This is a genomic window from Streptomyces sp. NBC_00414 (genome assembly GCF_036038375.1).
GTDB lineage: Bacteria > Actinomycetota > Actinomycetes > Streptomycetales > Streptomycetaceae > Streptomyces.
In genome coordinates, this window is sequence record NZ_CP107935.1 from 9,058,146 (window position 1) to 9,114,253 (window position 56,108).

The window sequence follows — 56,108 nt, forward strand, 5'->3', positions numbered from 1 at the left end:
CTCGTACATGAAGTTCCTCTACAAGTACCCGCAGGGCGAGTTCCCCTACGGTGACCTCGTCGCCACCAACCGGGCCCGGGGCCGCAAGGACTTCGAGTACGAGCTGCTGGACACCGGGGTCTTCGACGAGGACCGCTACTTCGACGTGTTCGTCGAGTACGCGAAGGCGGGACCGGAGGACCTGCTGGTCGAGATCACCGCGCACAACCGGGGTCCGGACGAGGCCACGCTCCATCTGCTGCCGACCCTCTGGTTCCGCCACACCTGGTCCTGGGCCGGCGGCACCGCCGTGCCGGACCTGCGGCGGATGCCCGGCGGAATCCTGGCCGAGCACGAGGAGTTGGGCACGCGCCGCCTGTACTGCGACACGGACGCCCCGGCGCTGTTCACGGGGAACGAGACCAACGACGAGCGCGTCTTCGGCAGTCCGAACCTCACCCCGTACGTCAAGGACGGCATCGGCAGGCACGTCGTCCACGGCGACACGGCGGCCGTCGACCCCGCCGGGACCGGCACCAAGGCGGCCCTGCACAGCGTGCTCACCGTGCCCGGCGGCGGGAGCGCCCGCATCCGCCTGCGTCTGACCGACGCCGAACTCGGGGACCCCTGGGCGCAGTTCGCCGAGGTGCTGGACACCCGCAGGGCCGAGGCCGACACCTTCTACGAAGGAGTCACCCCGGACGGGACGAGCGAGGACGAGCGGCGGCTGGTCCGGCAGGCACTGGCCGGGATGCTGTGGAGCAAGCAGTACTACCACCTCGACGTCGAGCGCTGGCTGGCCGAGCACGGCGTCGACCCGCTCGCCGCCGACCCCCGCCTGCGCAACAGCACCTGGTACCACATGGTCAACGACGACATCATGTCGATGCCGGACACCTGGGAGTACCCGTGGTTCGCGGCCTGGGACCTCGCCTTCCACACCCTCGCCCTGGCCATGGTCGACATCGGGTTCGCCAAGGGCCAGCTGGACCTGCTCCTGCGCCGCCTCTACCTCCACCCCAACGGCCAGATCCCCGCGTACGAATGGAACTTCGGCGACGTCAACCCGCCGGTGCACGCCTGGGCCACCCTCTTCGTCCACGAACTGGAGAAGCAGCGCACCGGCCATGGTGACCGCGCCTTCCTGGAGAACTCGTTCCACAAGCTGATGAAGAATTTCACCTGGTGGCTCAACCGCAAGGACGTCGACGGCAACAACGTCTTCCAGGGCGGCTTCCTCGGCCTCGACAACATCGGTGTCTTCGACCGCAGCGCACCCCTGCCGACCGGCGGCCAGATCGACCAGGCCGACGGGACGGCCTGGATGGCGCTGTACTGCCAGAACCTCCTGGAGATCGCCATCGAACTGGCCGTCGACAACCAGGTGTACGTCGAGCAGGCGCAGACACTGTTCGAGCACTTCGCGTGGATCGCGGTCGCCACGAACCGCATCGGCAAGGACAACGAGAGCCTGTGGGACGAGGAGGACGGCTTCTTCTACGACGTCCTGCGGCTGCCCGACGGCGAGGCCGTCCGGCTCAGGGTCCGCTCCATGGTCGGCCTGATCCCGCTCGCCGCCACCAGTGTGGTCGGCGGCTGGGCCGACCAGCGGTTCCCCGAACTGGTCACCGGAGCGAAGGCGTTCATCGATCGCCACCCGTCCGTGCAGGCCGTCATCTCCTCCCAGCGCACAGTGGGACCCGGCGTGCGCGGACGGCATCTGTTCGCCCTGTTCGGCGAGGACCGGCTCCGGCGCGTCCTGGCCCGCATGCTCGACGAGGAGGAGTTCCTCGGCCCGTACGGCATCCGCTCGCTCTCCCGCCACCACGCCGCCCACCCGTACAGCTTCCGGGTGAAGGACCGGACGTACGGTGTCGGCTATCTGCCCGCCGAGTCGGACTCGGGCATGTTCGGCGGCAACTCCAACTGGCGCGGCCCGGTGTGGTTCCCGGTCAACATCCTGCTGATCCGCGCCCTGCTGAACCTGCACGCCTACCACGGTGAGGACTTCACCGTGGAGTGCCCGACCGGCTCGGGACACCGGATGACCCTCTACGAGGTCGCCCGTGAGATCTCCGGCCGACTCACCGCGACGTTCCTGCGCGGCCCCGACGGCCACCGCCCGGTGCACGGTGCCCAGGCGAAGTTCGCCAAGGACCCGCACTGGCAGGACCTGCTGCTCTTCTACGAGTACTTCCACGGCGACAACGGCGCCGGCCTCGGCGCCTCCCACCAGACCGGCTGGACCGGCCTGGCCGCGGTCACCGCGACCCTGTTCCACCAGGTCGGCTCCGGGGACTGGGGCGCCCTGCGGGAGGAACCCCTGTCCTGAGACCACCGGGAACCGGCGCTCACCGGCCCGGGGCCCCCGCGCGCAGTCCGTCCATGACGAAGTCGAGGAGGCGGGCCGCGCGCGGCTGCCAGTCCCCGTGGGGGTCGATCTGCCAGAGACCGGCGATGGCGAGGAAGAAGTCGTCCGAGGTCACCCCCGGGCGGATGGTGCCGGCCTCCTCGTTGGCGTGGAGCAGGAGGTCCGCCGCGGACGCCACCGGAGTGGGTTCCGGTTTCGCCGGGCTGCCCGGCGCGCTGGTGGCCTGCCGGATCGCGTCCGCCAGACCCGCCTTGGTCATGGCGAACCGGGCGAGATGGTCCATCCACTCGCGCAGCGCCCGCTCGGGCTCGTGGGCCCCGAGCAGCTCGCACGCGGCGGCGGCGACCTGCTGCATCTCGTGGCGGTAGATCTCCAGGACTAGCGCCTCGCGGTTGGGGAAGTTGCGGTAGAACGTGCCCTGCCCGACGCCCGCCTTCTTGGCGATGACGCTGAGCGGGGCGTCCGCGCAGTGGGTCAGCTCGGCCAGGGCCACTTCCAGGATGCGCTCGCGATTCCGCTGCGCGTCCGAGCGCAGAGGTGCGTCCTTCTTGTGCTGCACGCGTCCTCCTCGCGGGTTCGTGGCCGAATCCCGTCCTTGCTAAGCGGACAAGTGTCCGTTACGTTTTTCCGGTGAGCGGACAACTGTCCGGTTAGGTACACCTTACCGGCGAGTCGTCCGGCCTGGACAGGTGGTGGTCGGCCGCGGCCCTCCCTCCTTGCATCCTGCACGCTTCTGGCCCGTCACCGCTACACGCGGTGGCATCCCCCCACCCGACACGTCTTAGCGTTTTCCGTTCTCTCTGCCTGCCGGACCGTCCTCGTGGGGTGGTCCGGGAATGCGAAAGAAGGCTGATCATGGCCACAGCGCCCTCGTCGACGTACAGCGCCGTCACTTTGAACATCAATGGCGAGAAGCACACGCTGACCGTCGACCACCGCACCACCCTGCTCGACGCACTGCGCGAGCGCCTCGATATGACCGGCACCAAAAAAGGCTGTGACCAGGGGCAATGCGGGGCATGTACCGTCCTGCTCGACAAACGCCGGACCGTGTCCTGTCTGCAACTGGCGGTGGCGGCCGAAGGCCGCGAGATCACCACCATCGAAGGCGTCGCCGAGGGCGATCAGCTGCACGCCGTGCAGCAGGCGTTCCTCGACCTCGACGGCTACCAGTGCGGCTACTGCACACCTGGCCAGATCTGTTCGGCCGTCGCGGTGATCGAGGAGCACGCCGCCGGATGGCCGAGCGCCGTCACCGACGACGTACGCCCCGAAGCCGGGCCACCGCCGCTGACAGCCGAGGAGATCCGCGAGCGCATGAGCGGCAACCTCTGCCGCTGCGGCGCGTACGTCTCGATCGTGCAGGCGGTCGCCCGCGCGGCCGAGGCCGACGCCCACGCGCGAGCCGCCCAGGACGCGCAGGGCACCGAGCACGAAGGGGCAGCGGCATGAAGGAGTTCGGATATCAGCGCGCGGTCGACGTCTCAGGAGCCCTCGCGCTCCTCGACGCCGACCCGGACGCCCGCTTCCTCGGCGGCGGCACCAACCTCGTCGACCTGATGAAGACCGGCGTCGAGCGGCCCGGCCGGCTCGTCGACGTACGTGAACTCCCGCTGGACCGCATCGAGTCGACCGAGGACGGCGGACTGCGCATCGGCGCGACCGTCACCAACAGCGACCTCGCCGCGCACCCCGACGTGCGCCGTCGCTACCCGGCCCTGACCCAGGCGGTACTGGCAGGCGCCTCCGGGCAGCTGCGCAACATGGCGACCGTCGGCGGGAACCTGCTGCAGCGCACCCGCTGCGGCTACTTCGCCGACGTGTCCAAGCCGTGCAACAAGCGGGACCCCGGCAGCGGCTGCCCCGCGATCGAGGGCGAGCACCACAACCACGCGATCCTGGGCGCCTCCGACCACTGCGTGGCCACCCACCCCTCCGACCTGGGCGTGGCACTGACGGCCTTCGACGCCGTCGTCACCTACGAGACGGCCGACGGACCGGGCGAGCTGCCCCTCACCGAGTTCTACCTCCCGGTGGGCGACACCCCGCACCTGGAGACCGCCCTGCCGCCGGGCGCCCTGATCACCGGCGTCGTCCTGCCACCCGCCCCGGTGGCCGCCAACTCCCGCTACCGCAAGGTGCGCGAGCGGGCCTCGTACGCCTTCGCGATCGGCTCGATCGCCGCCGCGCTCGACGTCCGGGACGGCGTCGTGCACGAGGTGCGCCTGGCCTTCGGGGCCGTCGCGTCCCGGCCGTGGCGGGCCCACGCGGCCGAACGGGCCCTCACCGGCGGACCGGTCGACGCCGAGGCGTTCGCCGCTGCCGCCGACGCCGAACTGGCGGCCGCCCGGCCGCTGCCGCACAACGGATACAAGGTGACACTCATGCGCAACCTCGTCGTCGCCGTGCTGAGCGAGCTCGCCGAGGAGGCCGCCCGATGACCACCACCACGACCGGGATCAGGGCGGTACAGGCCGTCGGCACCGCGCACACCCGTGTGGAGGGCCGGGACAAGGTCACCGGAGCGGCCCGCTACGCGGCCGAGATCCCCTTCACCGACCTGGCCCACGGCTGGCTCGTGCTGTCGACGGTCACCCGTGGCCGTGTCAGCTCGGTCGAGGACGGTCCGGTCCTGGAGATGCCGGGCGTGCTGGCAGTCCTGCACCACGGGAACGCCCCGCGGGTCGAGACCGACTACGTCGGCATGCTCGGTATGCCGCCGGACCCGACCATCGCCGTCTTCCAGCACGACCGGGTGCCGCACGCGGGATGGCCGGTGGCGCTGGTCGTCGCCGAGACCTCCGAGCAGGCCAGGGAGGCCGCCGAGGCGCTGGTCGTGCACTACGAGGAGGAGGCGCACGACGTCACCTTCGCCAAAGAGCACCCGGACGCGTACTCGATCCCCGGCCCCGGCGGACCGGGGGTGACGGAGAAGGGCGACCTCGACGCCGAACTGGCCGCGTCCGCCGTCGTCCTGGACGCCGAGTACTCCACGCCGGAGGAGCACCACAACTCGATGGAGCCCCACGCGGCGACCGCCCTGTGGGACGGAGGCCGGCTGGAGGTCGTGGACTCCAACCAGGGCACGATCTGGGTCGCGGCCGAACTCGCGAGTCTCTTCTCCCTCGACCCGGCCTCGGTGCACGTGCGCTCCGAGCACGTCGGCGGCGGCTTCGGCAGCAAGGGCGTCCGCGCCCACCAGGTGGCCGCGGTGATGGCCGCGACCGTCCTGTCGCGCCCCGTCCGGGTCGTCATGACCCGCCGTCAGATGTTCTCGCTCGCCGGCTACCGCAGCCCCACGACCCAGCGGGTCCGGCTCGGCGCCGACGCCGACGGACGGCTGCGCGCGCTGGAGCACAGCTGCCTGAGCCTCACCTCGACCGTGTACGAGTTCATCGAGTCGGGCGCGGGCCCCGCGCGGGTCATGTACGACGCCCCCGCCCACCACACCGCCAACCGGGTCGTACGGCTCGATGTGCCGAGTCCGACGTTCATGCGCGCTCCCGGCGAGGCGCCCGGATCGTTCGCGCTGGAGTCGGCGCTCGACGAGCTCGCCGAGAAGACCGGCATCGACCCGATCGAGCTGCGCGTGCGCAACGAGCCCGCGGCGGGTCCGGTCTCCGGACTGCCGTTCAGCAGCCGCAACCTGCCCGCCTGCTTCCAGGAGGGTGCCCGCAGGTTCGGCTGGGCCGACCGGGACCCCCGTCCGGGCCTGCGCAGGGACGGACGCTGGCTGCTGGGCACCGGCACGGCGGCGGCCTCCTTCTTCGCGGGAGCGATGCCGTCCACCGCCGCCGCGACCGCCGAGGCCGACGGCACCTTCACCGTGCGGATCAACGCCGCGGACATCGGCACCGGGGCACGCACGGCGCTCACCCTGGTCGCCGCCGACGCGCTCCAGGTACCGACCGACCGCGTGCGGGTGCACATCGGGGACAGCGACTTCGGCCCGGCGATGATCGCGGGTGGCTCGATGGGCACCCGGTCGTGGGCCTGGGCGGTCACGGCCGCGGCCGACGAACTGCGGGAGCGGGTCGCCCTGAGCGACGGCATCCCGCCGGAGGGCATCACCGTACGGTCGGACACCACCGCCGCCATCGGAGCCCTTTCCCAGAAGGAACGGCACTCCTTCGGAGCACAGTTCGCCGAGGTCGCCGTCGACGTGACCACCGGAGAGGTGCGCGTACGCCGCATGCTCGGCATCTTCGCCGCCGGGCGCATCGTCAACCCGCTCACGGCCCGTGGCCAGTTCATCGGCGGAATGATCTGGGGCATCTCCATGGCCCTGCACGAGGAGGCGGTGCGGGACCAGAACACCGGCGCCCTCTACGGCGGCGACCTCGCGGGCTATCACGTGGCCAGCAACGCCGACGTACCGCTCATCGAGGCGGACTGGGTGGACGACCCGGACCCGGACGACCCGGTCGGGATCAAGGGCATCGGCGAGATCGGCATCGTCGGGGCCGCGGCGGCGATCGCCAACGCCGTCTGGCACGCGACCGGCGTACGTCACCGCACCCTGCCGATCAGGCCGGACCGCGTGCTCACGGCAGGCCCGGATGCTTGACATCGCCGACGAGCTGTCCCGCTGGGTCGAGGAGGGCCGCGAGTTCGCGGTGGCCACCGTGGTGGCCGTCGGCGGCAGCGCGCCGCGCGGTCCGGGCGCGGCCCTCGCGGTCGACAGCGAGGGCACGGTCATCGGCTCGGTCTCCGGCGGCTGCGTGGAAGGCGCGGTCTACGACCTGTGCGTGCAGGCGCTGCAGGACGGGGAGAGCGTCGTCGAGCGGTTCGGCTACAGCGACGAGGACGCCTTCGCGGTCGGCCTGACCTGCGGCGGGGTGCTCGACATCATGATCACCCCGGTCGGCGCGGAAGCACCTGCCCGTGAGGTGTTCCGTTCGGCCCTGTCGGCTGCCGCCTCGGGCGAACCCAGGGCCCTCGCCCGGGTCGTCCGGGGCCCGGCCGAACTCCTGGGCAAGGCCCTGCTGGTGCATCCCGACGGCTCGTACGAGGGGTCGTTCGACAGTGGTGCCACGGAGCTGGACCGGACGGCGGCGGCCGAGGCGCGGGCGATGCTGGACGGCGGACGCACCGGCACCCTCGACCTCTCGGAGGACGGCACGAACTGTCCCGGCGGGCTCACCCTGCTCGTCGAGTCGAACGTGCCGCCGCCGCGGATGATCGTGTTCGGAGCGATCGACTTCGCGGCGGCGCTCGTCCGGGCCGGCAAGTTCCTCGGCTACCACGTGACGGTGTGCGACGCCCGTCCCGTGTTCGCCACCCGGGCCCGCTTCCCCGAGGCCGACGACCTGGTCGTCGACTGGCCGCACCGCTATCTGCGGGGCACCGCCACCGACGGGCGCACGGTGCTGTGCGTGCTCACCCACGACGCCAAGTTCGACATCCCGCTGCTGGAGCAGGCCCTGCGGTTGCCGGTCGCGTTCGTCGGAGCGATGGGCTCGCGCCGCACCCACGCGGACCGTGACCGGCGACTGCGTGAAGTCGGTCTGACGGAGGCGGAGTTGGCGCGGCTGCGGTCGCCGATCGGCCTCGACCTCGGGGCCCGTACGCCCGAGGAGACGGCCCTGTCCATCGCCGCGGAGATCGTCGCGGCCCGGCGCGGCGGAACGGGGGCTCCCCTCACGGGCTCAGGAACCCCAATCCACCGCGACGGGGTGCAACGGGACGCGACGAAGGCAGCGGAGGCCGCCTGACGTTCCGAACGGCCCTGGCCGCCCCGCCCGCCGATCACGGCGGGCGGGGCGGCCGGCGTCAGCCCACCGGCCGTCCGTCAGACGCGGTCGGCCACGATGAGCAGGTACTGGAAACTGCCGTTCCGGTAGGCGTTCAGGAACGTTTCCTCGATGCCGGTGACCAGATGGCGGGCCTGCCGGCGCAGCTCCCAGTAGGGGATCGTGTCGGCGGTGAGATCCTGCACATGGACGGGTACGAGGCGATTGCGGGCCATCGCGCGGAAGTACTCCGAGCGCGGATGGATGTCGCAGATGTAGTGCGCGTTGATGAGCGACACCTCACGGGAGGCCCGCCCGTAGGTGTCGTTGTAGCAGCCGGTGATCGTCACATAGCGGCCCCCGCGGCGCAGCAGACGGGCGTGCTCGGCGAAGAGCAGGTCCAACTCCACGTACATGGTGGACTCGTTGTTCCAGGAAGCCGCGTACGCGCCGGTGTCCAGCCCGGTGTCGAGCATGTTCCGGTGGTGGTAGCGCACCTGTTGGTCGATGCTCCGCTTGCGGGCCTGTTCGTTGGCGAAGTCGGCCTGTTTCCTGGAGAGCGTCACACCGTCGGCGTGGCAGCCGTATCGCAGATGGGCCACCACGCTGCCGCCGCCGCGCCCGCAGCCGGCGTCGAAGACACGGTCGGCGGGGGAGAGGTCGCCCAGCTGGGAGGCGAGCAGATCGGCCTGGGCCTGTTCCAGCCGGTGCAGTTCGGCGGTGACCCTGTCAGGGTCCGAGCCGGAGCCCTGGTCGAGCACGGACCGGTCGACGGCTCCGATGCCGTAGTGATGGTGATAGAGGTCGTCGAGCTTCCCCAGTTCGAGGTTGACCGGGTTCTCCTCGGCGTTCCAGTAGTCCGCGACGCGGCTCTGGTACGTGGACTGACTCGGCACCGGTGCTGTCGTGGTCTCGGCGTCGGCGATGGTCAAGTGTGCACTCCTCGTGGCGCGATGGTGGTGGGCCGGGACAGCCGTCGTCACCAGTAGTTGGGCAGGTGGTAGCGGTGGGAGTTGGTCGAGTGCCATTCGTGGTTTCCGGACACCCACGAGGCCAGGCCCTCGGCGTAGCGCGCGACAAGGGGTGAGGTGGCGGACAGGGCCGCCGATTCCTCCTCGAACGCTTCCATGATTCTGTTGTGGATCTCGACGGCCTCCAGATAGGCGGCCTTCAGCCCGCACCGCTCGTTGGCGGCGATGACCTGGGGCAGGTTCAGATGGGTGGGGTCGGAGGCCAGTTCCTTGGTGAAGGAGTACAGGTCGTTGACGATCGTGGTGGCGTTGCACGCGAGCGCCGTGATCCGCTGGATCTCGGGCCGGGCGTACAGGGCTTCGGGCAGTTCGTAGCCGTCCACCGCGTCCACGATCGACAGACAGGGCCGGAAGTTGTTGAACTGCCGCATCACCAGGTACTCCCAGACCCGCGGCACGTACCGGATCTCGGACCAGGCGGCCTCCGCGAGATAGCCCATGTGCAGCCGGGCCAGGTCGTGCACGATCCGGTCGGTCTGGCTGGGCGTGGCGAGCTCGCCGTAGTCCCGCAAGGCGTGGTGGTACGAGCGCAGCGGGCCGTCGGCGTCCATGCCGCGGCGCCACTCCTCCTCCAGCTCGGGAGTGCCGTGGTACGGATCGAGGGCGGACTGGGCCATGATCAGCCGCCCGCCCAGCCCGCGTGAGGCGCCGCCCCTGCCCTCGACCTCCTCGCAGTAGCAGTCGTCGACGACGTTCTCGGCGAGCAGCAGTTTCCCGGCCGCCGTGAGGTGGTCGAGGCTGATCGCGCCGGGGTGCTGGAGCACGACCGCCCGGCCGCACTGGAACCCCGCGAAGTCCCCCGTCCAGCTCTGCGGGAACAGGTCCAGCGAACGGGCCCAGGCCTCCAGCCTGCCGTCGATCTCCGCGGCCTTCTCCGGGTCCGCCGGCACGGCGGGCCGGTACCGCAGCCCGGGCACCGCGCCGCCCCGGCGGCTCGTGGTGGCGCGGGCGAGATTCGGCGGCCCGGGCAGCCGCGGCGCCGGACCGGACACGGGCGGGGCGCTCACTCCGCGGTCCGCCCGACCTGGACGTTCTCCAGGATTCCCGCCGCGTCGGGAACGAGGATCGCCATCGAGTAGTAGGCGGTGACCAGGTAGTTCATGATCGCGGTGGTGTCGATGTTCATGAACCGCACGTTGAGCCCCGGCTGGTACTCCTCGGGAATGCCGGTCTGGTACAGGCCCACGACGCCCTGGTCGGCCTCGCCGGTGCGCAGCGCGATGACGCTGCTGGTGTGCTGCGGGCTGATCGGGATCTTGCCGCAGGGCAGGAACGGCACCCCGCGCCACGCGGGCACCTCGTGGCCTTCGACGGTGGTCGTGCCGGGGACGAGACCACGTCGGTTGCACTGCCTGAAGAAGGCGGCGATCGTCTTCGGGTGGGCCAGGAACACGCGGGTCTTGCGGCGCATCGACAGCAGTTCGTCGAGGTCGTCGGGTGTCGGCGGGCCGGAGAACGTGCTGACGCGCTGGGCGTTGTCGATGTTGTGCAGCAGTCCGAACTCGCGGTTGTTGACCAGCTCCCACTCCTGGCGTTCGCGGATCTCCTCGATGGCCAGGCGCAGTTGCTGCTCGGTCTGGTTCATCGGGCTGTTGTAGAGGTCCGCGACCCGGGTGTGGACGCGCAGGACCGTCTGGGTGAGCGACAGCTCGTACTCGCGCGGGGCGAGGTCGTAGTCGACGAAGCCGCCGGAGAGGGTCGGTTCGCCCACGTGCCCCGCCTGCATGGGGACGTCGGCCTCGCCCTTGCGGTTCATGGGCTTGCTCTGTCGCTCCGCGAACGCGGCCAGCTGCGCGGCGAGGGACGGCGTGCGTTCCACGAACTGTTCGAGGCTGTCCCAGTTGAGGGTCAGCACCACGCCCGCGGTGTCGGCCCGTACCGAGTTGTGCCAGCGCGGATCCTCCTGGCCGATGGCCTCGTCACCCAGCTGGTCGCCGTCCGTGACGACCCCGGTGACCTCCTCCTCGCCGTACTTTCCGGGGGTGTAGCGGGTGAACCTGCCGTGGACGACGAGATAGGCCTCCGTCACGGGCTGTCCGGCGTCGAAGAGGACCTGGCCGGCGCGCACCTCCCGCACCCGGAAGCGTGCGGCGATCTCCCGCAGGGCCGCCGTGTCGGAGTAGCCGCGCAGGGCGGGCAGCTCGGTGAGGGTCTCGGGGATGACCTTGATGTCGTCCGCGCCGTTCTGGTCGAACTGCACCCGGCCCCGGCCCACGCGGAGCTGCAGTCGCCGGTTGACCCGGTAGGTGCCGCCCTTGACGTCCACCCACGGCAGCATCTTGAGCAGCCAGCGCGAGGTGATGGCCTGCATCTGCGGTTCGGACTTGGTGGTCGTCGCGAGCTGACGCGCGGCCCGGGTGCCGAGGCTGGTGAACCGCGGCTCGTCGCCGGGAGGGCCGGCGGCGCTGTCGGGGGGACTTTCCGGGGCAGTCACATGTCCTCCGAATACGTCATGCGAGTACGTGATCCCAATGCGTGAGCGGTCGTAGAGGTGATGCGCGGGAGCGTGAACGGGCGGGGCGGCGGCCGAGTGGTGAGGCCGGCTGGACACTGCGTGCCGCCTGTAAAGCCAAACAGCCACGGGTGGCGGCCGGGAACAGCGTGAAAGGGGCGTGTTCGCGCCTCGGAAGGTGCGGATCAGCCGCACGGGGCGGCGCGAAGGCGACCCTGTGCTCCCACGCCGGTCGAAAGCCTCGCGCGACCGGCGCGGAAGGCGCGCGAGCGGCTCGGTCGCGGAATCCGTATGACCCTGTTTCACCCTTGAGGGCCGTTTCGGGACGGACGGGGCGCCCCACCCGCCGGGCGCGCCGTTGATCGGGCCCGGGTCTTGCCCGGTCGGCAGAAAGGCGTCACACTGATACCGAACGAATGGTCGGTAGGGAAGCTGGTATCGATGACCACGACACACTCCGCCGAGACGGCCCTCCCGGAGCAGTTGTTGCAGGAGCACTTCGACGCGACGATCGCGCGGGACCAGCGGATCGAGCCCCGCGACTGGATGCCCGACGGCTATCGCAGGACACTCGTCCGGCAGATCGCGCAGCACGCGCACTCGGAGATCATCGGAATGCAGCCCGAGGGCGAGTGGATCACCCGCGCCCCGTCGCTGCGCCGCAAGGCCATCCTGTTCGCCAAGGTCCAGGACGAGGCCGGGCACGGCCTGTATCTGTACTCGGCCGCCGAGACGCTGGGCGCCGACCGCGCGGACCTGACCGAGCGGCTGATCGAGGGGCGCCAGAAGTACTCGTCGATCTTCAACTACCCGACTCCGACGTTCGCCGACGTCGGCGTGATCGGCTGGTTCGTGGACGGCGCGGCGATCTGCAACCAGGTCCCGCTGTGCAGGAGTTCGTACGGGCCCTACGCGCGGGCGATGGTGCGGATCTGCAAGGAGGAATCGTTCCACCAGCGGCAGGGCTACGAACTGCTGCTGACGATGATGCGCGGCACCGAGGCGCAGCGTGCCATGGTCCAGGAGTCGGTGGACCGCTGGTGGTGGCCCTCGCTCATGATGTTCGGCCCGCCCGACGGCGACTCGCCCAACTCGGCGGCCTCGATGGCCTGGAAGATCAAGCGGCACACCAACGACGAACTGCGTCAGCGGTTCGTCGACATGACCGTCCCGCAGGCCGAGAAGCTGGGTGTGACCCTCCCGGACCCGGAGCTGCGCTGGAACGCGGAGCGCGGCCGCAACGACTTCGGCACCCCCGACTGGTCCGAGCTCAAGCGGGTCATCGGCGGCGACGGACCGTGCAACGCGGAGCGGGTGGAGCGGCGCAGGTCCGCCCACGAGGACGGCGCCTGGGTGCGGGAGGCGGCCACCGCCCACGCGGCCAAGCAGGCGCGGCGCGCGCGTGAACGTGATCGTGATGATGAACGTGAAGGAGCGGTGGCATGAGCGACACCACCCCGGGCCCCGCATCGGGCGCCACCCCGGACACCGCTTCGGCCGCAGGCAGGGGCGACTGGCCGCTGTACGAGGTCTTCGTGCGCGGCAAGCGCGGGCTGAACCACGTCCATGTGGGCTCCCTGCACGCCGCCGACGACACGATGGCCCTCACCCACGCGCGCGACCTCTACACCCGCCGCAACGAGGGCGTCTCGATCTGGGTGGTGCGCTCCGAGCACATCGCCGCGTCCACCCGCGACGAGAAGGACCCGTTCTTCGCGCCGAGCGCCGACAAGGTCTACCGCCACCCGACCTTCTACGACATCCCCGACGACGTCCCGCACATCTGAGGAGCAGGGCATGAGCGACGACCATGTCTACCTGTCCCTCGCCGAGGGACACGAGGACGACACCCGCTGGGCGTACGGCACCGGCTTCGAGGACCCGCTGCACGGGGTGGACACCACCGTGCCCGAGGGCGTCGACGCCGCGTCGCTGGCCGCGGACTGCGTGGCCCTCGCCGACGACGCCCTGGTGAGCGCCCAGCGGCTGGCCGAGTGGACCACCCGCGCCCCCGAGCTGGAGGAGGAGGTCGCACTCGCCAACATCGGCCTCGACCTCCTCGGCCAGGCCCGCCTGCTCTACGCACGCGCGGGCCAGGCCGACGGCACCGGGCGCGGCGAGGACGCGTACGCCTACTTCCGGGACGCGGACGACTTCAGGAACGTCCGGCTGGCCGAACTGCCGGGCGGGGACTTCGCGTTCTCGATCGTCCGGCTGCTGGTGCTGTCCAGCTGGCGGCTCGCCCACTTCGAGGGGCTGTCGTCGCATCCCGACCCGGTCCTGGCGGCCGTCGCGGCGAAGGGCGTCAAGGAGCTGACCTACCACCGGCAGTACGCGGCCGAGTGGGTCGTGCGCCTGGGCGACGGCACGGACGAGTCGCACCGCCGCGCGCGGAAGGCGATGGAGCAGGTCGCCCCTTACTTCGGTGAGCTGTTCACGGCGTACGACGTACGGGACGAGGTCGTCGCCGTCCTGCGGCAGGTCACCGACGCGGCCGGGCTGCCCATGCCGGTGTACCGGCCGCTGCCCGGGGCCGGCCGTACCGGGGAGCACACCGAGCATCTGGCGCCCCTGCTGGCCGAGTTGCAGAGCGTGGCCCGTGCGCACCCGGAGGCGACATGGTGACCGGCGCGACCGTCGAGACGGACCTCCGACGCGCCAGGCGCATCGCCGAGCAGGTGCCGGACCCCGAACTGCCCATGCTCACGCTGGCCGACCTCGGCGTGCTGCGCGGGGTCGAGACGACCGGGGACGGCACCGTGGTCGCGAGCCTGACACCGACCTACTCGGGTTGTCCCGCGATGGCCGAGATGCGCGCGGACGTGGCGGCCAGGCTGCGCGGCGCGGGGTACGCGCGCGTGGAGATCCGTACGGTCCTGGACCCGCCGTGGACCAGCGACTGGATCACTGCGGAGGGCCGGCGCAAGCTCACCGAGCACGGGATCGCGCCGCCGGGAGCGGCACCCCGGTACGCCACCGGTCCGGTGCCTCTCGTGCTGACTCCCACCCGCCGCACGGTGGCATGTCCGCTCTGCGGTTCGGCGGACACCGAGGAGACCTCCCGTTTCGCCGCCACGTCCTGCAAGGCCCTGTGGCGCTGCCGCGCCTGCCGCGAGCCGTTCGAGTACGTCAAGGAGATCTGATGGAAGGCCTGAGGGAAGAGCCGGCGCGAGGCCTGACGGACGCCCCGTCCGCCACGGCGGCGGCCCCCGCCCCAGCCGTGGCCCCGGCGCCCGCCGCCTCCGCCGCCGCGCCGGCGGTGCGTCCGCGTGTCCGCCGCCGCCCGGCCTTCCACTCCCTGCGCGTGGCCGCCGTGCAGCCGCTGTGCGAGGACGCGGCCGCCGTGAGCTTCGAGATCCCGGCGGAGCTGGCGGCGGAGTTCGCCTTCGCGCCCGGTCAGTCGCTGACGCTGCGGCGCGAGGTCGAGGGACGGGACGAGCGGCGCTCGTACTCGATCTGCTCACCGGCCGGTTCGGCGCCGCGCATCGGTGTGCGGGTGGTTCCGGGCGGTCTGTTCTCGGCCTGGCTCGTGCGGGAGGTGCGTCCCGGCGACACGGTCGAGGTGATGGCCCCCACCGGCACGTTCACGCCCGACCTCACCGCGCCCGGCCACCACGTGCTGGTGGCGGCCGGTTCCGGTGTCACGCCGATGCTCTCCATCGCCGAGTCCGCCCTGGCCGCGGACCCGCGCTCCACGGTCACCCTCTTCTACGGCAACCGGCGCACGGACACGGTGATGTTCGCCGACGAGCTGGCGGATCTGAAGGACCTGTATCCCTCCCGCTTCCAGCTCGCCCATGTGCTGTCCCGTGAGCCCCGCGAGGCCGAGGCGCTGTCCGGGCGCCTCGACGCGGAGCGGCTCTCGGCGCTGGTCGGCTCGCTGGTCGACGTGAAGTCGGCGGACCACTGGTGGCTGTGCGGACCGCACGGCATGGTCGTCGACGCCCAGCGGGTCCTGACCGGCCTCGGCGTGCCCGGCGACCGCGTCCACCGGGAGCTGTTCTACGCGGACGACGAGCCCGTACGAGAGGTACGTCACGAGGAGGCGGCCGTACAGGGGCCCGTCAGCCAGGTCACCGTCACGCTCGACGGCCGCTCCACCACCTCCGCCCTGGTCAGGGACCGGAGTCTGCTCGAAGGCGCCCAGCGGACCCGTCCCGATCTGCCCTTCGCCTGCAAGGGTGGCGTCTGCGGCACCTGCCGTGCTCTGATCACCGACGGCAAGGCCGACATGCGCCGCAACTTCGCCCTGGAGGACGCCGAGGTCGACGCGGGCTACGTCCTGACCTGCCAGTCGTACCCGGTCTCCGAGACGCTGACCGTGGACTACGACAGCTGAGGCGACGGTCGGCCGGCGGGAGACCGGCCGGCCGACCGGCACGGGCACGGATATCACTCATAAGTCGGCCTTATGGGGTCATAGATCCAGCCCGACTACTGACTTAGGATTACCTTAGTTTAGGCTCCCGGTGAGTACTTCTGATCACCGCTCGAAGGGAACCTGATCATGCCTCGCCCCCTGCGGGTAGCCATAGTCGGAGCCGGCCCCGCCGGGATCTACGCCGCCGACGCGCTGTTGAAGTCCGCAGTGGCCGTCGAGCCCGGTGTCTCCATCGACCTCTTCGAGCGGATGCCGGCCCCCTTCGGCCTGATCCGCTACGGCGTCGCCCCCGACCATCCGCGCATCAAGGGCATCATCACCGCCCTGCACCAGGTGCTCGACAAGCCGCAGGTCCGCCTCTTCGGCAACGTCGACTACCCGGGCGACGTCAACCTCGACGACCTGCGCGCCTTCTACGACGCGGTGATCTTCTCCACCGGGGCGACGGCCGACCGGCACCTCGACATACCCGGCATCGGGCTCGAAGGCTCGTACGGCGCGGCGGACTTCGTGTCCTGGTACGACGGGCACCCGGACGTGCCGCGGACCTGGCCGCTGGAGGCCGAGAAGGTCGCCGTCCTCGGCGTCGGCAACGTGGCGCTCGACGTGGCCCGCATCCTCGCCAAGACCGCGGAGGAACTGCTGCCGACCGAGATCCCGCCGAACGTCCACGAAGGGCTCAAGGCCAACAAGGCCCTGGAGGTCCACGTCTTCGGCCGCCGCGGCCCGGCGCAGGCGAAGTTCAGCCCGCTGGAGCTGCGGGAGCTGGACCACTCGCCGAACATCGAGGTCATCGTCGACCCCGAGGACATCGACTACGACGACGGCTCGATCGCGACCCGGCGTGGCAACAAGCAGGCCGACATGGTCGCGAAGACCCTGGAGAACTGGGCGATCCGCGACGTCGGCGAGCGGCGGCACAAGCTGTTCCTGCACTTCTTCGAGTCGCCGACCGAGATCCTCGGCGAGGACGGCAAGGTCGTCGGCCTGCGCACCGAGCGCACCGCCCTCGACGGCACCGGCAACGTCAAGGGCACCGGCGAGTTCAAGGACTGGGACCTCGGCGCGGTCTACCGCGCGGTGGGCTACCTTTCCGACAAGCTCCCCAAGCTGCCCTGGGACGTCGACTCCGGCACGGTCCCGGACAAGGCCGGCCGGGTGATCCAGGAGACCGGCGAGCACCTGACGTCGACGTACGTCACCGGCTGGATCCGGCGCGGTCCGGTGGGCCTCATCGGTCACACCAAGGGCGACGCCAACGAGACGGTCGCCAGCCTGCTCGCCGACCACGAGGGCGGCCGTCTGCAGACGCCCGCCTCACCGGACCCCGAGTCGGTGGACGCGTTCCTCACCGACCGGAACGTCCGCTTCACCACGTGGGAGGGCTGGTACCGCCTTGACGCCGCCGAGAAGGCGCTAGGGGAGCCCCAGGGGCGCGAGCGGGTGAAGCTCGTGGAGCGCGAGGACATGCTCGACGCCAGCGGAGCGTAGGCGCGGACCTGGGCGTAGAACTTACGCGTCAACGGGAGTGGCCCCAGCTGTGACAGCTGGGGCCACTCCCGTTTTCCGTCCACTCCTCCGTTCGTCCGGCTTGCATTGTGAAACCGATCGGTTTACCTTTTCAGGGAAGGGAAACCGATCGGTTTCCACATCGTGTGTGCTGAGGTTCGGAGAGAGTCATGACCGCAATCGAGGGTTCCGTCGTCCTGGTCACCGGTGGCGGCAGGGGAATCGGCAAGGCGTTGGTGGACGGGCTCTTCGAGCGGGGAGCGAAGAAGGTGTACGCCACCGCCCGCGACCCGCGGACCGTCAAGGACACCCGGGCCGTGCCGCTGGCCCTGGAGGTCACCGACCCCGCGTCCGTCGCGGCCGCCGCCGAGCAGGCCGGCGACATCACCGTCCTGATCAACAACGCGGGTGTCTCCATGCACACCTCGTTCCTGGACTCGCCGGTCGAGGACGTGCGCAAGGACTTCGAGACGAACTTCTACGGGCCGCTGCTCACCGCCCGGGCGTTCGTTCCCGTGATCGAGCGCAACGGCGGCGGGCACATCCTGAACGTCCACTCCGTGCTGTCGTGGATCGGCCTGGCCGGCTCGTACAGCGCGTCCAAGGCGGCGCTCTGGTCCCAGACCAACTCCCTGCGGCTCGACCTCGCCCCGCGCGGGATCAGCGTCACCGGGCTGCACGTCGGGTACGTCGACACCGACATGACCGCGGCGATCGACGCACCCAAGTCGTCGCCCGTGGACGTGGCGTCCCAGGCACTCGACGGTATCGAGAGCGGAGCCTTCGAAGTCCTCGCCGACGACCTGACCCGCCAGGTCAAGTCCGGACTCTCGGCGGACCTTTCGGTCCTGTACCCGCAGCTGGTCGCCTGACCGGCGTGCTGACCGGCACCCGGTAGACCGATCGGTTTCAACGGATCGCGCGACGGAGGTAGCCTCGGGCCATGGCGACCACCACGGACAAGGCATCCACGAGGGACCGGCTGCTGGACGCGGCCACGGAGCTCTTCTACCGCGACGGCGTCTCCCTCGGCGTCGAGGCGCTGTGCCGGGCCGCCGGGGTGTCCAAGCGCTCCATGTACCAGCTCTTCGCGAGCAAGGACGAGGTGCTTGCGGCGAGCCTGGAGCGGCGGGCGCCGGAGTACGGGCGAAGGCTCCACCTCGGCCCCGAGGACCCCCGGTCGCCCCGGGAGAAGATCCTGTACGTCTTCGAGCAGTTGGAACAGGCGTCGACGGAGGACGGCTACCGGGGATGCCCCTACCTGTCGGCCCTGGTGGAACTCAAGGATCCCGAGCACCCGGCGAGCGTCGTCGCCCTGCGCGTCAAGGGCACGCTGATCGAGGCCTTCCGCGTGGAGGCCGAGCGCGGCGGCGCCCGCGACCCGCTGCTCCTGGCCCGCCAGCTCACCCTGGTCTTCGACGGAGCGAGCGCCCGAGCCGGCGCGAAGGCGGAAACCCTGGCAGGCCTGACCACGACAACAGCCACAGCGCTACTGGACGCATCGGGCATGAAGTAGCGCCCCCGAAGGGGCGCGGAGAACGGCACGCCCACCCCTTGCTCTTAGGGGTGCGGGGAACTGCGCACCCCGCACCCACCACCCAAGCCAATACCCCACCTCAGACCGGCGGAGCCACCCGCTCGGACGCCCGAAGCCATTCATAGGCCGCCTCGGCCGTGAACTCCCCCTGTCCGCCCCGCAGCAGCAACCCCGCCGCGGCGAACGCGGGATCATCGGCCTGCGCCAAGACATAGGGCACGGCGATGCACCGCATACCCGCCGCCCGCGCCGCAACCACACCAGGCACGGCATCCTCAAGCACCACACAACGCCCCGGCGCAGCCCCCAGCCGCCGAGCAGCCTCCAGGAAGACGTCGGGCGCGGGCTTGCCGCGGGCGACCTCCTCCGCGGACACGACGACCCGCAGACGCTCACCCAGCCCCGTACCCGCCAGAATCGCCTCGATGGCCGACCGTGACGACCCCGAGGCCACCGCCATCGGAACCCCGGCACCGGCCAACAGCTCCACGAACCTGCGCATCTGCGGGTAGACCCGCGTCGACGCACGGGCCAGCTCCAGGTACCGCCGGTTCTTGTCGGCGAGAAGCTCGTCGGCCGAGGCGTCGAGACCGTACCGCTCCTTCCAGAGCGCGATCGTCTCCTGCGTGCTGATGCCGACGTACCGCTCGTGGTCGGCCCAGGTGAAGTCCGTGATGCCCTGCCCGGCGAGCGTCTGGCGTCCCGCCTCGAAGTAGTTGGGCTCGCTGTCCACGAGCGTCCCGTCGAGATCGAAGATGACCGAGGCCGAGATGCCGCCGAGATTGCTCATGGGGTCCAGGATGCCAATGATCAGCCCCGGGCGGCACGGCCGATCGACTCCACCAGCGGCAGCACCCGCTGCGGCACCCGCTCGCGCAGCGCCACCTCCGTCCGCGTACGAACGACCCCCGGCAGACTGATCAGCGCCTGGATCACATCCTCAAGGTGCCCGTTGTCGCGCGCCACGACCCGCGTCAGCAGATCCCCGCCACCGGTGATTGAGAACGCCTCGATGATCTCCGGCACGGCGGCCAGCGCGTCCCCCACGTCGTCGAGGTGCCCTTGGGTGACCTCGATGTGCACGAACGCGAGCACCGGGTGGCCCAGGGCGGCGGGGGACAGGGAGGGGGCCGCCCCGGTGATCACCCCGTCCCGTTCCAGCCGGTCGAGCCTCGCCTGCAGCGTGCCGCGGGCGACACCGAGGACGCGCGCGTACTCCCGCACGCTGGTGCGCGGCTGTTCCAGCAGCAGCCGGAGGATACGGGTGTCGAGTTCGTCCACGGCCATGGTCCGTTGGTCTCCCTGCTGTCTGGGCTGATCGTTCTCGACTGTACCAATGGCCCAGTGGATCGGACGCCTGTTGAGCCATTGCCCGTCTCCTGCATAACGTGGGGCCATTGATGGCGTCGTGAAGCGCCGGACGGCAAGGAAGCCGCACCGGACCGCGGCGCCTTTCCCATGCCTGCGAGCCCTGCCCACGAGGTCAAGCGCTCAGGGCGGGGCGACGCGAAGTGGGGGCGGGCTGCCGACGGTGAAGAAGATGTTCATGGCTCCGGATCCGGGGCTGCTACGGCTGCGGGTCTCGCTGCGGGCGGTGCTCGGCATCGGTCTCGCGGTGGCCCTGTCGGAGCTGGCCGGGCTCTCGCTGCCCGCCTCGATCACCGGGGGTCTCACCGCGCTCCTCGCGCTGTTCACGGTCGGCGACGCGACGGTGCGCGGCCAGGCGGTCACCACGGCCCTGCTGCCCGCCGTCGGCTTCCCCGTCCTGGCCCTCGCGGCCGTGCTGCACGCGGTGCCGACGCTGCGCGACGCGATGTGGCTCGTGGTGATCTTCTGCGGGGTGTACGCCCGCCGGTGGGGACCCCGCGGCCACGCGCTCGGCATCTTCGCGTTCATGACCTTCTTCATCACCCAGTTCCTGCACGCCGTCCCGGCCCAGCTTCCGCAGCTGTACGCCGCGATGGCCCTGTCGCTGGCAGCGGCCTCGGCGGTGCGGTTCGGCGCGTGGTGCATCGAACGGCGTACTCCGTCACCGGTCGCGCCCGCTGCGGCGGTCGGCCGCGGCCTTTCCCGGCCGACCACCCGCCAGGCCTTCCAGGCGACGGCGGCCTGCGCGTTCGCCGTCGCCGCGGGCCAGGTGCTCTCCCACGAGCGCTGGTACTGGGCCGTCGGCACCGCATGGTGGATCTTCGTCAACACGTCCTCGCGCGGCGAGACCCTCGTGCGCGGTTTCCGAAGGGTCCTGGGGACCGTCATCGGTATCGCGGTCGGTCTGGTGATCGCGGTTCCGCTGGACGGAGCCGCCGCTCCGACCGTGGGACTCGTCGCGGTCTGTGTGTTCGGCATCTTCTACGCGGCCGCGGTGTCGTACACGTGGATGATGCTGGCGGTGACGGTGATGGCGGGCCTGCTGTACGGGCTGCTGGGGGTGCTCGATCCGGCTCTGCTCGCTCTGCGGGTGATGGAGACGGGGGCGGGGGCGCTCGGCGCCGCGCTCGCCGTGCTGGCGGTGCTGCCCGTGACCACGCACGCCACCACCGACGCGTGGGTCCAGCGGGCCCTGCACTGCGTCCACGCCTGCACGTCGGAGGCCGCCGCCCGGCTGGCCGGCTCCGTGACCGCGGACCCGGCCAGGTATGTCGCCGAACTGGAACTGCTGCTGGGCCGGGTACGGCTCTCGCTGGCCCCGCTGGTGCACCCGCTCAGCCCGCTGCGGGCCCGCAGGGCGCGGGCCCGTCAGGTGATCGAGCTGCTGGACCAGTGCGCCCGGGAGGTGCGCGGCCTGGCATCGGTCGCCGCGGATCCCGACGCCTCCCACGACGCGAGGCTCGCTGCCGCCTGCTGGCGGGTCGAGGCAGCGGTGGAGTCACTGACCGCACGCGACGCGACGCGCGGCGAGATCGACGAACACCTCGCGGTGCCGCATCCTTCCGGCGGTGAACCGGCCCTGACCCATCTGCACGGCCTCGAAAGGGCGCTGCAAGCACTGGCCGTACCGTTGCGCGGCCCCGTCGCCCTCGCCTGACGGCATGCGACGCTCACGAGGGGCGCCGGCATGTGTTCCATGCCGGCCCCCGTCGTCGGTCAGCGGGCCGGGTCGATACGGGAGACGCGGCCACCGATGGCCAGCACGTACAGCTCGCCGTTGCCGCCCTGGACGAACGAGACGACCTCGCCGCCGTTGACCCCGAGGTCGCTCACCTCGGTCACCTCGCCGTTCTTCGTGCGCAGGGCGCGGATGGTTCCGTCGCAGTAGTCACTGAAGAGGTACTGGCCCCTCAGGCCCGGGATCGCGTTCCCCCGGTACACGTATCCGCCGGTCACCGAGCAGCCCAGGCCGGTGCGGTCGTACTCGTGGATCGGCGGGACATGGTTCGCCGGCTCCGTGCCGCCGCGGAAGGGATGGGTGCCCTCCATCTGCGACCAGCCGTAGTTCTCGCCGCCCTTGCTGCTCGCGGAGGCCCGGTCGATCTCCTCCCAGTCGCTCTGGCCGACGTCTCCGATCAGCAGATCGCCCGTGCCCTTGTCGAAGGAGAACCGCCACGGGTTGCGCAGCCCGTACGCCCAGATCTCGCCCTTCGCGTTCGGGTCGCCCACGAACGGGTTGTCGCGGGGGATCGCGTACGGCACCGCGCCCCTCGGGTCGATCCGCACGATCTTGCCCAGCAGCGTGTCGAGCTTCTGGCCGTTGCCGTGCGGGTCGCCGCCCGCGCCGCCGTCACCGAACGCGATGTAGAGGTATCCGTCGGGGCCGAACTTGATGTCACCGCCGTTGTGGTTCGAGTAGGGCTGCGTCTGGGTGAGTACGGTGCGCCGGGTGCTCGGCTGGATTCTGCCGTTCCGGACGGCGAACTCGTCCACGGTGCTGGTGCCTTCGAGGTTCGTGAACGAGATGTAGAAGTGCGCGAACTTCTTGTCGAAGGCGATGCCCAGCAGGCCGCGTTCGCCGTCGGTCGTGGTCTCCGCGGATATGTCGAGCACGGGCTCGCCGAGCCCGTGGCGGCCCAGGACCCTTACGGTTCCCGCGCGTTCGGCTATCCAGACCGTGCCCTTGGGCCCGGCGGTGCCGGCGATCGGATTCTGGGCCGTGGCCAGTGTCGTGAGCGCGATCTTCGCCGCCTGACGCGGCGCCGCGGGCTCATCGGCGGACGCCGTGGTCAGAGCGAGGGAAGCGACGAGACAGAAGGTGCTGATGATCGCTGAACTCCGGGCGCGAACTTTCACCGTGGTCCTCCTGGAAGCGGCGAACGGAGAGCACCCGGCTCCTTCGGACACGGTGAGGCGGGTGTCGCCCGCGTCCGCACGCAACGTGGGTGGGGGGATGGGTTGCTGCCGACGGCACATGAGAATACTGAGACGGGAGTGGTTGGTATAGACCATGTTCCGGCCCATCTTGTCCCGCCGTGGAATCCTCGGGCCGTCGTCCTCGGCGCGGCGCAGGCGCGCCTTCGCCGCCTGGGGTCGACGGTCCACGGGCTCCCCCCCCCGGTTTCCGCTCAGGTCTGCGGGCAGGTCACGGGCTCGGGGGTCTGGCGGGAGCGGAGCCACTGGGCGAGCAGTGCGAGGGCGGCGAGGAAGGCGACCGTGGCGGCATAGGCGACGGACGTCTCGTGGAGCCCCGTGTGGGTGGCGGCGATCCCGGCGGCGACGGCCGGCACGCTGAAGGACAGGTAGGAGATCACGAAGGCCACGGAGAACAGTTCGCCACGTTCGGCGGGCGCGGCTATGCGGGCCAGCGTGCCGAAACTGGCGAGGGAGGAGGCGCCGAATCCGACCCCGGCGACCAGGGTGCCGAGTGCCGCGGTGAGCAGCGAGTCCTCCTCGACCCCGGTCAGGGCGACGACCGTGCCGGTGAGCAGCAGGCCGGCACCGAGTGCGAGGGTGCGGGAGACGGGCCAGCCGCGCAGCGCGATCGCGGTCAGGCAGGCGGGCACGGTCAGCAGGGTGACCACCAGGCCGCCGACGACATGGCTGGAGAGGCCGAACAGGCCCGCGGCGACCGACGGTCCGAGTGAGAGGTAGAGGCCGCCCAGCGCCCAGCTCGCGACGAGGATCGGCACCAGACGCAGCAGGTCCGCCCTCAGATGGGACGCCACCTTGAGGCGGGGCTGGAGCGAGCGGACCGCCCCGGGCCGCCGCAGCGACGTCTCGGGCAGTGCGGCGACCACGGCCGCGGCCAGGACGAGGCCCGCCAGCAGCAGCACGTACACGAGGCGGGTGGGGTTCGGCCCGTACTCGACGAGGACGCCGCACCCCAGGGCGCCGAGTCCCAGTCCGAAGGTGGGTGCCGCGCCGGTGACGACGCCGGCGCGGTGCGGTGCGTGGGAGGGGTTCAGGTCGGCCAGGGCCGCGCCGAGGGCCGTCATGGCGGCCCCGGTGGCGATGCCCTGGACCACGCGTGCGGTGAGCAGCAGGGGCACGCTGTCCGCGACGAGGAAGAGTGCCATCGACGCGGCTTCCAGGGTGATCGCGGACAGGAGCACCGGTCGGCGGCCGAGGTGGTCGGAGAGGGAGCCGAGGGTCAGGAGCGCCGCGATCATTCCGAGTACGTAGACGGCGAACACGGTGGTCAGGGTGGTCGCGGAGAAGTCCCACCGCTGCTGGTAGACGACGTAGAGGGGGGACGGCGCGCTGGACGCGGCCATGAAGAGGACGAAGACGACCGCGATGGCGGCGAAAGCGGTCGGACGGTTCAACTCGCGGCGCTTTCGACGGGGCGGGGCTGGTGCGGGCGCCGGGGGTGTCTGGTTGTCGGGCAGGGCGGAGACGGACACGACTCTCTCCAAACGCAGTGATCGATGCGTTAAGGACGCTACCACTAACGCAACGATCAGTGCGATAATTTCCCCATGGTTGACGCTCCAGCACAGGCACGCCCCGGTGGCCGCTCCGCGAAGGTCCGGGCGGCCGTACATCACGCTGTCGAACAGCACCTCGCGGAGGACTCCGCGGAAGCCCTGACGATTCCCGCCGTCGCGGCCCGCGCGGGCGTGCACCCGACCACGGTGTACCGGCGCTGGGGCTCCGCCGCCCAGCTGCTGAACGACGTGGCCACCAGCCGGTTCAGCGGCGATGTCGTCGTGCCCGACACCGGGACCCTCACCGGTGACCTCGAACGCTGGCTGGGTGACGTGGCCACCGACCTCGCCGACCCCGACACCCTCGCCCTCATGCGCGCCACCATCGGCTCCGGACCGGACGGCGGCTGCGCCTGCATCGGGGACCGCCACGAGCAGCTCAGCGCCATCATCGAGCGCGAACGCTCCCGCGGCGGGCGCGCCCCCGAGGTGGAGAACGCCGTGGACTTCCTGCTGGGGCCGCTGTACTACCGCGCCATCTTCAGCGCCCAGCCGGCCTCCAGCGACTGGGCGCGTGAGCTGGTGGCCACGTTCCTCGCGGCGTCCAGGGCCCTGGCCTGAATCAGCGGACCCGGATGAAGACCACGTCGTAACCGCTGTTCGTGGCACGGGACTTGACGTAGACGCCGTCGTTGCTGCCGTTGGGGTTGCCCGTGTTGCCCTCGACGGTGGTGAAGGACGACCCGGACACCGTCCGCACGATGCCTATGTGCTCGTTGCCGCCGGTGAAGTCGCTGCCGCCGTCCCAGTCGAAGGCCACGATGTCACCGGGCTGCGGGCTGGTGGTCACCGACAGGTGGTAGTTGCCGGCCCGCGCCTGCTTGACCCAGCCCGAGACATACGAGTTGCGGTAGGAACTGGCTCCGGTCTGCTTGGCCACCCAGCTCACGAAGGTCGCGCACCAGGCGTAGTTGCTGGTGGAGAGCGAAAGGCCCACGGCCGAGCCGTAGCTGTTCGCGCGGGCGCTGCCCTCGACCGTGCCCGCTTCGGCCTCGGCCACGTCGAGGATCTTGCCGTAGCCGCCGCCGGGCGGGGGCGACGACGGCGGGGTGACCGCGCCGTACAGTGCGCTCTTGGTGTTCGGGCCCACATGGCCGTCGACCGAGAGGCCCTTCTCCGCCTGGAAGTCCCTGACGGCGCTGTCGGTCAGCGCACCGAAGTCGCCGTCGACGGCGAGATCGGCACCGTGGTGGTTGAGCAGGCTCTGCAACTCGGTGACGCAGCCGCTGCGTTGGCCCTGCACGATCTCGTTCGGGCAGGAGGCCGAGTTCAGGTTGACCGGAGCGGGCGCGCCGTTGCCGCCGCCACCGCCGATGTTCGAGTACAGGGCGGCCTTGGTGTTCGGACCGACCGCGCCGTCGGCGGTGAGGCCGCTCGCGGACTGGAACGCCTTCACCGCGGCCAGGGTCTGAGGGCCGAAACTGGCGTCGACGTCGAGGCTCTGCCCCTTGCCGTTCAGCAGGGCCTGCAGTGTGGCGACGCAACCGCCGCTCTGCCCCTCCACGATGTTCTCCGGGCAGGACGCCGACCTCAGGTCCACGCCCGCCGACGGTGACTCGTCGGTGTCGTACAGCGCCCGCTTGGTGTCCGCGCCGACCTGGCCGTCCGCAGTCAGGCCGCGTGAGGACTGGAAGGCGCGGACGGCAGTCGCCGTTCCGGCGCCGAAGTCGCCGTCCACGTCGACGGCGTAACCGTGGTGGCGCAGCAGCCGCTGGAGTTCGGTGACGCATCCGCCCTTGGCGCCCTGGACGATGTTCGCGGGGCACGAGGAGGACTGCAGGTTGACGGGCGCGGGCGCGGAACCTCCGGTCGCGTACAGCTTGCTCTTGGTCGCGGGGCCCACTCGCCCGTCCACGGCGATGGCGGTGGCGGCCTGGTACTCACGGACCGCGTAGAGCGTGCTCGCACCGAACTGGCCGTCCACCACCAGGCCGGCGCCGTGCGCGTTGAGCAGGTTCTGCAACTCCGTGACGCAGCCGCTCGTCTGACCCTGCGCGATCTCGGCGGGGCAGGACGTGGAGGTCAGCTTGATCGGGGCCGGTGCCGCGGCGGCCGGCTGGGCACCGAGCACGATGCCGGCCGAGACCATCGCGGCGGTGACGGCGAAGGTCCCGACGCGCGTCCGCCACTCCGTCCCGGTGCGGTGCGTGTCCCGATGCCGTGAGCTCTCGGCTCCGGCGCGTACGAGGAATGCGGGTCTGCCCATGGCGGTGAGGTTCTCCTTCGGTTGCCTGAACGGCAGTTGCTTGCACTGCGATTGCCTGTACGTGCGGTGAGAACGCGCGACCCCGGCCCTCTTCACGCGAGAACGCGCGACCCCGGCCCGTCCTCACTCCGCGAGGACGGGCCGGGGTCGGTCACTCGACGGTCAGGCGGCGAAACGCTTGAACGCCGCCCGGGTGCCCGAACCGGCGATGCCGTCGATGTCACCCGTGTAGCCGTAGTCGGCCTTCAGCAGACGCTGCAGCGCCTTGATGGTGTTGGGGCCGGGGTCCCCGTCGATCTCGCCCGTGTAGCCCCAGTACCTCGCGAGGCAGCGCTGGAAGGCCTTCCAGCTGTTGGTGCCCAGCTGACCGTCGATGGAGTCCGTGTAGCCCCAGTAGTCCGCGAGGAACTCCTGGACGTTCTTGGCCTCGGCCGTGGTCAGACCGAAGTTCTGCGTGGCGGCCACGGCGGAGGGCGCGGTGACGGCCGCCGTGTGCGCGGTGGTCGCGGTCGCCGCGAAACTGGTGCCGGCTGTCGCCACACTGCCGGCGGCGATGCCGGCGACGGCGACGAGGCCGACGAGGGTCCTGCCCAGAGCGTTCGGTCGCATGCTGTCCTCTTTCGGTCGTGGAATCCGCACCTGCTCCCGGCCGGCGGGGCAGGTGGCGAGAACAAAGGTGCAGGGCGATCGGGCACTGCGGCCACGGCTGTGGCCCAGGTGGCGACTGCACGGGACGACCACCCTGCTGACCTGCGACGACAGGGTCCGCCGGGACGGTTGTGTGGGACACCTGTGACAGATGTGACGGGCTCATGCAGAATGCGTAGCAGCGGAGGGGGGCCGCCGTTCACGATCATGACCGCAATGGGGGAAACATGCCGCGCTACAAAGCGCTGCCCGCTGAACTCGATCCATGCGCACGGCAGTTGGTGGCACGGTTACGTCAGTTGAAGGACCACGGTGAACTGACGATGCGACACCTCGCGGCCAAGACCGGCTACAGCGCCAAGTCGTGGGAGCGGTACCTGGCAGGAACGTCGCTGCCTCCCGGGGAGGCGGTGGAGGCACTGGCCCGGATCACCGGTGCCGACCCCGTTGCCCTCCTCGCACTGCACGAGATCGCCGCCGACACCTGGGACAGCCGCCGCACCGGGCCCATCGCACAGCCGCAGCCGCAGCCGCAGCCCACGGCGCCGTCGGCCGCACCGGCCGCGCTCACGCCGCCACCATCACCCACCACCCCCACCACCGGACCGGCCCCCGGCCGGCTACCGCACATCGCCCTCACGACAGGTGTCGTCGCCCTGACCGTGGCCCTCTCGGCGACCGTGCTGCTCATGCTGCGCCTCGACGAGGACATCGCCCCGGCGGCCGTCGCCGCCGCGCCCACCACCGCCGAGGCCTCGCCGCGGCCCTCCTACACGTGCCGCATCGCCCGCCTCGACGGCCACTGGTCCGCAGGCGTCAACGACGGCCGGAACACCGAGATCTATTACGGCGACACGGGCGCCGACGTCGCCGAGGCGCAGTGTCTGCTGCGCCGGGCAGGCATCTCACCCGGTGGCATCGACGGCATGTTCGGCCCGCTCACCCTGCGAGCCGTGAAGACGTTCCAGCAGCGCGAGGGACTGGTCGCCGACGGCATGCTGGGCCCGCGCTCCTGGAAGGCGTTGCGCGGATGACACAGGGCGGCGCACCCTCGCCGCCGGGCGCCCGACTGGCCTTCGTACTCCAGGAGTTGAAGCAGCGCACCGGCCTGAGCCTGGCGCAGCTCGCGAACGCGACCACCTTCAGCAAGTCGTCCTGGGACCGCTACCTCAACGGCAAGAGCCTGCCGCCCCGTAGCGCGGTCGAGGAACTGTGCCGCCTCGCCGGCGAACCCGCCGACCGCCCCTTGGCGCTCCTGGACATCGCCCGGACACTGCGGACGCACGGGACGCACCGGCCGGAAGGCGGCGGGCCGACGCGGGGGACACCGGACCGGCAGCACACCGCTGCCCGGACGGACGGGCCGACACCGGCTCCCACCTCCGTTCCGCCCGAGGCCCGGCCGACCGCGAGTGTCTCCGACGGCACCGAGCACACCCGTGCCCACCCGGCCGGGCACCGGCGTGCGACCGTCCTCACCGCCCTCGCGTCGGTGTGCGCCGTGGCCCTGGGCACGCTCGTGCTCATTCACCTTCCCCCCGCGCACCGCAAAGAGGCGTCGCTCTCTCCCACGCCCACTCCCGCCACCCGGGCGCTCTGCCGGTACACCGCCTGTCAGAACAAGGACCCCGTCGCGATGAAGTGCGGCGCCGAGCCCCTGACGCTGGCCGAGCACGAGACCACCACGGGTGCCTGGATCCAGATCCGCTACAGCCAGGAATGCGGGACGAGTTGGGCCCGGATGTGGGGCGCGGTCCTGGACGACCGCGTGGAGATCAGGGCGGTCGCCCGGGACGGCTTCCTCCATGGAGCGCGGGTCACCAGCCGTCATGAGGCGGACACCTACGTCCACACCCTCATGAGTGTGGTGAGCCCCGGGACGTCGGTGCAGGCCTGCTTCAGCCCCGCGTCGGGCGGCGCGAAAGAATGCTTCAGGACCCGCACGAACCAGACCATCGGTGCGTCGTGACTGCCTCATACATAGGCGAGTTGGACATCCCGCCCCCGAATGAGGCAGTTTTACCGGCCACGTAGAGGGTGGATCAGGCCACGGGACGGGTAACTCCGCGGCTATCAGACGCACGGAACCCGCGGACCGTGCGGGAGCGATCCGTGGGCGGAGCCCCCTGGGGGTGCACCATGCGGCAGGTCCCACGCAGAACCGGCCAACGCCCGAACGGCGACGGGAGCGCACGATCTTCGGTGCCGGTGCCGGTGCCGGTGCCGGTGCCGGTGCCGGTGCCGGTGCCGACGGCGGACGGGCCGGGCGGGTGGCTGGACCGCCTCCCTCCCGACCGGTGCCCCGGGGGCGCCGCCGACGGCGTACGGGAGGGCCGTCGGGGAGCGGCCGAGCGGCACGATCGCGGCCCGGCACCGGAAACGGCCACCGGACGCCTCGTCGAACACCCGCCTGCCGAGGACCCGCACGCGCAAGGCCCGCATCCGCAAGACCCGCAGGCTCAGGGCTCGCGTCCGCAGGGTCCGCGTCCTCCGGGAGTGGCCGACGCGGCGTCCCCGGCCGTCACCCGGCGTCTCTTCCTCGCGGCTGCGGAGTTCATCACCCTGCGGCACACCGAGGAACGGCTCGGGGCCCCGGACCGCCGGATCGCCGCCGTGCACAAGGAGATCGCGGACTCGGGCACGTACCGGCAGACGACGCGGGAACTCGTCTTCGGTGCCCGTGTCGCCTGGCGCAACGCCAACCGGTGCATCGGGCGGCTCTACTGGCACTCCCTGCACGTGAGCGACCGAAGGGACGTGACGGAAGCCGAGGACGTCGCCGACGCCTGCGCCGACCACCTGCGCGAGGCCACCCGCGACGGCCGTATCCGCGCGCTCATCACCGTCCTCGCCCCGGACGCGCCGGGCCGGCCGGGCCCGCGCATCTGGAACGAACAGCTCATCCGGTACGCCGGCTACCGGCACCCGGACGGCGGTGTCACCGGCGATCCGCGCAACACGGGCATCACCGCCCTCCTGGGACGCCTCGGCTGGCCCGGCGGCCCCGGCACCCCCTTCGACGTCCTGCCCCTGCTCGTCCAGGGCGGCACGGTCCAGGGTGGTGCAGTCCGAGGCCATGCCGTCCGGGGTGGTGCAGTCCAGGGTGGTGCGGTCCGTGGCGGCGACGACGGACCCCGCTGGTTCGCGCTGCCGGACGACGCGGTGCTCGAAGTGCCCCTCGACCACCCCGAGCACTCCTGGTGGCGCGGGCTCGGCCTGCGCTGGCACGCCGTACCGGCCCTCGCCAACATGTGCCTGGAGATCGGCGGGATCTGCTACCCGGCCGCGCCCTTCAACGGCTGGTACATGGGTACGGAGATCGGCGCGCGCAACCTCGCCGACACCGACCGCTACGACCTGCTGCCCCGCATAGCCGAGCGGCTGGGGCTCGACACGCGCAGCGACCGCTCCCTGTGGAGGGACCGCGCGCTGGTCGAACTCAACCGGTCCGTGCTGCACTCCTTCGACCGGGCCGGTGTCACGGTCACCGACCACCACACCGAGTCGCGCCGCTTCCTCACCCATCTCGGCCGCGAGGAGAGCAGGGGCCGCACGGTCGGCGCCGACTGGTCCTGGATCGTGCCGCCCATCTCGGGCAGCGCCACGCCGGTGTTCCACCGCACGTACGAGGCGCTGGAACAGCACCCCGCGTACGTGCACCATCCGGAGGCACATGCCAGGGCGCGCGGTGAGACGCACCGGGGTTCCGATTTGGTCTAGGCCATTCGCTGCTACCGTCGCCCTCAGGAACGTGGCACCGAGGGTATGGCACCACGGACGTGGCACCGAGAGGGGACGCAGTGACGGACGGCGGCGGCGGACGGCAGCGACGGGCGTACATCGGCTCCTTCACGGCGGCGGGAGGCCTGGGCGTGCTCACCGCCGACGTGGACGGGGACACCGGCGCGCTGACGCTGCTGAGCGCCGTCGACAGCGTCCCGGACCCCTCGTACCTGGCCCTGTCGCCCGGCGGGGACATGCTCTACGCGGTGAGCGAGACGACGCAGGGCGCGGTCGCCGCCTATCGCGTGAAGGGCGACGAGCCGTCCCTGGCCGGCCCGTTGGTGCCGGTCGGTGGCAGCGGGCCCACGCATCTGAGCCTCTTCGACGGGCATGTCCTGACCGCCAACTACGGCTCCGGCAGCGTCAGCGCCCTGCCCGTGCGCCACGACGGAAGCCTCGCCGCCGTCTCCGGTGTGCTGCGGCACGAGGGTGCGGGGCCGCACACCCAGCGCCAGCAGGGCCCGCACGCCCACCACGTCCAGCCCGATCCGAGCCGCCGGTGGGCGGTGAGCGTCGACCTCGGTACCGACTCGGTCCGGGTGTGCGCGCTGCGCGACGGCGCGCTCGCGCTGCACCGGGAGATCGCGCTGCGGCCCGGCTCGGGGCCGCGCCACCTGGCGTTCCACCCGGACGGCGGACGCGCCTACGTCCTCAACGAGCTCTCGCCGACCGTCACCGCCTGCCGCTGGGACGCCGTCAAGGGCGCGCTCAAGCCGGTGGGGGAGACGTCCGTGCTGCCCGACCTCCCGGACAGCGTCGCCTACCCGTCCGGCATCGTCGTGTCGCCCGACGGCCGCTTCGTGTGGACCGCCACGCGCGGCCAGGACGTCGTCTCCGTGCTCGTGCCCGGCACCGCCGACGAGGGGCTGAAGCTGGTCGCCACGGTGCCCTGCGGCGGCACCTGGCCGCGAGCGCTGGCCCTGGACCCGACGGGCCGCTTCCTGTACGTGGCCAACGAGCGGTCGGGACACGTCGCGTGGTTCGTGATCGACCCGGACACGGGCGTGCCGCAGCGCGGCGGATCGGTCAAGGCCCCCGCGGCATCCTGCGTGGTGCTCGACTGAGACGATCCCCGAGGTTCACCGAGTTCCCTGTGGGGCCCGTGGGGCCCGTGGGGCCCGTGGGGCCTGAGGTTCCCTGAGGTCACCAACCCCGAAGGGCCCGGCTCCGGAGACGGAGCGGGCCCTTCGGGGTTGGTGCCTGTGCGGGACCGCCTCGTCAGCGGACCGGCGCGCCCTGCGGCTGCGGCGGCGCGATGCCGAGCGCCGACGTGTACTTGGCGAGTGCCAGCTTGCCGATCGCCGGGTACGGGCCCAGCGCCTCGGCGGCGGAACAGCCCGCCTCCTTCGCGGCCTCGTCGAGCAGACCGGGGTCGAGCTCGGGGCCGATCAGGTACGGGGCGAGCGCCAGCTGCTGGGAACCCGAGGAACGCAGCTGCTCGGCGGTGGCCGCGATCGCGCCCTCCTCGTCGAGCGCCGCCGCCATCACGGGCACGGCGAGTCTCGCGGCGAGCAGCATGCCGGTGATCCCGGCCGCCTGTACGGCCTCGTCGCCGCCCACGGACGCCAGGATGATGCCGTCGGCGGCCGTCGCCACGGTGAACAGCCTGGCCCGGTCGGCGCGCGCCAGACCGGCCTCGGAGAGGCGCACGTGCAGCGCCTCGGCGAGCAGCGGGTGCGGGCCGAGCACATCGGTCAGGTCGGCCGCGACGCGGCTGTCCATGACGGCCTGACGGACGCGGCGCAGCAGCGCTCCGTCCGGACCGGCGAGCAGCGGCACGACCACGGCCACGGGCCCGTCGGGCTCCACCACGTCCACACCGGCCGCGCGGGCCTGCTCGAAGCGCTGGGCGCGCTCCTCGGAGGCGTGCGCGAGCACCGTCTGGAGGGTGGGGAACTCGGAGTCGTCCCCGTCCAGGTACCCGATCCGGGCGTCGAGACCGGGCAGCTCGGAGCGCGCGATGCTCACGACCTCCTCGGCGAGGCTGCGGGTGGCGGCGCTGGGCGTGCCCGGCACCGCGAGGACGAGCGCGGGCGCGCCCTCGGGAGCCGCCAGCGGTTCCGGCCGGCGGTGCCGACCGGGCTGGCGGGGTCGCGGCATTCGTACTGGCAGGCCGGACGCGGGCCCAGTGGGGGAGCTCATGGCGCCGAATGTTACTGGTTTCCTGGGCTCCCCTGTTCGGGGAGGGTGCAGGTGAGCGGTATCCGTCCGGTTTTGTCTGATGAGTTACGGGCGGATCGATCTCCCTGGTTATCTGTGGATCACGCTGAGCGATCCTGCGAACGGCTGTCCGAGGCATCAGGGGAGCCCGCGGAGTCCCGTACGACGTAGAGCATGCTGTCGTCGCGCGGCAGCGTCAGACGGTCGTCGGCCAGCTCGACGGCGATGCCGACGGCCCCGTCCAGCGGGTCACCCGCGGCCGGAACCTCCCGCGCGTACGGCAGCCGCTCCGCCAGCGCGGCCCGCAGCGGTACGAGGAGGGGGTCGCCCATCTTGAACAGTCCGCCCGTGAGCGCGAGGCGTACCTCTCCCGAGAGCCTTTCAGGGGCCAGATTCGGGAGGCTTTCCGAAATCGCACCGGTCCCACCTGCGCCTTCGGCCCTCTCTGCCCCCTCGGCGCCCTCCGCCCCTCCGGACGCGACGTCCGCCTGCGTGGGGCACACCGCGGCGGCCGAGTCGGCGATGTGCCGGGCGGCGGCGGCCAGGATGCCGACCGCCGCGGGGTCGCCGCCGTCGGCGCAGGCGGCCACCTCGGGTGCGAAGGACGCCAGCACGGCAGGCCGGTCCGGACGCGGATAGAGCCGCCCCGGCACCGCCGGTGCGGAGCCGAACACCGCCTCGACGCGCGCCAGGAGCGGTACCGAACCCCCGGGCCGCCCGTCGTAGGCGCGCAACGCCGCGTCGAGGCCCGCCTGGCCGATCCACGCCCCGCTCCCGCTGTCGCCGAGCAGATGGCCCCAGCCGTCCGCCCTGCGCCACTCGCGCAGGTCCGTGCCGATCGCGATCATCCCGGTGCCGGCCGCCACGACCGCGCCCGCCCGCTGCCCCAGCGCGCCCGTGTACGCCGCGACGGCGTCGGCGACCAGCGCCAGCCGTCGTACGCCGAGTTCGCGGGCCAGCGCCGTAGGCAGATCGGCGCGCAGCGAGTCACCCAAAGTGGTGAGGCCGGCGGCGCCGACGGTGACGGCCCGGAGCGTGCCGACCCCGGCACCGGCCATCAGCCGCCGGGCCATCGGGACCAGTTGCTCCATCAGATGCCCGGCGTCGATGCCGCGCGGTCCGGTGCGCACCGGCTCCCTGGACGTCAGGGGCGCCGTCGCCGGGCCCCCGTCGACAGCCAGGACGACCCGCAGGCCCGATCCGCCGGAGTCCACCCCGAGGACACCCGACCCGCCGCCGGAACCGGTCACGGCAGCCGCCAGTCCACTGGACGCGACAAGCTCCACCCCTTCCCTCGGTGAGGAGGATCTCGGTGAGGAGGAAGGGTAGCGCTTGGGGGGCGATTCCCGCGGGCGGCTTCCTCGCCTGTGCCGGGTATGCGCGGGGCGTATGCGAGGCACTGGTGTGAGCCAGTAGAGTGACGCGCCGTGGCTCCACGACCTTTACACGAACTTGTCGAAGCAGGCTGGGCCAAGGCCCTTGAACCTGTGGCCGAACGCATCGCCGCGATGGGCGACTTCCTGCGGTCCGAGATAGCGGCCGGCCGGACGTATCTGCCGTCCGGAGCGAATGTGCTGCGGGCCTTCCAGCAGCCTTTCGACGACGTCCGCGTCCTGATCGTCGGTCAGGACCCCTACCCCACACCGGGGATGGCCATCGGACTGAGTTTCGCGGTGGCGCCCGAGGTGCGGTCCCTGCCGGGTAGCCTGGAGAACATCTACCGGGAACTGCACACGGACCTGGGGCTGCCCAGGCCGTCCAACGGGGACCTCACGCCGTGGACGCAACAGGGCGTGCTGCTGCTCAACAGGGCGCTCACCACGGCCCCGCGCAAGCCGGCCGCGCACCGGGGCAAGGGGTGGGAGGAGGTCACCGAGCAGGCCATCCGGGCGCTGGCGGCGCGCGACAAGCCGCTGGTGTCGATCCTGTGGGGACGCGACGCCCGCAACGCCCGGCCGCTGCTGGGCGACCTGCCCTCCGTGGAGTCGGCGCACCCGTCACCGATGTCGGCGGACCGCGGCTTCTTCGGCTCACGGCCGTTCAGCCGGGCCAACGACCTGCTGGTCCGGCAGGGCGCCGAGCCGGTGAACTGGCAACTGCCGTAAGGCACCTCCGTGTTGACGCTGATCCAACCGCACGGGCCGCGAGCGGGCGGGCAGACGGGCAGGCGGGCGGATCAGCGTTCATCGGCCCGGCCCCTGCGGCAGGGCGGTGTCCGGCCGGACCGGCAGGTCGTCGGCCCGGCTCGGGCGCGGTCCTGTTCCCGCGCGGGGACTCAGTCGATCACCGCGGCCCGTACGCAGAGCACGTCCGGCAGATGGGACGCCAGCTGCTGCCAGCTGTCGCCGTCGTCGGCCGACGCGAACACCTCGCCGTTGCGATTGCCGAAGTACACGCCCGCCGGGTCCGCGCCGTCCGTGCACAGGGCGTCGCGCAGCACCGTGCCGTAGTGGTCCTCCTGCGGCAGCCCCGCGGAGAGCGGCTCCCAGCTCTTGCCCGCGTCCGCCGTACGGAAGACACGACATCGGCGGTCCGCGGGGATCCGGTCGGAGTCGGCGTTGATGGGGAACACGTACGCGGTGTCGCCGCGGTGGGGATGGGCCGCCGCGGCGAAGCCGAACGTGGACGGCAGGCCCTCACCGATGTCCGTCCAGTGCGCCCCCGCGTCGTCGCTGCGGTACACACCCCAGTGGTTCTGCAGGTAGAGGCGGTCCGGTGTGGCCGCGTCCTGCGCGACCTTGTGGACGCACTGGCCGAACTCCGGATCCGGGTCGGGCAGGAACACCGCCGAGACCCCGGAGTTGGACGGCTTCCAGCTCTCCCCGCCGTCCTGCGTACGGAAGACCCCGGCCGTGGAGACGGCGACCGTCACCGCCCGCGGATCTCGGGCGTCGGTCAGGATCGTGTGCAGGCCCTCACCGCCGCCGCCCGGCACCCACCGCGAACGGGTGGGGTGCTCCCAGAGCGGACGGACGAGCTCGAAGGACTCACCGCGGTCCGTCGAGCGGTACAGCGCGGCGGGCTCCGTGCCCGCGTACACCACGTCCGGCTCGGCCGCAGCCGGGTGCAGCTGCCAGACCCGCTCCAGCGAAGCCCCCGTGTCCTGCGGGAACTTGACGGCGGCCTTGGCCGGCTCGGTCCAGGTGCGCCCCAGGTCGTCGGAGTGGAACACCGACGGGCCCCAGTGCGCGCTGTCGCCTCCGACGAGCAGTCTCGGCACGTCACGACGGGTGTCGATGGCGACCGAGTAGACCGCCTGGGCATTGAAGTACGGACTGTCGTCGAACTCCCACGTGCCGCCTCGCCGCCGTCCGACGAACAGTCCTTTGCGCGTGCCAACCGTGAGCAGTACCTCGGTCATGCCGACCACCTCCGGACGTCGTTGTCTCAGATATCGGCCAGTCTGCACCCCGGCACTGACAGTCACCCCTGGACGTCATATCGGTGCAGGTCAGGGCGATCCTCAAGGCGTGTCGGCGATGTGGGGCAGGTCTCGTGAGCAACCTGGCGGCCACTCCCGTATGGGAGGGCGTCCGGTGTGCGCGTGAGGAGAGGGGCCCCGATGGCGGCTTTGCGTGGTCCGAGGGCGTTGCTGTGGCGTTGGTGGCCCAATCCGCTACGGCGGCGCAGTGACAGGATCGAGGCCTGGACCATGCTCGCCGTCGGGCTCCTCGCCCTGCTCGCGGGGACGATCGCGGGTCTGGGGGCGACGAGGTCGGTCGAACAGAACCTCGCCCGGGAGCGCGTCGAGTGGCGCCCCGTGACCGCGCTGCTCACCGAGCGGGCGCCCGGCACGGCCTCCGGTTCCGAGCAGGTGTGGGCCGAGGTCCGCTGGTCCACACCGGACGGCTCCGCGCACAAGGGGCAGACCCGGGTCGAGCCGGGCACCGCGGCGGGGGACCCGGTCACCGTGTGGACCGATCTCCAGGGGCGTCTCGTCACCAGGCCCACCACGGCCGCCCAGGCGAGCCTGCGGGCGGGGCTGATCGGAATCCTGGTGGGCTCGACGGCGGCGCTCGTGCCCCTCGCGGGCGGGCGGCTGGTCTCGGGCCGCCTGGAGCGGCGGAGGCTGGACCAGTGGGACACCGAGTGGGAGCGGGTCGGCCCGCAGTGGAGGTGGAAAACCGGCTGAGGGGGAAATCCCCCTGAGGGGGAAGTCCGGCTGAGGCGTCCGGCGGGGCGGAAATCCCCGACGGGGTGGAAATCCGGCCGAGGTGGCGCCGGCTGTCACGGATCCCGGCCCTGCCCGGTCAGCATGGTGAACACGTCCGATTCCGACGGACGAAACCGGAAAGGTCGCACCATGAAGATCGTAGTGATCGGCGGTACCGGGCTCATCGGGTCGAAGCTGGTGGACCGGCTCGGGGCGGACGGCCACGACGTCCTCCCGGCCTCCCCGAACACCGGCGTCGACAGCATCACCGGAGAGGGCCTCGACCAGGCTCTGAAGGGCGCCGAGGTCGTCATCGACGTATCCAACTCGCCCTCCTTCGAGGACAGCGCGGTGCTGGAGTTCTTCCGCACGTCCACGGGCAACCTCGTCGCGGCCGAGGCCGCGGCGGGCGTCGGACACCATGTCGCCCTGTCGGTCGTGGGCAGTGACCGGCTGCCGGCCTCGGGCTACCTGCGCGCCAAGGTCGCCCAGGAGGAGCTGATCAAGGAGTCCGGGATCGCGTACTCCATCGTCCGTGCCACGCAGTTCTTCGAGTTCGTGAAGGGCATCGCGGCCGGATCCACCGTGGGCGACACGGTCCGGCTGCCCTCCTCGCTGCTCCAGCCCCTCGCGTCCGACGACGTGGTCGCGGCGGTCGCCCGGGTCGCCGTGGCGGCTCCGTTGAACGGCACCACCGAGGTGGCGGGCCCCGAGGAACTCCACCTCGACGAGTTCGTCCGCACGGGCCTGGCTGCCGAGAAGGACCCGCGCGAGGTCGTCACCGACGAGTCCGTCGGCTACTTCGGCGCGAACCCCCAGGGGCGCGAGCTGCTGCCCGGCCCCGGGGCCCGCCTCGCCGAGACCCGCTTCGCGGACTGGCTCGACAGCCGCCGCTAGCCACTGGGCCACCCGTCACCGCCAACCGGTATCCGGTAACGGGCAACCGGTATCCGGTATCCGGTGACGGGCAACCGGCCTCGTCAGACCGAACGGTGGTACTGGTCCGGCACGTGCACGGAGTCCCCGAGTTCGCGGGCCGCGTGCCGGGCCCACGAGGGGTTGCGCAGCAGTTCCCGGCCGAGCAGTACGGCGTCCGCCTCGCCGTTGGCGAGGATCTTCTCGGCCTGCTCGACATCGGTGATGAGACCGACGGCGGCGACGGCCATGGAGGTCTCGCCCTTGACGCGCGCGGCGAAGGGGACCTGGTAGCCGGGCCCGACCGGGATGCGCACACCGGACGCGTTGCCGCCCGAGGACACGTCGACCAGGTCGACGCCGTGGGCGGTCAGCTCGGCGGCGAGGCGGACCGTGTCGTCGGCGGTCCAGCCGTTCTCCTCCAGCCAGTCGGTGGCCGAGACGCGGAAGAACAGCGGCTTGTCGTCGGGCCATACCTCGCGCACGGCGTCGACGACCTCCAGGGCGAAGCGCACCCGGTTCTCGTACGAGCCGCCGTACGTGTCCGTGCGCCGGTTGGAGTGCGGGGAGAGGAACTCGCCGATCAGATAGCCGTGCGCGCCGTGGATCTCGGCGATCTCGAAGCCGGCGTCCAGCGCCCGCCGGGCGGCATCGGCGAACTGGCCGACGACCTCGCGGATCCCGTCCACCGTCAGCTCGGTCGGCACGGGGTGCTTCTCGTCGAAGGCGAGCGGGCTCGGCGCGAGCGCCCGCCAGCCGTGCGCCTCGGGTCCGACCGGCGCGCCGCCCGTCCAGGGGCGGTCCGTCGAGGCCTTGCGGCCGGCGTGCGCGAGCTGGATCGCGGGGACCGTGCCCTGCGACACCAGGAAGCGCGTGATCCGCCGGAACGCCTCGACCTGTGTGTCGTTCCAGATGCCCAGGTCGTACGGCGAGATCCGGCCCTCGGGGCTGACCGCGGTGGCCTCGACGATGATCAGGCCCGCTCCGCCGGCGGCACGCGCCCCGTAGTGCTGGAGGTGCCAGTCGTTCGGCGCGCCCGCCTCGGGGCCCTCCGGCGCGGCCGAGTACTGGCACATCGGCGGCATCCAGACCCGGTTCGGGACGGTCAGCTCGCGCAGGGTGTAGGGCTCGAAGAGCGCGCTCACGGCGGACTCCAATCATGGTGGGGCCGGGTTGTCGACTCGTACGATAGGCATCGTAGTACGGTGGATGTCAAACTACGAGAGTTCTCGTACAATGGGGAACTCCGGGGAGACCTCCGGACCCGACGCACTGGAGCCGCCGTGACGATCGCCGCCCCGACCGGCAGCAGCCGTGATCTGCCGCACCCGCAGCGCGCGGACATCCGGCTGGAAGCCGTGCTGCACGCGCTCTCCGACCCGCTGCGGCTCCAGGTCGTGCGAGAGCTCGCCGCCGACGGCGGCGAGCTCTCCTGTTCGCACTTCGACCTGCCCGTCACCAAGTCCACGACCACGCACCACTTCCGGGTGCTGCGCGAGGCCGGGGTGATCCGGCAGATCTACCGGGGCACCGCCAAGATGAACGGGCTGCGCCGGGACGACCTAGACGGACTCTTCCCGGGACTTCTCGACAGCGTTCTCGCCGCCGCCGCGCGCCAGGCCGTCCGGCTCGGGGGCCGCTGAACCACCCTGCGCGGGAATTCCGGGGGCCTCTGAACCGTCCACCTTCGAGCCGCCCGCCGCTGTACCGTCCGCCTCTGAACCCCCCTTCGAGGCAAGGTGGTTGAAGAGCAGGTTCAGCACGATCGCCGTGAGGCAGCCCGCGCTGATACCGCTGTTCATCACCGTCTGGAACCAGTCGGGGAACTTCTCGTACACCGTCGGCACGCCGACCGGCAGCATGCCCACGGCCACCGAGACGGCCACGACCGTCAGGTTGTCGTTGCCCTTGAAGTCCACCTGGGCCAGGGTCCGCAGGCCGCTCGCGGCGACCGTGCCGAACATGACCAGGCCCGCGCCGCCGAGCACCGGAGCCGGTATGGCGGCGACCACCGCGCCCAGCTTGGGCAGCAGGCCGAGCAGGACGAGGATGCCGCCCGCGACGGCGACGACCCACCGGCTGCGGACCCGCGTCATGCCGACCAGGCCGACGTTCTGCGCGTACGCCGTGTACGGGAACGTGTTGAACACGCCGCCCAGGACGGTGGACAGGCCGTCGGCGCGCAGCCCGTCGGCGAGCGTGCGCGGCTCGATCCGACGGTCGGTCATCTCGCCCACCGCGATGAAGTCACCGGTGGTCTCCGTCATCGTCACCAGGGCCACTACCAGCATCGACGCGATCGCCGACGCCTCGAAGGTGGGGGCGCCGAAGTGGAACGGCGTGCTGATGCCGAGCCAGTGCGCGTCCCCGACCCCGCCGAAGTCGGTGAAGCCGAACGGGACCGCGACCGCGAGACCCACGGCGATGCCGATCAGTACCGCGATCCGGCTCAGGAACGCCGGCGCGAACCGCTGTACGCCGAGCACCACCGCGAGTACGAAGGCCGCGAGCGCCAGGTTCTTCGGCTCGCCGAAGTCCGGCGAACCCGCCCCGCCCGCGGCCCAGTTGCCGGCCACCGGAAGCAGCGAGAGCCCGATGATCAGGATCACCGTGCCCGTGACGAGCGGCGGGAAGAACCGCAGCAGCTTCCCGAAGACCGGGGCCAGCAGCATGATCGCGAGACCGGCGACGATCACCGAACCGTAGATCGCGGGCAGTCCGCCGCCGCCCGTCCCGATCAGCACCATCGGCGACACGGCCGCGAAGGTGCACCCCTGCATGATCGGCAGGCGTACCCCGAACCGCCAGAAGCCGACGCACTGGATGAGCGTCGCGATGCCGCACACCAGCAGGTCCGCCGTGATCAGGTAAGCCATGTCCGCGGGCGAGAGCTTCATCGCGCTGCCGACGATCAGGGGGACGGCGACGGCGCCCGCGTACATGGCGAGGACGTGCTGGAGGCCGAACGCGGCGAGTTTGTGGACGGGTGGGACCTCGTCCACGGGGTGCACTCGCCGTGCGGGCTCGGGGGTGGGGGCGGGTACGGGGGCAGGGGTTGCCATGGGCACTCCTGGAGCGGCGGGGGAGCGGGGACTGCACGTGACCGTACGGGGGTTAAACAGTTTGTTGATTGCAGAGGTGTTGCCGCCGGATGTCCTGCCCCGGGAGGTGCGTGCTCATCCGCGGGCCGTACGTGGCTGGTCGCGCAGTTCCCGTGCCCCTACTGGGGCTGCTGGGCCGCCTCCATCAGGGACCGCCAGTTGGGGAGCTTGACCACGCCCCTGCCCAGGGAGGCGCCCAGGGCCGCTTCCGCCCGTTCGATCGCCTGCCAGCCCGCCCACTCGACCGGGCGCAGGCCCGCCGCGTGCAGGGCGGCGAGCGGGTCGGCCGGGACCTCGCGGTGTACGAGGGCCGGGGCGTCCTCCAGAAGGGACGTCACCGTCTCCTTCGCGCAGGGGCGGTTCGTGCCGATGACACCCGTCGGGCCACGCTTGATCCAGCCTGCCACGTACTCGCCGGGCGCGACCGAGCCCTCCCGCAGGACGCGTCCCGCGAGATGTGGAACGGTGCCGCGGTCCGCGTCGAACGGCAGGCCCTCCAGCGGAACCCCGCGATAGCCGACCGAGCGCAGGACCAACTGGGCCTCGATGTCCTCGTACAGCCCCGTGCCCGTCACGCCGCCGCGGCTGTCCGGGAGGGTGTGCTCGAAGCGGACCGCGCCCACGTGCCCCCTGCCGTCCGGGAGCAGTTCGACCGGCCGCAGGAAGAAGCGGAGCCGGATCCGCCGGGAGCCGACGGCCGGCGGGCGTTCGGCCCATCCGCGCAGCACCTCGACGTTGCGTCGTTGCGCGGTGGGCAGGGCGGACGGATCCAGGTACGCCGGATCGAGCGCCAACTCCGCCGGATCCACGAGCACTTCGGTGTCCGGCAGGCCGCCCAGCTCCCGCAGTTCCTTGGTGGTGAAGCGGGCCTGCGAGGGGCCCCGGCGGCCCACCATCTGGATCTCCCGCACCCGGCTGTCGGCGAGCGCGGCGAGTGCCGCCTGGGGCATGTCCGTCGCGCTCAGTTCCGCGGCGCCGCGCGCCAGGATCCGGGTCACGTCCACCGCCACGTTCCCCACGCCGATGACGACCGCAGCCCGCGCGCCGGCCACGAAGCCCTCGGACGCGAGGCCGTCGGACACGACGTCCGGATGCGCGCTGTACCAGGACACGAAGTCGGTCGCCGACCAACTGCCCGGCAGCTCCTCACCCGGCACTCCGAGACGCCGGTCGGTCGCGGCGCCCACGCAGTACACCACCGCGTGGTACAGCTCCCTCAGCCGGGCCGCCGACACCCCGTCCGGGCCGATCCGGACCCCGCCGAGGAACCGCACCCGCTCGTGCTCCAGGACCGTGCGCAGAGTGCCCTGCAGCGACTTGATCTTCTCGTGGTCGGGCGCCACGCCGTAGCGCACCAGTCCGTACGGGCACGGCAGCCGGTCCAGGACGTCCACTCGGACTCCGGGCACCTGCTCCTGCTGGACGAGACCCTGCGCGGCGTACACCCCACTCGGCCCCGAGCCGACGACGGCGACCTGCAGCACGGCACAACCCCTTCCCCGTGGAGAACGAGGAGTTCGCTGGTGCTTCCAGCATCGCACCGCACCGCGTGCCGGGGGAGGGGCAGGACCTGCCCGGACCGGGCCGCTGCGCCGACAGTGTGCCGCGCGCGCCCGGCATGCGTGCCTGTCCGCAATGAATGTGATCATGCGGTTACGTTGCGTATGTGCTGGAAACATCCTTTCTTAATCTTTCTGATCGCGATGAGCCGGACGGGGCGGTGTCCGTACGGCGCGCCTGGGAAGTGCGGGAGAACGACACCGCCACGACGTGGTGCGACGTCCGGCTGAGCTTCGAGGACGGCGCCGGGGTCGACCTGCTCGCGGCCGTGTGCGAGGGAGGCGTCGCCGTCGAGGACGTACGCGCCCGGCCCGCGCTCTCGCTCGACGACATGGCGGTGCTCGCGGACTGGATCGAGGGGCCGCTGCTGGAGGCGTGCGGGGGTGCGGGCGGGGCGCCGGGCGCCCATGCGGGCGGCGGGAGCGCCGACCAGCGGCACGCGCGCCCCGCGCCGCCGCGCGGTGCCGAGGGGCGTCGGCTGGTCGCCGGTGAATATCTGGCCGCTCAGCGGGCCGGGCGGGATCCGGTGCTCGCGGTGATGTCCTTGACGGGACACAGCCGTCGGCGCTCGCTTCGGCTGATCGCGGGGGCGCGGGACGCGGGGCTTTTGACGCCCCGCCATGTCCGACGCTGACGGTGCCGCCGGCGGCGGGCCGGGTTGCCGGGTGGGCTACTGGGCGGCTTTCGGGTGCGGGTGCGCGTCCGTCGTGGCTGGGCGCGCAGTTCCCCGCGCCCCTTGGAGGGCGCCCCTGCGGGGCGGCCCCGCAGCGGGCCGTCACATTTCGCGCATGCGGCTGATCTCGCTCGTCTGCTGGGCGATCACGTCGTCGGCCATCTCGCCGATCTGGATGTTGTTGCCCTGCGAGAGGACGTCCGTGGCCATGGTGATCGCCCCGTTGTGATGGGTGATCATCAGCTTCAGGAAGAGCTCGTCGAACGCCTTGCCCTTCGCCGCACGCAGTGTCTTGAGCTGCGCCTCGGTCGCCATGCCCGGCATCACGTCGTGGTGATGGCCCTTGCTCTTCTCGCCCTTCTTGTCGCCGCCGTGGTTCTTGAGCCAGGCCCGCATCGTCTCGACCTCCGGTCCCTGTGAGGCCGCGATCCGCTCGGCGAGCCGCTTCACCGGCGTCGACGAGGCGTGTTTCGGGGCGAGTTCGGTCATCTCGATGGCCTGGGTGTGATGCTCGATCATCATCCGGGCGTAGTCGAAGTCCGCGGAGTTGGGGGTGTCGTCGTCGGAGCGCTGCTCCGCGGCGTCCGCGGCGGAGAGCGTTTCGGCGGCCTCGCCCGGTTTGCCCGGTGCGATCACCGAAGGACCCGTTTTCGGCGCGGACTTGGCGTCGTCGTCGGAGCCCGTGCAACCGCCGAGCGCGAGGACGGCGGCCGTCACGGACGCCGTGATCAGACGGCGGGACGTACGGCGAGCGAGCACAGTGACCTCCTGTGGCACATGAATCGGCAGACGCCTTGTGGGCGCGGACACCTCGTGAGTGTCGATGACCGTCCTAGCACGCTTCCGCGCGCCAATGATCAAAAACATTCATTACGAATGCGTTGCCACCTGTTGATCTGTGCATGATGAAGACGATACTGCGGTGGTACCTGAACCGTTCGACTTCGAACGGCCACTAGGGAGGACGCAGTGACCCTGTTGAACAATCACCGAACGCGGCGCAGACGTCTGGGAGTTGCCGCCACCGCGGCAGGCCTGCTGGCCGCCCTGCTCACGGCGGGGCCCGCGGTCGCGACCCCCGACCCCGGGGACGCTCCGGTGACTTCGGAGAAGGTCTCCAAGAGCGCGGCGGCCGAGGCCAGAGCGGCGATCTCGGCGGGCGAGATACCCGGGCAGGACGAGATCGTCCACTCGGACAACATCGAGCACCTCACGAACATCCCCAAGGACGCCCTGCCCGGCACCAACTCGGACCTTGCCTTCCAGGGCAAGTACGCGTTCGCCGGCAACTACGACGGCTTCCGCATCTTCGACATCAGCAACCCGAAGGCCCCGAAGACGGTCGCCCAGGTGCTCTGCCCGGGCTCGCAGAACGACATCACCGTCTCCGGTGACCTGCTCTTCCTCTCCACGGACTCCTCGCGCAGCGACAACTCCTGCAGCAGCACCACGCAGCCCGCGACCGAGAAGTCCTCCTGGGAGGGCATGAAGGTCTTCGACATCAGCGACAAGAAGAACCCGAAGTACGTCGCCGCCGTCGAGACCGCCTGCGGCTCCCACACCCACACGCTGGTGCCGGAGCGCAAGAACGTCTACATCTACGTGTCCTCGTACTCGCCGAGCGCCACGTTCCCCGACTGCCAGCCGCCGCACGACGGCATCTCGGTCATCAAGGTGCCGCGCAAGGCTCCCGAGAAGGCGGCGGTCGTCAACTTCCCCGTCCTCTTCCCCGGTGAGGGCCCCGACGGTGGCGGCAACCCGGGTGGCCCGACCAACCCGGGCGTCTCCAAGACCACCGGCTGCCACGACATCACCGTGCTGCCCTCCAAGGACCTCGCCGCGGGCGCCTGCATGGGTGACGGCATCCTGTTCTCCATCAAGGACCCGGAGAACCCGAAGGTCATCGACCAGGTCCAGGACAACGTGAACTTCGCGTTCTGGCACTCGGCGAGCTTCAACCAGAAGGCCAACAAGGTCGTCTTCACGGACGAGCTGGGCGGCGGCGGTGCGGCCACCTGCAACGAGACCGTGGGCCCGAACCGCGGCGCGGACGGCATCTACGACATCGTCGGCAAGGGTGACAAGCGCAAGCTCGTCTTCAAGAGCTACTTCAAGATCCCGCGCCACCAGGCCGACACCGAGAACTGCGTCGCCCACAACGGCTCGCTGATCCCGGTCAAGGGCAAGGACATCATGGTCCAGGCCTGGTACCAGGGCGGCATCTCCGTCTGGGACTTCACGAACTCCTCGAAGCCCAAGGAGATCGCCTTCTTCGAGCGCGGTCCGCTGAGCACCACGACCATGGTCACCGGCGGCTCCTGGTCCGCGTACTACTACAACGGCTACATCTACTCGAACGACATCGCCAAGGGCTTCGACGTTCTGAAGATCAATGACCGTCGTACGGACCCGGCGAAGAAGAACCGGCTGAACGAGCTGAACGTCCAGACGCAGCCGGACTACTTCGACTGACCGGCCGCGTCGGTCTCCTGGTTCCGCTCACCACCGTCACCGTCGTCGTCAGCGCGACCGTGACCGTGACCGCGATCGGGGCTCCGCTCCGACTCGCGGCTCCCGGGAGCGAAGAACCGTGAGAGGTCCTCGTGGTACGTCCCGTCGGGCGCTTCGGCGCCCGGCGGGGCACCCCGCTCCCAGTCGAGCCCGTAGCGCCTGAACAGCTCGGCCCGCAGCACCGGTACCGGCATCGGGACCCCGGGCACCAGGGCCGCGTACACCGCGCCCATCAGCAGCGCCCGCATCATGGGGTAGTCGGCGGCGGTGTCCGGCGAGCCGTAGCGGGCCATGGTGTCGCTGAGCAGTTCGGCCAGCCGGCGCTGCTCCGGGCACTGTTTGAATCCCTCGCCCTGCAGGATGCCCGCCATGTGCTGGCGCATCAGCACCGGATGGTCCCGGGCGAGGCCCAGGATCGCGTCGATGGCCCGCGCCATCCGCTCCCGACCGTCCTCGGTACGCGGCTCGCGCTCCAGCGCCTCCTCCAGCGTGCGGTGCATCAGCCGGTGCACTGCGGACTGGACGAGCAGACGCTTGCCGGGGAAGTAGTACGAGACCAGACCCCGGGCGGAGCCCGCGCGGTCCGCGATGTCGCCCAGTGTCGTGGCGTCGTATCCGCGCTCGCCGACGAGCTCCAGCGCCGCCTGCAGAAGCCTCTCGCGGGAACGCCGCCGCAACTCTTCATTGACCGATGCGCTGCGAGGGGACATCCTATGTACTCCTGCGTTGACTGGCTGCCAGCCAACTATACTCAGCGCGTCCGGACGGGTTCCCACGGGGACCGCCTCCGGGCTGCCGTCCGCTCGGGGCGACGCGGGGGATCGCCCCGAGCGGACGGGAAGGACTCAGCCGGGCCCTCCGGGCGCGTCGGCTCGCGACCGCCCGGGACCCACCCGGCGCTCCCGCCTCTCGCGCTCGCTGTCGCCGAGCGGTCGTCCGCTCCTTACAGTGGGCTGGAGTGCCGAGGAGGCGTACGCACATGGATCAAGAGCACATCCTTGCCAGGATCACGGCGATGGTCGACAGCGAACGCGAGCTCCGGGACGCCCTGGCGTCCGGAAAGATCGACAGCGCGACCGAGCAGGAACGGCTCGGACAGCTGGAGCGCGATCTCGACCAGTGCTGGGACCTGCTGCGTCAGCGGCGCGCGAAGTCCGAGTTCGGCGAGAACCCGGACGACGCGCGCGTACGGCCGTCACCGCAGGTCGAGGGCTACCAGAGCTGAGGGTCCGCCGGGGATCGCCCGGATGATCAGGTCCCGGCGGGGACCAGGTCCAGTACCGGCCGCAGACCGTTCGGCCGATCGGTCACCGGCAGATGCTCGACGAAGTGCACCCCGCACCCCACGGCCGCGGCCCCGCCGTCCGCCAGCCGGTCGTCCCCGACCATCAGCGTGTCGCGCGGATCGGCCCCGAGCGCGTCGCACGCGGTCGCGAAGAGCCGGGCGTCCGGCTTTTGGACGCCGTGCTCGTACGACAGGACGTAGGTGCCCACATACGCGTCGAGGCCGTGCTCCCGGAACACGGGCCGCAGATCCCAGCCGATGTTGCTGACCACGCCGACGGCGACCCCGCGGTCGCGAAGCGCGTGCAGTACCTCCAACGCGTCGGCGTACGGACGCCAGGCCGCCGGGCTCATGTGCCGGTCGTACAGCGCGTCGTACAGCTCCGGAGCCGGCAGCTCCACCTGACGGCAGGCCCCGGTGTACGCGGCCCGGTGCAGCTCGGCGCTCTGGTCGCGGACGCCCCACAGCGCGGTCAGCTCCTCGGGCACCGGCCCCGGCTGCGGGGCCCCGCCGGGCAGCGCACCCGCCGCCTCCAGTTCCTTCGCCGTCCGGAGCAACTCCTGCTCCGGCAGGGCTGTTTCGGTCTCGGCCAGTACGGCGCGCAGCCAGGACTCGGTGGATTCGATACGGAAGAGGGTTCCGGAGAAGTCGAACAACACGGCAGCCATGCGGGGGAAGTTACCCACGGCGCAGTCCGGGTATGTCCTGCCGATCTCCTCCGTCCCTGGTCAGAGGTGGATCGGGCGGAGGAACCGTGTCGGCCGGGTGCCGTTTCATGCCGTAGGGTGGAGACATCGACGCGGGGTGGAGCAGCTCGGTAGCTCGCTGGGCTCATAACCCAGAGGTCGCAGGTTCAAATCCTGTCCCCGCTACTCGTTTCCGAGGGCCTGTGCGGCTGACGCCGCACAGGCCCTCGGCGCGTACCCGGACGCATGACGGCGTCGGGAACCATTGCGGATGATCTAGAGTTCCCGCACGCGGCGGTGAGAACGACCCGCCGCGCAGGAACTCGACTCAGGGGTGGGGATTGATCACTTCGACATCTGCTGCGCTCTCGCGGCAGTACAGACCCTCGGCCGTGCGCCGCGCGGCCGCCGTGGTGGTGGCCGGGGGCATGGCGCTGGTGGGCGTGGGGCTCACGGCGCCGACCGCGCACGCGGCCGAGAGCGACATCTCGTTCTCGAACGTCGTGCTGAACAACGGCAAGCCCATCGTCGTCGGCATCAGCGCCGAGGTCGAGGCGCCGTTGACGTACACGGTGAAGAGCAATGTGTCGCTCGACACCTGGTGGGTCGAGGCGTATCGCGGCACCTACGGGACCGACGAGTACACGCTCGCGAACACCACGACCCAGTGGAGCTGCCGCCAGTCCTCCGCGGGCGGCTACACCTACCGCGACTGCGACGAGACGATGACCATCGACCCCGACAGCATGCCGGGCGGCAATGGCAACAACCTCGTCAACGGTGACGCCGCCGTGTGGAAGACCGTCGGCACGGGGATCAAGAAGAACGGTGGTTACGACCACGACCAGCTCTCGGCGACGGTCCGTCTCCAGCGTGCCTCGCGCATCCAGAGCGCGAACGCGACTCCGGAGCCTGTCGCCAAGGGCGGGACGATCACCGTCACCGGCACCGTGCAGCGCGCCAACTGGAGCAAGCACCGCTACGACAACTACGGCGGCCGATCGGTGAAGCTGCAGTTCAAGCCCACCGGCTCCAGCACCTACACCACGGTCAAGTCGGTGACCGCCAGCGGTACCGGCCACCTGAAGACCACGGTGACCGCCTCGCAGGACGGCACATGGCGCTGGCGCTACAGCGGCAACACCACGACCGGCGCCGCCAACTCCTCCGGTGACCACGTAGACGTGAACTGAGTTTCCCGCGCGCAGCCCGGACAGCGAAGGCCCCGCTCCGGCGGGGCCTTCCGCACGCTGTTCCGCCGGCTGCCGGAGCGTGCCGACCTCATGCGTGCGGCTCCGCCGTGGGCGGCAGCGGACCCAGGACGGGGTTGGTCAGATGCTGGTAGATGATCGAGGTGCGGAAGCCGATGATCTCGCGGCGGTTGGTGAACTCCTCCAGGAGAAAGGCGTGCAGGCGGTCTATGTCCTGGGCGGTGACATGGACGAGGAAGTCGTCGCTACCGGTCATCGTGTAGACGGAGACGACTTCCGGCAGCCGGCTCACCGACTGCTCGAAGGCGGTGACGACATCCCGGCGCAGGGGGCGCACCTGCGTGAACACCATGGCCTGGACCGAGCGGTTGAGGGCCTTGAGGGACACCTGGGCGCGGTAGCCCTGGATGATGCCGCGTCTCTGCAGCAGCCTGGTGCGTTCCAGGCACGTCGACGGGGCGATGCCGAGCTTCTCGGCCAGGGCACGGTTCGACTGCCGACCGTCGGCCTGCAGTTCGCGCACGATCGCCGTATCAAGTTCGTCCACGGCTTCCTCCACTGTCCAGATCCCGAATTAAATTCGGTGCAACTACCGGTGCTCCGCGCGTCAGCCTAGCTTCGGCCGCATGAGCCAAGCATTCGCACATGAAGAGGTCGTTGTCCGCCGCGGACGCCGCTCCGGCCTGCCGCTGATCGTCGCGGTCCACTCCCGGGCCCTGGGCCCGGCGGTCGGCGGCTGCAGGATGCGCCGCTACGACACCTGGCGGGACGGACTGACCGACGCGCTGCGCCTGTCGGAGGCGATGACGTACAAGGCCGCGGTGGCGGGCCTGGACTTCGGCGGCGGCAAGAGCGTGATCGCCCTGGACCGGGACACCGAACTCACCCCGGAACTGCGGGAGGCCGCACTGGAGGACCTGGGCGAGCTGGTCGCCTCCTTCGACGGCTCCTACCGCACCGGCCCCGACGTCGGCACCGGCCCGCAGGACATGGTGGTCCTGCGGCGCTTCTCGCCGTACGCGTACTGCGCGCCAGAGGAGCACGGCGGCACCGGCGACTCCGGCGGCCCCACCGCCACCGGGGTGCTGGCCGCACTGCGGGCCGGCGCCCGGCATGTCTTCGGCGACGCCTCCTGCACCGGCAGGACGGTGGTCGTCAGCGGGTACGGGTCGGTCGGCAGCCGGGTCGCCGCGGGCCTCGCCGCCGAGGGCGCGCACGTCGTGGTGTCGGACGTCGACCGGTCCCGCAAGGACGCCGCGCTGGCGAGCGGCCACGGGTGGGTCGAGCCCGGTCGGGCACTGTCGGCGCCGGCCGACATTCTCGTTCCGGCCGCCGTCGGAGGGGTGTTCGACGAAGCGAGCGTTCCCCGGCTCACCGCTCCGCTGGTCGTCGGACCGGCCAACAACCAGCTTGCCGAGGAGCCGATCGCCGACGTCCTCGCGGAGCGCGGCATCGTCTGGGTGCCGGACTACGTGGCCGGCGCCGGAGGCATCGCCTACACCCTCGGCCGGGAGTCGGACGGCTACAGCCACGAGGCCGCCCTGGACCGGGTGGAGGGCATCGGCGACACCGTCACCCACATCCTCGACCTCGCGCGCACGACCGGCGTCACCCCGCTGCGGGCCGCCCGGCAGATCGCCGAGCACCGCCTCGCCCTGGCCGCCTCCCGGGCGCAACCCGCCTGACGGCCGGGGCAGGGCCACGGCCACGGCTGACGGGTGCGGTCGGCCGGCGTGCCGGGTGACGGGTCAAGGGCTGACGGTGGTGTCGGGCGGCGTGCCGGGTGACGGGTCAGGTGGCGGACGGACCCTCTCGCGCCGCCTCCTCCGCTGCTTCCCTCGCCGCCTCCTGGAAGTCGACGATGGCCTGGCCGTGCGACCTCGCCCAGTCCGTCAGGGCGGCGATGGGTTCGACGAGTGTCCGGCCGAGGTCGGTCAGGCTGTACTCGACCCGCGGGGGCGCCTCGGCATACGCGCGGCGGTCGACAAGACCGTAACCCTGGAGGCGGCGCAGTGTCTGGGTGAGCACCTTGCGCGAGACGCCGCCCACGAGGTCGACGAGTTCGCCGTGCCGGCACGGTCCGAGACTGAGCGCGAACACCACGACGGCGGCCCACTTGTCGGTGATGATCTCGATCGCCAGCCGGGCGGGGCAGTCGGCCAGGAAGACGTCACCTGCCGAGTTGGTCATGGGCCGAAGGTTACCAACAGGTTCCTGTCGGCTCAGTAGCGTCGATGACCGACCACCACGTGCAGGGAGACACATCATGAGTACGCCGAACACGAGCACGGACACGAACACGTCGATCACGCCGAACACGCCGAACACGCCGACCTACGTGCTTGTCCACGGTGCCTGGCACAGCGGGCGGGCCTGGGACCGGGTGGTCCCGCTGCTGACCCGGGCCGGGCACCGGGTGTTCGCGCCGTCGCTGACCGGCCACGGGGACAAGGCGCATCTGCTCGGCCCCGAGGTGGGACTCGACACCCACGTCGACGACGTCGTCGACCTCCTGACGGAGGAGGACCTCACCGACGTGGTGCTGGTCGGGCACAGCTACGCCGGGATGGTCGTCTCCTCGGTGGCCGACCGGGTGCCGGAGCGGCTCGCGGGGCTGGTCTACCTCGACGCGATGGTGCCGACCGACGGTGAGACCGTCGTCGACGTGATGCCCGTGACCCAGTTCCTGATCGACCTCGCCGCCGGTTCCGATACTCCCTGGCGCATCCCTCCGATGCCCGAAACGCCGTCGCCCGGCGGGCTGTTCGGAGTCACCGACCCGGCGGACGTCGCATGGCTGCGCACGCTGGTGTCGGACGAGTCGGTGGGCTGCTTCCAGCAGCCGGTCCGGCTGGACAACCCCGCCGCGGACGCGCTTCCCCGGACGCACATCCACTGCGTCGGCAGTGAGCCCGAGGGTTTCGTCCGCAGAGCCGTCCCCGCGACACAGCCCAACGGCAGCCCGGCACAGGTGTGGGAGCTGCGGAGCGGTCACGACTGCATGGTCACCGTGCCGGCCGAACTGGCCGAGCTTCTGCTCAAGGCGGCCTGACGCGACCGGTCGTCCCGGCTCGACCGGTCGTCCGGGCTCAGCCGATCGTGACGACCCGCGCCCACGTCGGCGGAGTGTCCGGGACGTAGTCGGGGTCCTCCTCGTCCACGGCGGAGGCATGGCGGGGGAAGAGACCGACGACCGTACGGCAGGGCGGTGGCGCGGAGGGCCAGGGGGTCTGGCCGTCCGTGAGGGCGACGATCACGTCGGGGCGCGGGCGGGAGCGCAGTGCCCGGGCGAAACCGGAGCGCAGGTCGGTGCCCCCGCCGCCGACCAGCTCGATGTTCTCCGCGCGGCAGAGCGGGACGGCGACCCCGGCCGCCGCGTCGCAGGAGATCACCGAGACCAGGTCGCGCCGCCCGCCCACCGCCCGTGAGATCGCCGCGACCTCCAGCAACGCGCTGCCCAGTTCGGCGTCGCTCACCGACCCGGAGGTGTCGATCACGACGCAGACACTGGGCGGCGTACGGCGCAGGCTCGGCAGCACCACCCCGGGGACACTGGCCGAGCGACGGGACGGCCGCCGGTAGCTGTGGTTCTCGCCCGCGCCCGGCGCACCCGCCGCCGAGCGCACCGCCGCGCCCAGCAACTGCCGCCACGGCTGCGGCGGTTGGAACGCGTCGTCCGCCCAACGGCGCCACCCTTCCGGCGCCTCGCCCGGCCGGCCCTTGATGCCCTCCGCGACCCGGAAGCGGACCGCGTCCTGTTGCTGCCTGCTCAGCCCGTGCGCTCCGTCGGGACCCAGTTCCCACGGCCGGCTCTGCCCGTCGGCACCACTGCCGCAGTCCAGCCAGGCCAAATCCGGGGCGAGCCCCGACATCGACGCCCGCCCCAGGTACTCCTCCATCAGCAGCCCCTCGGGCAGCCCCAGCAGTGAAGGAAGCACCACTCCGGCAGGCTGCGGCAGGCCGTCACCGTAGATGTCGTCATTGATCTCGAAGTCCGCGGCGATGTTCCGGCGCAACCGCTCGCCCGGCCCGTACTCCTCGTGCTGCCGCGCGTACCGCGCACCCCTCCCATGGTGGTCCCGGAGCAGATGGGAGACCTCGTGCACCCAGACGCCCGCCAGCTCCTCCATCGGCATGCGCGCCACGAAGCCGGGAGAGACATAGCAACGCCAGTGCGCGTCCACCGCCATCGTCGGCACCGACCGGTCCTCCACCACATGCAGGGCGAAGAGCGCGCCGGCGAGATAGGGGCGTACCTTCACCGCGTGCAGGCGGGCGGCCAGCAACTTCTCCATGTCCAGCGGGAGTCCGGCCCCACCGGCCGGCCCACCGGAGCCGGCGGGTGGTGGGTTCGGGAGGGCGGCCCGCACCGGGCGCGGCGGCGCGGGCCGGGGCATCGGACGGGGCATCGGACGCGGCCGGGCGTGCGACCGCGGCTGGGGCGGCGGAGGCTTCGGGGTCCTCGGGGTGCCCGTCATCGGCGTGTTCCCGCCGTGCGCCCGGCAGCCGCCGCGACCCGCTCCACCGACCGGTCCGCCCGCAGGGCGAGACCGATGACCCCGGCCAGCCGGTCCATCGACTCCGGCACCTCCCAGTCGTCGCGCCGCAGCGAGGCCAGTGCCGTCGCCGGGGCGACCAGCAGGTCCGCGGTGCCGGTCTCCAGCGCCCGGACCAGCACGGCCCAGCCCGCCTCCCACCGCTCCCGTTCCGGCCGCGCTCCGACGACGGCCACCACCGCCTCCAGCGCCGCTTGCCGGAGGTCGCCCCGCTCCGGCAGTTCGGCGGCGGCCGGATCGGCGAGCAGCGTCTCCGGGTCCGGCAGGTCCATCCGGTCCAGATGGGCGAGGAGTTCGAGCCCCGGACCGTCGCCCACCGCTCCCCGTACGAGCAGGGCCAGTACCTCGCGGGAGACCGAGGCCGCCGTACCGAAGGCCAGCAGCGTCAAGGCGGCGTCCCAGCTGCGGGGCGAGGGCCAGGCACCACCGCGCCGGGTCTCGGTGCTAGGCAGCCGGTGGATCAGGGTCGGCCGCGCGGTCAGGAAGCCGCAGACCGCGCGCCGGGAGAACGCCACCGCCTCCGGCAGCAACTCCGGGTCCAGACGTGGTGGTTCGGCCCGCGGCCACACGCCGCCCAGTCCACGTACCACCACCTCCTGGTCGTGCACCCAGTACAGGTGCACGAAACGGTTGGCCAGCGGCGGGCTCAGCTCCCAGCCGTCCGCCGCGGAAGCACGCGGATTGGCCGCGGCCACGATCCGTACGCCCGGCGGCAGTTGGAGCGCACCGACACGTCGCTCCAGGACGACCCGGAGCAGCGCCGCCTGAACGGCCGGGGTGGCGGTGGAGAGTTCGTCCAGGAAGAGGAGCCCGCGGCCGGCTCGTACGAGCTCCACGGCCCACTGCGGCGGTGCCATCGGCACGCCCTGCACCGCAGGGTCCTCGCCCACGATGGGCAGTCCGGAGAAGTCGGACGGCTCATGGACGCTGGCGATCACGGTAGTCAGCGGCAGGTCGAGAGAGGCGGCGAGCTGGGTCAGGGCCGCGGTCTTGCCGATACCCGGCTCACCCCAGAGCAGCACGGGCAGGTCCGCCGCCACGGCCAGGGTGAGCGCTTCGAGCTGCTCGTCGGGGCGCGGCTCGGTGGTGGTCGTACGCAGGAGGGCCAGGAGGCCGTCGGCGAGGGCGAGACGGGTGTCCGTACCCGCTCCCGATCCGTAGACGGGTAGGGGCAGGGGGGTGCCGTCGGTCGGGACCGGGGCGGGCCGGAGGGTGCTGGTGTTCATGGGCATCACCTGGAGGGGGATGAGGGGACGGGGAAGGCCGTCCCGGAGGGCAAGGGGGCATGGGGCATGGAGACGTGCGGCGCGGGATGCGCGAAAGAGGAGCGGAACACGCAATGGGGGAACGGGACTTCGGTGGGGATCGCCTGTCACGAGGCCAGACTGGTGCGGGGCCGGGACCGGCTGCTCAGCTTGCGGCGCAGCGGCAGTGGCGTACGACGGACGAGCCTGGGGCGGTGGTCGGCTGTCGCGCGCTCCGCGCCCGAGGCGTCCTCGCCCTCCGCCCTGCCGGCAACCGGGTGCAGGGCGAACAGCCCCGAGCGGAAGAGCCCGTGGTCGATTCGGCGGGCCGCGGCCGACTCCAGCTCCTCGCGGAGCGGTCCGTCGCGCAGGATCGCATCAGGACCCAGCAGGCCTTCGACGACGGCCAGCGCCCCGGAGATGTCACCGTGGCGGAGCCGTTCCCGGACCGCGGGCAGCGCCTCCGGGTCCCGGTGCACCGCGTCGATCGCCCGCAGACAGGGCAGCGCGGGTCCGCCGAGCGCCACGAGCAGTTCTTCCCGCCGCAGTTGGACGGGGTCGTGATC

Annotated in this window: 53 protein-coding genes and 1 tRNA gene (2 of these 54 cut by a window edge); 30 read left to right on the forward strand and 24 right to left on the reverse strand. The window is 71.4% G+C overall.

The genetic code is table 11. The features are described from left to right. On the forward strand, nt 1-2,311 hold the 3' portion of the coding sequence (locus tag OHS59_RS38850; RefSeq protein ID WP_328498008.1) for an MGH1-like glycoside hydrolase domain-containing protein. It extends 377 nt beyond the left edge of the window; 2,311 of the gene's 2,688 nt are visible here — the last part of the coding sequence; the start codon falls outside the window, past its left edge; it ends in the stop codon at nt 2,309-2,311. A 19-nt stretch (nt 2,312-2,330) separates the two neighbouring features. Here the strand turns inward: OHS59_RS38850 and OHS59_RS38855 are convergent, their stop codons facing one another. Then, nucleotides 2,331-2,909, reverse strand: coding sequence for a TetR/AcrR family transcriptional regulator (locus OHS59_RS38855; protein ID WP_328498009.1), 579 nt, complete (start codon nt 2,907-2,909; stop codon nt 2,331-2,333). A gap of 296 nt (nt 2,910-3,205) precedes the next feature. On the opposite strand from OHS59_RS38855, the gene OHS59_RS38860 reads away from it, so the two are divergent. Genes OHS59_RS38860 through OHS59_RS38875 form a run of 4 tightly spaced genes read left to right on the forward strand, consistent with a single transcriptional unit; the run spans nt 3,206 to nt 8,064 of the window. Continuing rightward, the gene (locus OHS59_RS38860; RefSeq protein ID WP_328498010.1) at nt 3,206-3,802 is read left to right on the forward strand and encodes a (2Fe-2S)-binding protein; all 597 of its coding nucleotides are present in this window, start codon (nt 3,206-3,208) and stop codon (nt 3,800-3,802) included. Beyond that, the gene (locus tag OHS59_RS38865; protein WP_328498011.1) at nt 3,799-4,791 is read left to right on the forward strand and encodes an FAD binding domain-containing protein; all 993 of its coding nucleotides are present in this window, start codon (nt 3,799-3,801) and stop codon (nt 4,789-4,791) included. The genes OHS59_RS38860 and OHS59_RS38865 overlap by 4 nt, the downstream gene beginning before the upstream one ends. Continuing rightward, nucleotides 4,788-6,917, forward strand: coding sequence for a xanthine dehydrogenase family protein molybdopterin-binding subunit (locus OHS59_RS38870; RefSeq protein ID WP_328498012.1), 2,130 nt, complete (start codon nt 4,788-4,790; stop codon nt 6,915-6,917). Before OHS59_RS38865 ends, OHS59_RS38870 begins: the two co-directional genes overlap by 4 nt. Beyond that, complete coding sequence (locus tag OHS59_RS38875) at nt 6,910-8,064, forward strand: XdhC/CoxI family protein (protein ID WP_328498013.1); 1,155 nt, start codon at nt 6,910-6,912, stop codon at nt 8,062-8,064. The genes OHS59_RS38870 and OHS59_RS38875 overlap by 8 nt, the downstream gene beginning before the upstream one ends. 77 nt (nt 8,065-8,141) lie before the next feature. Here OHS59_RS38875 and OHS59_RS38880 read toward each other — a convergent pair whose 3' ends face one another. Genes OHS59_RS38880 through OHS59_RS38890 form a run of 3 tightly spaced genes read right to left on the reverse strand, consistent with a single transcriptional unit; the run spans nt 8,142 to nt 11,547 of the window. Further along, nucleotides 8,142-9,014, reverse strand: coding sequence for a geranyl diphosphate 2-C-methyltransferase (locus tag OHS59_RS38880; RefSeq protein WP_328498014.1), 873 nt, complete (start codon nt 9,012-9,014; stop codon nt 8,142-8,144). Between the two features lie 47 nt (nt 9,015-9,061). Then, the gene (locus tag OHS59_RS38885; RefSeq protein WP_328498015.1) at nt 9,062-10,120 is read right to left on the reverse strand and encodes a family 2 encapsulin nanocompartment cargo protein terpene cyclase; all 1,059 of its coding nucleotides are present in this window, start codon (nt 10,118-10,120) and stop codon (nt 9,062-9,064) included. Further along, nucleotides 10,117-11,547 carry a family 2B encapsulin nanocompartment shell protein gene (locus OHS59_RS38890; RefSeq protein WP_328498016.1) on the reverse strand — a complete coding sequence of 477 codons (1,431 nt, stop codon included), beginning with the start codon at nt 11,545-11,547 and terminating at the stop codon, nt 10,117-10,119. The genes OHS59_RS38885 and OHS59_RS38890 overlap by 4 nt, the downstream gene beginning before the upstream one ends. A gap of 459 nt (nt 11,548-12,006) precedes the next feature. Between OHS59_RS38890 and paaA the strand changes: the two genes are divergently transcribed. From paaA to OHS59_RS38930, 8 genes are all read left to right on the forward strand, one after another. Next, the gene (paaA, locus tag OHS59_RS38895; RefSeq protein ID WP_328498017.1) at nt 12,007-13,011 is read left to right on the forward strand and encodes a 1,2-phenylacetyl-CoA epoxidase subunit PaaA; all 1,005 of its coding nucleotides are present in this window, start codon (nt 12,007-12,009) and stop codon (nt 13,009-13,011) included. Further along, nucleotides 13,008-13,352, forward strand: coding sequence for a 1,2-phenylacetyl-CoA epoxidase subunit PaaB (gene paaB / locus OHS59_RS38900; RefSeq protein WP_328498018.1), 345 nt, complete (start codon nt 13,008-13,010; stop codon nt 13,350-13,352). Before paaA ends, paaB begins: the two co-directional genes overlap by 4 nt. 10 nt (nt 13,353-13,362) lie before the next feature. Continuing rightward, nucleotides 13,363-14,190 carry a 1,2-phenylacetyl-CoA epoxidase subunit PaaC gene (paaC, locus tag OHS59_RS38905; RefSeq protein ID WP_328498019.1) on the forward strand — a complete coding sequence of 276 codons (828 nt, stop codon included), beginning with the start codon at nt 13,363-13,365 and terminating at the stop codon, nt 14,188-14,190. Next, nucleotides 14,184-14,708 carry a 1,2-phenylacetyl-CoA epoxidase subunit PaaD gene (paaD, locus tag OHS59_RS38910; RefSeq protein ID WP_328498020.1) on the forward strand — a complete coding sequence of 175 codons (525 nt, stop codon included), beginning with the start codon at nt 14,184-14,186 and terminating at the stop codon, nt 14,706-14,708. The genes paaC and paaD overlap by 7 nt, the downstream gene beginning before the upstream one ends. Continuing rightward, on the forward strand, nt 14,708-15,904 hold the full coding sequence (paaE, locus tag OHS59_RS38915; protein WP_328498021.1) for a 1,2-phenylacetyl-CoA epoxidase subunit PaaE: 1,197 nt from the start codon (nt 14,708-14,710) through the stop codon (nt 15,902-15,904). Before paaD ends, paaE begins: the two co-directional genes overlap by 1 nt. Before the next feature lie 168 nt (nt 15,905-16,072). Next, nucleotides 16,073-17,437 (forward strand): FAD-dependent oxidoreductase, encoded by a 1,365-nt coding sequence (locus OHS59_RS38920; RefSeq protein ID WP_328498022.1) that lies wholly within the window; start codon nt 16,073-16,075, stop codon nt 17,435-17,437. Nucleotides 17,438-17,625: 188 nt separating this feature from the next. Continuing rightward, a complete protein-coding gene (locus tag OHS59_RS38925) occupies nt 17,626-18,327 on the forward strand; it encodes an SDR family oxidoreductase (protein WP_328498023.1) in 702 nt (233 codons plus the stop codon). 71 nt (nt 18,328-18,398) lie between these two features. Further along, nucleotides 18,399-18,971 carry a TetR/AcrR family transcriptional regulator gene (locus OHS59_RS38930; RefSeq protein ID WP_328498024.1) on the forward strand — a complete coding sequence of 191 codons (573 nt, stop codon included), beginning with the start codon at nt 18,399-18,401 and terminating at the stop codon, nt 18,969-18,971. Nucleotides 18,972-19,071: 100 nt separating this feature from the next. Here the strand turns inward: OHS59_RS38930 and OHS59_RS38935 are convergent, their stop codons facing one another. Further along, a complete protein-coding gene (locus tag OHS59_RS38935; protein WP_328498025.1) occupies nt 19,072-19,782 on the reverse strand; it encodes an HAD family hydrolase in 711 nt (236 codons plus the stop codon). A gap of 20 nt (nt 19,783-19,802) precedes the next feature. Then, nucleotides 19,803-20,279 (reverse strand): Lrp/AsnC family transcriptional regulator, encoded by a 477-nt coding sequence (locus OHS59_RS38940; protein ID WP_328498026.1) that lies wholly within the window; start codon nt 20,277-20,279, stop codon nt 19,803-19,805. Nucleotides 20,280-20,532: 253 nt separating this feature from the next. Here OHS59_RS38940 and OHS59_RS38945 point away from each other — a divergent pair, with 253 nt between their 5' ends. Further along, nucleotides 20,533-22,017 (forward strand): FUSC family protein, encoded by a 1,485-nt coding sequence (locus OHS59_RS38945; protein WP_328498027.1) that lies wholly within the window; start codon nt 20,533-20,535, stop codon nt 22,015-22,017. Nucleotides 22,018-22,076: 59 nt separating this feature from the next. Here OHS59_RS38945 and OHS59_RS38950 read toward each other — a convergent pair whose 3' ends face one another. Beyond that, a complete protein-coding gene (locus OHS59_RS38950; RefSeq protein ID WP_328498028.1) occupies nt 22,077-23,216 on the reverse strand; it encodes a PQQ-dependent sugar dehydrogenase in 1,140 nt (379 codons plus the stop codon). Nucleotides 23,217-23,488: 272 nt separating this feature from the next. After that, the gene (locus OHS59_RS38955) at nt 23,489-24,766 is read right to left on the reverse strand and encodes an MFS transporter (RefSeq protein ID WP_328498029.1); all 1,278 of its coding nucleotides are present in this window, start codon (nt 24,764-24,766) and stop codon (nt 23,489-23,491) included. Nucleotides 24,767-24,841: 75 nt separating this feature from the next. Here OHS59_RS38955 and OHS59_RS38960 point away from each other — a divergent pair, with 75 nt between their 5' ends. After that, complete coding sequence (locus OHS59_RS38960; RefSeq protein ID WP_328498030.1) at nt 24,842-25,411, forward strand: TetR/AcrR family transcriptional regulator; 570 nt, start codon at nt 24,842-24,844, stop codon at nt 25,409-25,411. Between the two features lies 1 nt (nt 25,412). Here the strand turns inward: OHS59_RS38960 and OHS59_RS38965 are convergent, their stop codons facing one another. Further along, nucleotides 25,413-27,056, reverse strand: a complete 1,644-nt coding sequence (locus OHS59_RS38965) for a peptidoglycan-binding protein (RefSeq protein WP_328498031.1) — start codon at nt 27,054-27,056, stop codon at nt 25,413-25,415. 162 nt (nt 27,057-27,218) lie between these two features. Beyond that, nucleotides 27,219-27,665, reverse strand: coding sequence for a peptidoglycan-binding domain-containing protein (locus tag OHS59_RS38970; RefSeq protein WP_328498032.1), 447 nt, complete (start codon nt 27,663-27,665; stop codon nt 27,219-27,221). 266 nt (nt 27,666-27,931) lie between these two features. Here OHS59_RS38970 and OHS59_RS38975 point away from each other — a divergent pair, with 266 nt between their 5' ends. The 4 genes from OHS59_RS38975 (at nt 27,932) to OHS59_RS38990 (ending at nt 32,551) form a co-directional block, all read left to right on the forward strand. Next, a complete protein-coding gene (locus tag OHS59_RS38975; protein WP_328498033.1) occupies nt 27,932-28,738 on the forward strand; it encodes a peptidoglycan-binding protein in 807 nt (268 codons plus the stop codon). Further along, nucleotides 28,735-29,673, forward strand: coding sequence for a helix-turn-helix domain-containing protein (locus OHS59_RS38980; RefSeq protein ID WP_328498034.1), 939 nt, complete (start codon nt 28,735-28,737; stop codon nt 29,671-29,673). The genes OHS59_RS38975 and OHS59_RS38980 overlap by 4 nt, the downstream gene beginning before the upstream one ends. A 527-nt stretch (nt 29,674-30,200) precedes the next feature. Further along, complete coding sequence (locus tag OHS59_RS38985) at nt 30,201-31,424, forward strand: nitric oxide synthase oxygenase (protein ID WP_328499521.1); 1,224 nt, start codon at nt 30,201-30,203, stop codon at nt 31,422-31,424. An 80-nt stretch (nt 31,425-31,504) separates the two neighbouring features. Continuing rightward, nucleotides 31,505-32,551 carry a lactonase family protein gene (locus tag OHS59_RS38990; RefSeq protein WP_328498035.1) on the forward strand — a complete coding sequence of 349 codons (1,047 nt, stop codon included), beginning with the start codon at nt 31,505-31,507 and terminating at the stop codon, nt 32,549-32,551. A gap of 154 nt (nt 32,552-32,705) precedes the next feature. Here OHS59_RS38990 and OHS59_RS38995 read toward each other — a convergent pair whose 3' ends face one another. Together OHS59_RS38995 and OHS59_RS39000 are read right to left on the reverse strand one after the other, a co-directional pair. Then, on the reverse strand, nt 32,706-33,629 hold the full coding sequence (locus tag OHS59_RS38995) for a sirohydrochlorin chelatase (protein ID WP_328498036.1): 924 nt from the start codon (nt 33,627-33,629) through the stop codon (nt 32,706-32,708). Between the two features lie 119 nt (nt 33,630-33,748). Beyond that, the gene (locus OHS59_RS39000; RefSeq protein WP_443061569.1) at nt 33,749-34,933 is read right to left on the reverse strand and encodes an N-acetylglucosamine kinase; all 1,185 of its coding nucleotides are present in this window, start codon (nt 34,931-34,933) and stop codon (nt 33,749-33,751) included. A 141-nt stretch (nt 34,934-35,074) separates the two neighbouring features. On the opposite strand from OHS59_RS39000, the gene OHS59_RS39005 reads away from it, so the two are divergent. Beyond that, complete coding sequence (locus OHS59_RS39005) at nt 35,075-35,752, forward strand: uracil-DNA glycosylase (RefSeq protein ID WP_328498037.1); 678 nt, start codon at nt 35,075-35,077, stop codon at nt 35,750-35,752. A 170-nt stretch (nt 35,753-35,922) separates the two neighbouring features. Here OHS59_RS39005 and OHS59_RS39010 read toward each other — a convergent pair whose 3' ends face one another. Then, the gene (locus OHS59_RS39010) at nt 35,923-37,008 is read right to left on the reverse strand and encodes a WD40/YVTN/BNR-like repeat-containing protein (RefSeq protein ID WP_328498038.1); all 1,086 of its coding nucleotides are present in this window, start codon (nt 37,006-37,008) and stop codon (nt 35,923-35,925) included. Between the two features lie 201 nt (nt 37,009-37,209). On the opposite strand from OHS59_RS39010, the gene OHS59_RS39015 reads away from it, so the two are divergent. Further along, on the forward strand, nt 37,210-37,779 hold the full coding sequence (locus OHS59_RS39015; RefSeq protein ID WP_328498039.1) for an Rv1733c family protein: 570 nt from the start codon (nt 37,210-37,212) through the stop codon (nt 37,777-37,779). Between the two features lie 171 nt (nt 37,780-37,950). Continuing rightward, nucleotides 37,951-38,697 carry an SDR family oxidoreductase gene (locus tag OHS59_RS39020; protein ID WP_328498040.1) on the forward strand — a complete coding sequence of 249 codons (747 nt, stop codon included), beginning with the start codon at nt 37,951-37,953 and terminating at the stop codon, nt 38,695-38,697. Nucleotides 38,698-38,780: 83 nt separating this feature from the next. Here OHS59_RS39020 and OHS59_RS39025 read toward each other — a convergent pair whose 3' ends face one another. After that, nucleotides 38,781-39,860: an NADH:flavin oxidoreductase/NADH oxidase gene (locus OHS59_RS39025; RefSeq protein ID WP_328498041.1), complete on the reverse strand. Its 1,080-nt coding sequence runs from the start codon at nt 39,858-39,860 to the stop codon at nt 38,781-38,783. Nucleotides 39,861-39,998: 138 nt separating this feature from the next. Between OHS59_RS39025 and OHS59_RS39030 the strand changes: the two genes are divergently transcribed. Then, the gene (locus tag OHS59_RS39030) at nt 39,999-40,358 is read left to right on the forward strand and encodes an ArsR/SmtB family transcription factor (protein ID WP_443061570.1); all 360 of its coding nucleotides are present in this window, start codon (nt 39,999-40,001) and stop codon (nt 40,356-40,358) included. On the opposite strand, the gene OHS59_RS39035 is transcribed toward OHS59_RS39030, so the two are convergent. Both OHS59_RS39035 and OHS59_RS39040 read right to left on the reverse strand, forming a co-directional pair. Further along, nucleotides 40,278-41,777: a nucleobase:cation symporter-2 family protein gene (locus OHS59_RS39035; RefSeq protein WP_328498042.1), complete on the reverse strand. Its 1,500-nt coding sequence runs from the start codon at nt 41,775-41,777 to the stop codon at nt 40,278-40,280. The two genes, OHS59_RS39030 and OHS59_RS39035, sit on opposite strands and share 81 nt — an antisense overlap. A gap of 158 nt (nt 41,778-41,935) precedes the next feature. Next, nucleotides 41,936-43,300, reverse strand: a complete 1,365-nt coding sequence (locus OHS59_RS39040) for an FAD-dependent oxidoreductase (protein WP_328498043.1) — start codon at nt 43,298-43,300, stop codon at nt 41,936-41,938. A 236-nt stretch (nt 43,301-43,536) separates the two neighbouring features. On the opposite strand from OHS59_RS39040, the gene OHS59_RS39045 reads away from it, so the two are divergent. Next, the gene (locus OHS59_RS39045) at nt 43,537-44,010 is read left to right on the forward strand and encodes a DUF6214 family protein (RefSeq protein WP_328498044.1); all 474 of its coding nucleotides are present in this window, start codon (nt 43,537-43,539) and stop codon (nt 44,008-44,010) included. A 141-nt stretch (nt 44,011-44,151) separates the two neighbouring features. Here the strand turns inward: OHS59_RS39045 and OHS59_RS39050 are convergent, their stop codons facing one another. Beyond that, complete coding sequence (locus OHS59_RS39050) at nt 44,152-44,808, reverse strand: DUF305 domain-containing protein (protein ID WP_328498045.1); 657 nt, start codon at nt 44,806-44,808, stop codon at nt 44,152-44,154. A 210-nt stretch (nt 44,809-45,018) separates the two neighbouring features. On the opposite strand from OHS59_RS39050, the gene OHS59_RS39055 reads away from it, so the two are divergent. Beyond that, nucleotides 45,019-46,521, forward strand: a complete 1,503-nt coding sequence (locus tag OHS59_RS39055) for an LVIVD repeat-containing protein (RefSeq protein ID WP_328498046.1) — start codon at nt 45,019-45,021, stop codon at nt 46,519-46,521. On the opposite strand, the gene OHS59_RS39060 is transcribed toward OHS59_RS39055, so the two are convergent. Further along, a complete protein-coding gene (locus tag OHS59_RS39060; protein ID WP_328498047.1) occupies nt 46,509-47,270 on the reverse strand; it encodes a TetR/AcrR family transcriptional regulator in 762 nt (253 codons plus the stop codon). The genes OHS59_RS39055 and OHS59_RS39060 overlap by 13 nt on opposite strands. Nucleotides 47,271-47,539: 269 nt before the next feature. Here OHS59_RS39060 and OHS59_RS39065 point away from each other — a divergent pair, with 269 nt between their 5' ends. Then, nucleotides 47,540-47,785 (forward strand): DUF2630 family protein, encoded by a 246-nt coding sequence (locus OHS59_RS39065; RefSeq protein WP_328498048.1) that lies wholly within the window; start codon nt 47,540-47,542, stop codon nt 47,783-47,785. A gap of 26 nt (nt 47,786-47,811) precedes the next feature. Here the strand turns inward: OHS59_RS39065 and OHS59_RS39070 are convergent, their stop codons facing one another. Beyond that, nucleotides 47,812-48,513 carry an HAD family hydrolase gene (locus OHS59_RS39070; protein WP_328498049.1) on the reverse strand — a complete coding sequence of 234 codons (702 nt, stop codon included), beginning with the start codon at nt 48,511-48,513 and terminating at the stop codon, nt 47,812-47,814. A 130-nt stretch (nt 48,514-48,643) separates the two neighbouring features. Here OHS59_RS39070 and OHS59_RS39075 point away from each other — a divergent pair. Beyond that, a tRNA-Met gene (locus OHS59_RS39075) sits at nt 48,644-48,717 on the forward strand. Between the two features lie 206 nt (nt 48,718-48,923). Further along, entirely contained in the window at nt 48,924-49,724 is an 801-nt protein-coding gene (locus tag OHS59_RS39080; RefSeq protein WP_328498050.1) for a hypothetical protein, read from the forward strand. Nucleotides 49,725-49,812: 88 nt separating this feature from the next. Here the strand turns inward: OHS59_RS39080 and OHS59_RS39085 are convergent, their stop codons facing one another. Then, entirely contained in the window at nt 49,813-50,289 is a 477-nt protein-coding gene (locus tag OHS59_RS39085) for an Lrp/AsnC family transcriptional regulator (protein WP_328498051.1), read from the reverse strand. Nucleotides 50,290-50,368: 79 nt separating this feature from the next. On the opposite strand from OHS59_RS39085, the gene OHS59_RS39090 reads away from it, so the two are divergent. Then, the gene (locus OHS59_RS39090) at nt 50,369-51,427 is read left to right on the forward strand and encodes a Glu/Leu/Phe/Val dehydrogenase family protein (protein WP_328498052.1); all 1,059 of its coding nucleotides are present in this window, start codon (nt 50,369-50,371) and stop codon (nt 51,425-51,427) included. A 106-nt stretch (nt 51,428-51,533) separates the two neighbouring features. On the opposite strand, the gene OHS59_RS39095 is transcribed toward OHS59_RS39090, so the two are convergent. Continuing rightward, nucleotides 51,534-51,932, reverse strand: a complete 399-nt coding sequence (locus OHS59_RS39095; protein ID WP_328498053.1) for a winged helix-turn-helix transcriptional regulator — start codon at nt 51,930-51,932, stop codon at nt 51,534-51,536. Between the two features lie 76 nt (nt 51,933-52,008). Here OHS59_RS39095 and OHS59_RS39100 point away from each other — a divergent pair, with 76 nt between their 5' ends. Then, a complete protein-coding gene (locus OHS59_RS39100; RefSeq protein WP_328498054.1) occupies nt 52,009-52,794 on the forward strand; it encodes an alpha/beta hydrolase in 786 nt (261 codons plus the stop codon). Between the two features lie 37 nt (nt 52,795-52,831). Here the strand turns inward: OHS59_RS39100 and OHS59_RS39105 are convergent, their stop codons facing one another. The 3 genes from OHS59_RS39105 to OHS59_RS39115 all read right to left on the reverse strand — a co-directional run. Next, nucleotides 52,832-54,037: a vWA domain-containing protein gene (locus OHS59_RS39105; protein WP_328498055.1), complete on the reverse strand. Its 1,206-nt coding sequence runs from the start codon at nt 54,035-54,037 to the stop codon at nt 52,832-52,834. Nucleotides 54,038-54,216: 179 nt separating this feature from the next. Further along, complete coding sequence (locus tag OHS59_RS39110; RefSeq protein ID WP_328498056.1) at nt 54,217-55,524, reverse strand: AAA family ATPase; 1,308 nt, start codon at nt 55,522-55,524, stop codon at nt 54,217-54,219. A 146-nt stretch (nt 55,525-55,670) separates the two neighbouring features. Beyond that, on the reverse strand, nt 55,671-56,108 hold the 3' end of the coding sequence (locus OHS59_RS39115; protein ID WP_328498057.1) for a hypothetical protein. The gene runs 987 nt beyond the window's last position; 438 of the gene's 1,425 nt are visible here — the last part of the coding sequence; its start codon lies off the right edge, out of view — the gene reads right to left on this strand; it ends in the stop codon at nt 55,671-55,673.

Coding starts and splice junctions, on each gene's coding strand:
- OHS59_RS38860 (WP_328498010.1), top strand. CDS start 3,206: ATGGCCACAGCGCCCTCGTCGACGTACAGCGCCGTCACTTTGAACATC.
- OHS59_RS38865 (WP_328498011.1), top strand. CDS start 3,799: ATGAAGGAGTTCGGATATCAGCGCGCGGTCGACGTCTCAGGAGCCCTC.
- OHS59_RS38870 (WP_328498012.1), top strand. CDS start 4,788: ATGACCACCACCACGACCGGGATCAGGGCGGTACAGGCCGTCGGCACC.
- OHS59_RS38875 (WP_328498013.1), top strand. CDS start 6,910: ATGCTTGACATCGCCGACGAGCTGTCCCGCTGGGTCGAGGAGGGCCGC.
- paaA (WP_328498017.1), top strand. CDS start 12,007: ATGACCACGACACACTCCGCCGAGACGGCCCTCCCGGAGCAGTTGTTG.
- paaB (WP_328498018.1), top strand. CDS start 13,008: ATGAGCGACACCACCCCGGGCCCCGCATCGGGCGCCACCCCGGACACC.
- paaC (WP_328498019.1), top strand. CDS start 13,363: ATGAGCGACGACCATGTCTACCTGTCCCTCGCCGAGGGACACGAGGAC.
- paaD (WP_328498020.1), top strand. CDS start 14,184: ATGGTGACCGGCGCGACCGTCGAGACGGACCTCCGACGCGCCAGGCGC.
- paaE (WP_328498021.1), top strand. CDS start 14,708: ATGGAAGGCCTGAGGGAAGAGCCGGCGCGAGGCCTGACGGACGCCCCG.
- OHS59_RS38920 (WP_328498022.1), top strand. CDS start 16,073: ATGCCTCGCCCCCTGCGGGTAGCCATAGTCGGAGCCGGCCCCGCCGGG.
- OHS59_RS38925 (WP_328498023.1), top strand. CDS start 17,626: ATGACCGCAATCGAGGGTTCCGTCGTCCTGGTCACCGGTGGCGGCAGG.
- OHS59_RS38930 (WP_328498024.1), top strand. CDS start 18,399: ATGGCGACCACCACGGACAAGGCATCCACGAGGGACCGGCTGCTGGAC.
- OHS59_RS38935 (WP_328498025.1), bottom strand. CDS start 19,782: ATGAGCAATCTCGGCGGCATCTCGGCCTCGGTCATCTTCGATCTCGAC.
- OHS59_RS38940 (WP_328498026.1), bottom strand. CDS start 20,279: ATGGCCGTGGACGAACTCGACACCCGTATCCTCCGGCTGCTGCTGGAA.
- OHS59_RS38945 (WP_328498027.1), top strand. CDS start 20,533: ATGTTCATGGCTCCGGATCCGGGGCTGCTACGGCTGCGGGTCTCGCTG.
- OHS59_RS38960 (WP_328498030.1), top strand. CDS start 24,842: ATGGTTGACGCTCCAGCACAGGCACGCCCCGGTGGCCGCTCCGCGAAG.
- OHS59_RS38965 (WP_328498031.1), bottom strand. CDS start 27,056: ATGGGCAGACCCGCATTCCTCGTACGCGCCGGAGCCGAGAGCTCACGG.
- OHS59_RS38970 (WP_328498032.1), bottom strand. CDS start 27,665: ATGCGACCGAACGCTCTGGGCAGGACCCTCGTCGGCCTCGTCGCCGTC.
- OHS59_RS38975 (WP_328498033.1), top strand. CDS start 27,932: ATGCCGCGCTACAAAGCGCTGCCCGCTGAACTCGATCCATGCGCACGG.
- OHS59_RS38980 (WP_328498034.1), top strand. CDS start 28,735: ATGACACAGGGCGGCGCACCCTCGCCGCCGGGCGCCCGACTGGCCTTC.
- OHS59_RS38995 (WP_328498036.1), bottom strand. CDS start 33,629: ATGAGCTCCCCCACTGGGCCCGCGTCCGGCCTGCCAGTACGAATGCCG.
- OHS59_RS39010 (WP_328498038.1), bottom strand. CDS start 37,008: ATGACCGAGGTACTGCTCACGGTTGGCACGCGCAAAGGACTGTTCGTC.
- OHS59_RS39015 (WP_328498039.1), top strand. CDS start 37,210: ATGGCGGCTTTGCGTGGTCCGAGGGCGTTGCTGTGGCGTTGGTGGCCC.
- OHS59_RS39020 (WP_328498040.1), top strand. CDS start 37,951: ATGAAGATCGTAGTGATCGGCGGTACCGGGCTCATCGGGTCGAAGCTG.
- OHS59_RS39035 (WP_328498042.1), bottom strand. CDS start 41,777: ATGGCAACCCCTGCCCCCGTACCCGCCCCCACCCCCGAGCCCGCACGG.
- OHS59_RS39060 (WP_328498047.1), bottom strand. CDS start 47,270: ATGTCCCCTCGCAGCGCATCGGTCAATGAAGAGTTGCGGCGGCGTTCC.
- OHS59_RS39065 (WP_328498048.1), top strand. CDS start 47,540: ATGGATCAAGAGCACATCCTTGCCAGGATCACGGCGATGGTCGACAGC.
- OHS59_RS39070 (WP_328498049.1), bottom strand. CDS start 48,513: ATGGCTGCCGTGTTGTTCGACTTCTCCGGAACCCTCTTCCGTATCGAA.
- OHS59_RS39090 (WP_328498052.1), top strand. CDS start 50,369: ATGAGCCAAGCATTCGCACATGAAGAGGTCGTTGTCCGCCGCGGACGC.
- OHS59_RS39095 (WP_328498053.1), bottom strand. CDS start 51,932: ATGACCAACTCGGCAGGTGACGTCTTCCTGGCCGACTGCCCCGCCCGG.
- OHS59_RS39100 (WP_328498054.1), top strand. CDS start 52,009: ATGAGTACGCCGAACACGAGCACGGACACGAACACGTCGATCACGCCG.
- OHS59_RS39105 (WP_328498055.1), bottom strand. CDS start 54,037: ATGGAGAAGTTGCTGGCCGCCCGCCTGCACGCGGTGAAGGTACGCCCC.
- OHS59_RS39110 (WP_328498056.1), bottom strand. CDS start 55,524: ATGAACACCAGCACCCTCCGGCCCGCCCCGGTCCCGACCGACGGCACC.